The following is a 51,092-nucleotide window of genomic DNA, read 5'->3' as shown; positions in this document are numbered from 1 at the left end:
GTGACGCTGACCTTCGGCTATATGGAGCAGCCCAACATTCCGCGCGCGCTGGCGATCTGCCGCAAGCAGGGCTGGAAGTTCGACATCATGACGACGTCGTTCTTCCTGTCGCGGCGCTCGCTCAAGGCATCGCCCAATTCCGGCATGCCGGTGTGGCAGGACAAGCTGTTCATCGGGCTCGCCCGCTCGGCGGCCGATGCGACGGAGTATTTCCAGATCCCGACCGGACGTGTGGTCGAGATCGGCACGCAGGTGGCGATCTGAGGGTCTCGAACGGATAAATCGTCGAGGAGGCTAATATGAGCGGCGAATTGGTGCTGGTCACCGGCGGGTCCGGCTTCCTCGGCGCTCACTGCATCCTCGAACTGTTGAAGGCCGGCTACCGCGTCCGCACCTCCGTGCGATCGGCCAGGCGCGAAGCCGATGTGCTCGCCATGCTCAAGGCAGGTGGCACGGAGCCCGGTGACGCCCTTTCATTCGCCCATGCCGATCTGATGGCCGACGCAGGCTGGCCGGCGGCGGTGGCCGGCTGCGATTACGTGCTGCATGTCGCATCGCCTTTTCCGCCCGGCGTGCCCACGCATGAGGATGACCTGATCCTTCCGGCGCGCGAGGGCGCGTTGCGCGTGCTGCGGGCGGCGCGGGATGCCGGGGTCAGGCGCGTCGTGCTCACCTCATCCTTCGCGGCCGTCGGCTATGGCAAGATGCGCGCGGATGGGCAGCCTTTCAACGAGGAAAACTGGACCGATCCGGCAGGCAAGGTCAGCGCCTATGTGAAGTCCAAGACGCTCGCCGAGCGCGCGGCCTGGGATTTCATCGCCGAGCAGGGCGGCGCGCTGGAGCTTGCGGTCGTCAATCCCGTTGGCATCTTTGGACCGGTGCTCGGCGCGGACCATTCGACCTCGACCGAATTTGTCCAGCGCATGCTGAACGGCGCCGTGCCTGGGCTGCCGCGCCTGTCCTTCGGCGTCGTCGACGCGCGCGACGTGGCGGATCTGCATGTTCGCGCCATGACCCACCCCGCCGCCAAGGGCGAACGGTTCCTCGCTGTCGCCGGCGATTTCATGACGGTGCGCGAGATCGCGCAGACCCTGAAGACGCGGCTCGGGCCGGCGGCGTCGCGCGTCTCGACGCGGGAGTTTCCCGATTGGCTGGTGCGCATCATCGGGCTGTTCAATCCGGAAGCGGCACAACTCGCAACGGAACTGGGCAAGATCAAGAACGCCACCAACGCCAAGGCGGTGCGCGTGCTCGGCTGGGCGCCACGCTCGCGCGAAGATGCGTTGATTGCCACGGGCGAAAGCCTGATCCGGCTGGGACTGGTCAAGCGACGTAAGTAATTGTGCAGGAGGCCGAATCGTAAGGGCTCGGCGTCCCGCAACGGCAGCTTTCAGCCGGCCAGTGCAGCCTTGTTCGTCTCCAGAAACTGCTTCAGCGGCACCGACTTTCGGCCGGAGAGTTTTTCGACCGCGTCGGTCACCATGCCGAGGTCACCTGCGCGGGCGGCGGCGTCGAACGACACCAGCACCTTGGCGAAGGGTTCAGGCAGGCCGGCCGACTTCATTCCCGCGGTCAGGGCTTCGTCGGAAAGCTGGATGACCTGGATCGGCTTGCTGGTGACCTCGGTGACCAACGCCGCCACTTCGGCAGCCGTATACGCACTGGGGCCGGTCAGCGTGTAAGTCTCGCTTTCGCTGCTGTCCGAGGCGAGCCCCGCGGCGATGGCCGCCGCGAAATCGTCACGCGTGCCGTAGGAAATGGCGCCGTCGCCGGCGGAGGTGTACCACTGACCCGACGCCAGAACCTGCGGCAACGCCATGAACAGGTTCTCGTTATACCAGCCATTGCGGAATATCGTGTAGGGGATCCCGCTCGCCTTGATCGCCTGTTCGGTGTCGTAGTGGTCGGGCGCGAAAACAACCGGCGAACCAGGCTCGGGGTTGGGCATCGAGGTGTACAGCAGGTGGCCGACGCCAGCCTGTTTGGCCGCCGTCACCGCCGCAAGCTGCTGCTCGCGCCGCTTCCCCTGTACCTCAAGTTCGTTGGTCGAGATGACGAGTGCCCGGTCGGCTCCCGCGAAGGCCTCGGCAAGCGATTGCGGGTCGTTGAAGTCAGCGGCTCTGACGACGACGCCGCGCACCGCCAGATCGGCAAGGTTGGCGGGTGTACGGGTGGTGGCGATGATGCGGTTTGCGGGGATCTTTAATGTGTCCAGCAGGTGGTTGATGACGCCGCGGCCAAGCTGGCCGGAAGCGCCGGTGACGAGAAGGGTTGCGGTCATGGGGGATCCCTGAAATTGCGCCGGGTGGCGGGTGCTTCTGACAGTCTCAAAAAGAGACCAGCACTAAAATAAGAATTGACCGGCCACCGTAAAGAAGGCAGTTTTTAGGGAGGTAGGCACCGCCAGGGAACCAGCAGCCATGGACGGCAAGGTCGTCAATCTGAGAACCAAGCTCAATATATTCAAAGCCACCAGCGATGGCGCAAACATTGCCGATTGCCCGGTTCGCGACGTGATGCAGGGCGTGAACGGCAAATGGAGTTCGCTGCTGATGGCGGCGCTCGCCGAGCAGCCCTATCGTTTCGGCGAGTTGCGGCGCCTGGTGCCCGACATCTCGCAGCGCATGCTCACCCAGACGCTCCACGATCTGCAGCGCGACGGCTTTGTTCATCGCGAAGTGTTCCCGACCAAGCCGCCAAGCGTCGAATACAGCCTGACCGATCTCGGCCGTTCGATGTTCGGCGCCTTGCATCAATTGATCCTGTGGGCCGAACTCAACCATGGTGCGGTGCGCAAGGCGCGCGCTGCCTTCGACGCCGGTGGCTGATATTTTGGTCCATGCAGCAGCGGCTTGATTTGACAATGGCGCTGAAGGATTGTCCCGCCAGTGGTTGGGCGGGCAATGGAAAAATCTCTAGACATCGCGATTGCGGGCGCCGGCCCGGCAGGGCTCGCCACCGCGCTCTTTCTCAAGCGTGCGGGCCATAACGTCACCGTCTTCGAACGTTTCGAGGAGCCCAAGCCCGTCGGCTCCGGACTGATCCTGCAGCCGACCGGGCTGAGCGTGGTTGCCGATCTCGGCCTGCTCGACGACATTCTGGCGCTCGGCAGCCGCATCGAGCGTCTGCATGGCGCCGATGCCTCGACCGGCCGCACCGTGCTCGCCGTGCGCTACGATGCGCAGCCTGGCGGCCGTTTCGGGCTGGCGGTGCACCGGGCGGCGTTGTTCAACATGTTGTTTCGCGCCGCGCAGCGCCAAGGCATCGCCATCGAAACCGGTGTCGAGATCGAGACGCTGGACGTCGGTGAGCGGGCGGTCCTGATCTTCGACAAGAGCCGAACGGTGGGGGGCCGCAGGGCAGGGCCGTTCGACCTCGTGGTCGACGCCAGCGGCTCGCGTTCGAAGCTGCGCCGGTGCCTCAACGATCCGGCCCAGCCGCGGCAGCTCACTTACGGCGCGTTCTGGGCCTCGCTCGGCTGGCGCCAAGGCTTCGACGAAAATGCGCTGCTGCAGCGCTACGACAAGGCCAGCGTGATGATCGGCGTCCTGCCGATCGGCCGACCGGAACCGGGCGGGGAAAAGATGGCGGCGTTCTTCTGGAGCCTGAAGCCGGCGGATGCCGAAAACGTGCGCGCGGCAGGGCTCGACGCATGGAAGGCGAGACTGGTCTCGCTGTGGCCGCAGTGCGAGGCGTTCACCAGCCAGATCGACAGCTTCGACCAGCTGTCGCTGGCGCGCTACGGCCACCACACGATGAAGCTGCCGGCTGGCCGCAGGCTGGCCGTGATCGGCGATGCCGCGCATTCGACCAGCCCGCAGCTCGGGCAAGGCGCCAACATGGCGCTGCTCGACGCGGCAGCACTCAGCCATGCCTTGGCACAAACGGGCAACGTCGAGGCAGCGCTGGAAAGCTACGCCCGGGCGCGGCGATGGCATGTTTGGATCTTCCAGCTGCTGTCGCTGGCGCTGACGCCGTTCTACCAGTCGGACGGCACGATGCTGCCCTTCTTCCGCGACAGGCTGGTGGCAACCATCGCCAAAATCCCGCCAGTGCCAAGCGTGCTTGCCTCGATGGTGGCCGGCACGCTGATCGATCCGTTCAGGCGGATCGGGCTAGAGGAGGTGCACTGGCCAGATCATCGGGCGGGATCAGGGTCGAGAGAAACGAATTTCTCGCACGCAGGAATAGACGCAGCCGCTGCGGATAGTCCGGCGCCACGGCACCCTTGATCGAGGCGCGTTCGCTCAACGCCTTGCGCCAGGCCTGGACCAATGGCTTGCCGTCCAGAATGCCGAAATTGCCGATCCGGTCGAAGGCGTCGAGATAGCGGAAGACCGGGCCGTAGACGGCGTCGACGAGGCAAAAGCGCTGGCCGCTGAACCACGGTCCGGCCTGGTCGGCCAATTCGTTCTCGACACGATCGAACATGGCTGACAGCGCTGCGGATTCCGCCAGGAAGGCGGCCTCCGTCGATGCCGAGTAGAACCGGCCGATGGCGTTCAATGTCGCTGAGCCGAACTCGATCCAGGCGCGATGCCGGGCACGGGCGTAGGCGTCGGCCGGATGCAGAGGATTGGCTTGCGTCTCCTCGAGGAATTCGAGAATAACGGCAGATTCGAAGATCACCGTCTCCTCGCCATTTGCGTGGACGATCAGCAGCGGCACCTTGCCCAGCGGCGAAATCGCCTTGAACCAGTCCGGCCTGTTGGCGAGGTCAATGGTGACACGCTCGAACGGTACGCCCTTCTCGGCCAGCGAGATCGCCGCGCGCTGCACATAGGGGCATAGATGATGGCTGACGAGAATGAGCTTGCCAGTCATTTCATTCTTCTCAGTCATTTCATTCTTCTCAGTCATTTCATTCTTCTCAGGCATGTCACTCTCCCCAGACATAGTTCAACGCGCCGTCCTCGACGCGCGTCGACAGGAACATCAGTCGCGACGCTTTTGGCGCCGGACCTTCGATCCGGTCGCCTGATGTCATGTCGAAGGCGGCGCCGTGCCATTGGCAGACCAGCTTGCCGTCCTTGCAGTCGAGCGGCCCGCCGAAATGCAGGCAGACATTGGCGGCGGCGCGGATGCGCTCACCGCTGCGCCAAATATGGACCTCGCGGCCGAAGAATGGCGCGATCAGGCTGCCCGTCTGTGGGACGTCGGCGACTTTGCAAATTTCGTGTTTCATGGATCTTTCCCGGATCGATGCAGTTGCATGCATATAGATGCAAGTGCATTGACCGTCAAGCTTGATGCAACTGCATCTATCGCCTAGAATGGGTCATGGCCAAAACAACCACGCCTTCGCCCGAAGCCGTCAAGGCCTGGGCCCGCCTGATGCGGGTTTCGCGCCAGCTCATCGAAAAGGCGGAAGAGGCTTTGAAGACTAGCGGCTTGCCGCCGCTCGACTGGTATGACGTGCTGCATGAACTCGCCGAGGCGGGTGAGGGCGGGCTGCGGCCATTTCAGCTGACCGAGCGCACTCTGTTTGCGCAGTATAATATCTCGCGGCTTCTGGCGCGGCTCGAGGCCGAAGGACTGGTCGAGAAACTCAGGGTTGCCGACGACGGCCGCGGCCAAACCATCCGCATCTCGGCCAAGGGCCGTGAGACCAGGCGACGGATGTGGGCTGTCTATGGACGGTCGATTGCGGAATTGGTCGGCGCAAAACTCTCCGCGGAGGAGCTGAAGATACTGGCGAGCCTGCTTGGAGAGCTGCGCCATCCGCCCGCCGATGATTGATCCGTCAGAATCTCGTGGTTTGCTCGGCGGCTCTCACGTCGACGATTTTTCTACCTGACCCCTTGCGTCGAGCATAGGATTGCGCAATATGCCGAACCGTAACGTACGGTACGCCGTTTGAGGCGACCCGGCGACCTCATCGAATGGGCGGAAATTGTTGCAGGCAAGCGCCGACATCGATACCAGCGAAGTGCTGACAGAGCGGCAAAAGGCCGTCCTGGACGCGGCTTTGCGGCTGCTGGTCGAGGAGGGCGACAATCTGACCATGACGGCGGTGGCGCGCCGCGCCAGCTGCTCGAAGGAAACGCTCTACAAATGGTTCGGCGACCGCGACGGACTGCTGACGGCGACCGTGCAGTGGCAGGCATCGAAAGTGCGCGTGGTGCCGGTCGACGGTGAGCGGCTGGATCTTGCCTCGCTGACGGCAAGCCTGGAAGGCTTCGCCTCGGACTGGCTGAAGGTGATTTCGAGCGATACCTCGATCGCGCTGAACCGCGTCGCGGTCGGCCATGCCGGATCCGGAAAGGACGATCTCGGCGCCATCGTGCTGGAGAATGGCCGTTTCGCGGTGGCCAGACGGCTGAAGCCGGTGCTGCTTGCCGGCAAGCAGGCCGGGCTGCTCGACTTTACGGACGCCGAAATGGCGTTCCGGACCTTTTTCGGGCTGGTCGCCCGCGACGTGCAGATCCGTCTCCTGCTCGGCGACAGGCTGGAATTGACTGAAGCGGCGATCGGCGGCGATGCCGCCCGGGCGACGCAGCAGTTTCTCGCTCTTTATGGAGCAAAAACCGGGCCGCAAGGCCTCTAATCTCTACGGGAAGGAAGCAAAAGATGCGTGTCTATTACGATCGCGACGCCGATCTCAATCTGATCAAGGGCAAGAAGGTCGCCATTATCGGCTATGGCAGCCAGGGCCGGGCGCACGCGCTCAACCTCAAGGATTCCGGCGCCAAGGAAATCGCCATCGGCCTCAAGGCGGGATCGGCGACCGCCAAGAAGGTCGAGGCTGACGGGCTCAAGGTGATGAGCGTGGCGGACGCTGCCAAATGGGCCGATTTGATGATGATGGCGACGCCTGACGAATTGCAGGCCGACATCTACAAAAACGAAATCGCGCCAAACATTCGTGACGGCGCCGCGATTGCCTTCGCGCACGGCCTCAACGTGCATTTCGGCCTCATCGAGCCGAAGTCGACCGTCGATGTCGTCATGATCGCGCCGAAAGGCCCCGGCCACACGGTGCGCGGCGAATACCAGAAGGGCGGCGGCGTGCCGTGCCTGGTCGCCGTCAACCAGGATGCTTCCGGCAACGCGCTCGATCTCGCTCTGTCCTACGCCTGCGGCGTCGGCGGCGGCCGTTCGGGCATCATCGAGACCAATTTCCGCGAGGAATGCGAGACCGATCTGTTTGGCGAGCAGGTCGTGCTCTGCGGCGGCCTGGTCGAACTGATCCGCGCCGGTTTTGAGACGCTGGTGGAAGCCGGCTATGCGCCCGAAATGGCCTATTTCGAGTGCCTGCACGAGGTCAAGCTGATCGTCGACCTGATTTATGAAGGCGGCATCGCCAACATGAACTACTCGATCTCGAACACCGCCGAATGGGGCGAATATGTCTCGGGCCCGCGCATCATCACCGCCGAGACCAAGGCCGAGATGAAGCGCGTGCTGAAGGACATCCAGACCGGTAAGTTCACCTCGGAATGGATGCAGGAATACCGCGCCGGCATGTCGCGCTTCAAAGGCATCCGCCGCAACAATGACAGCCACCAGATCGAGGAAGTCGGCGCCAAGCTGCGCGCCATGATGCCCTGGATTTCCAAGAACAAGCTGGTCGACAAGGCCAAGAACTAACCCGCAGTCGTCAGGATTGGGAGCAATGAGCCGGCGGAGCGATTCGCCGGCTCTTTCATGCCGGTTTATCGATCAGGACGCTCAGCCATAGTGCCAATGCGGCTTCGGCTCGGTGCCGGTGAACTCGACGCCGATGCGGTCGTCGCGGCGCCAGCGCACGATGGCCTTGTAGCCGATGCCGTCGACAGGCACATAGAGCAGGAACTCGTCCGGCACGCGCGCGTCTATCGAGACTTTCAGTTCGGCGCCGCCGGCATGCATGTTGCGGACCGTGCACTTGACCTCGGAATTGGTGAGGCCGGTCAGAATCGTCGCGCCCTTCAGCACGCGCTGCCGGTGTTTGTTTCGCAATTCGTTGTCGGCCATGACGGCGTCCTTCGCGACCGGATCGGCGCGATCGTCAGATGGGGCACGATATCACGGATAGGCTGAGCCGATAAACATATGGTTAGCGGTGACCGAGACCAGCCGTCTTTCCCAATGAAAACGGCGCCGCGATGGGGCGGCGCCGTCGTTTATTGTCGTTTATAGGTCAGCTGTAGGGCGACCAGCATTGCTGGCGCGGGCCACCATAGGGCTGGAACGTGTTGTCCCAGGCCCGGTAGGACCGATAGCGGTCGTAGCACCACTGGACATGGGCGCTGGACAGACGCTGCGTGCGGTAATAGCGGCGGGGCGCCGGCTGCACGTAGTAGCCGTCATTGTAATAGCCGTTGTTGTAGTAGCCGTTGTTGTAGATGCTGCCGAGGCCGAGACCCAGGCCGAGGCCGAGAACTGCTGCGGCGCCGGTGTCAAAATCACGGCCGCGATGGTGGCGGTGATGGCGCCAGCGCCAGTTGTCGCCGCCGTTCCAGTTGCCGCCATTCCAATTGCCGTTGTTCCAGTTGCCTGACCCGGCAAAGCGACGGCTGTCGTGGCGGCGCCACTGCCAATCGTTGAAGGAGCGGCGGTCATTGCCGCCCGCCCAGCTGTCGCGAACCGGTGTGATGTCAGACAATGCGGTGCTTGCCGGCACCGACAAGTCCGGCTGCAGGATCGGGCCCGCGGCGGATGGCGCCGTGAGACCCGAGAAAAGACCGAGCGCTAACAGCCCGGATTTGACTGTGGACGAAAAGAGCGAGCTCATTGCACTCTCCAAGTGATACAGGCCCCACGCCCGGATACCCCAGGGAAGTGGCCTATTGATGGACCTTGGCGTCTGAACGGAGGATGAACAGAAAGGTTCCATCAGCCATGACGAGCAGCCCTTGTTTTCATTGGCGCTTGCGGGCAAAGGTCAGTCCATGTCGCTGCGCCTCGCCACTTTCAATGTCGAAAACCTGATGAACAGGTTCGATTACTCGGGCTTCCGCAACCAGCTCAACGAAGACCGCACGCTGGCGCTTTTCGACATCCAGAGCGAAGCCGAATACCGGATGCTGGAGCAGGCGCGCGCCATCGCGCAATCCGACGATACGCGCCAGTTGACCGCGCTCGCCATCGCCGCCACCCGCGCGGACATCATCTGCATGCAGGAGGTTGACAACATCGAGGCGCTGAAGGCGTTCGAGTATGGCTATCTCTTCAAGATGGTGGGCGAGGGTTACCGGCAGAAATACACCACCGCCGGCAATGATTCGCGCGGCATCGACGTTGCCGTGATGATGCGCAACGAGACCGCGCAAGGTCAGCCGATCGAATTCGTGCGCATGACCAGCCATGCCTATGTCACGTTCGAGCAGTTCGGGCTGCACACGCCTGAACTCGAGGCGCTCGGCAACCTGGCCAACGAACGCATCTTCCGGCGCGATTGCCTGGAGGTCGACATCAAGGTCGGCGGCGTGCCGCTGACGCTTTACCTCGTCCATTTCAAATCGATGGGCTCGCCGCGCAACGGGCTCGACGGACGCGAGGCGACGATGCCGGTGCGCATCGCCGAGGCGCAAGCCGTGCGCCGCATCATCGAGGAGCGCTTCGGCAAAGAGCACGCAGCCGATAAAAACTGGGCGATCTGCGGCGACATGAACGACTACCGCCAGCGGGTGAAGATCGAGGGCGACGCCGTCGACGGCTACCGCTTCCAGGTGATCGACGAGAGCCAGTCCTGTATCGATGTGCTCACCGCCGGCGGCTTTTGCGAAAACGTCGTCGAACGCCGGCCGGAGATGGACCGCTGGAGTTTCTACCACACGCGCGGGCCGAAGGAGCGGCATCTGTGCCAGCTCGACTACATCCTGCTGTCGAAAGGGCTGGCGGCGAAGAATGCGACGGCGGTTCCCGACATCATCCGCAACGGCCAGCCCTGGCGCACCATCTTTCCGGCGGGACAGGCGGTGGAGCGCTTTCCGCGCGCCGGCTGGGACCGGCCGAAGGCGTCGGACCATTGTCCCGTCGCAATTACCCTGGACATGGCTTGAGCACGGTGAGCTTCGACCTGCCGCGCAACGTCATCCTGCCCGTCGACGAAATCGACGTCCGGCTCGACCCCGGCCCGCATCCGTTCGAGCGCGACAACGCGCAGGCGATCACTGACAACTGGCGGCGCGAGGTCACGGCCAATCCGGCGCTGTTCGACGGCACGGTGGTGCTGCTCTCGGCGCTCGCCTGGCGCGACAACCGGATCGTCGGGCGTTGTCACGCGGTGAAGTACTCGACCTTCCTGCTGTGGCGAAAGAACCGGCAGGGGACGGGCGCCGAGCATGCCTATGGCCACGCCATGCTGGTCGCCGGCGACAACGCCCTGGTGGCGATCCGCATGGGCGCGCACACGGTCCCGGCCGGCAGTGTCTACTTCGCTGCCGGCTCGTTCGAGCCGATCGATTTTCGCGATGGCCGCGTCGATGTCGATTTCAACATGATCCGTGAAGTGCGCGAGGAGACCGGGCTTGACCTGACAGGCGCTGCGCGCGGCAAGCGCTACCATGCGCTGTCGACTTCGACCGGCACGGTCCTCTTCCGCCGCTACCACGTCGATGCGCCGGCCGACGAGATTGCGCGGCGCATCGGCGCCTTCGTCGCGACCGAGACCGAGCCGGAGATCGAGGGGCCGGTGATCATCCGCCACGCCGCCGACCTGCCGGAAGGGCTGGCACCGCATATGAAGCCGCTGGTCGAGTGGCATTTTGGCGGTGGCGGGGGCTAACGGCGCGGATTGTTCTGCGCCGCCTTGCGGTCGTTGCGGGCGGCGACGAGGAACAGGATAACGCCGATGCCCAGCAATCCACCCATGACCATGCCCATCGTCTGGCCGACGACTGCCTGAAAATCGGCGGTGACACGATCGGGATTGGCCATGCCGTAGCGGGCGAGATACCACCAAAGTCCCGCAAGGGCGCCTTCGATGATCACCATCGTCAGAATTAGCCGCGCCTTCTTGCTCATTGCCACTCCTTGACCAGATGCTTTGCTCTAAAATTAGCATCGCAGACCGGACGACAACAAGTATTGCCGATGTCGACAAGCACCCATCCTTGTGGATAGCGGTTGGTTGCGGTGGAGCTGATCTGGCGCTTATTCGTGGCGCAGCGCGTCGATCGGGTCGAGCCTGGCGCCGCGCAGCGCCGGGAAGAAGCCGAACACCATGCCGATCAGCGCCGAAAAACCGACGGCGAGCAGGATGACCGCCGGGCTCGGCGCAAACGGTATGGCCAGCGTTGCCGAGGCGAGGCCGGCCAGCGCCAGGCCGATCAGGATGCCGATAATGCCGCCGAGCAGCGACAGCACCGTCGCCTCGACCAGGAACTGGATGAGGATGTGCTTTTCATGCGCGCCGATGGCGAGCCTGATGCCGATCTCGCGGGTGCGCTCAGTGACCGAGACCAGCATGATGTTCATGATCCCGATGCCGCCGACCAGCAGGCTGACGCCCGCGACGGCGCCCAGCATGCCGGTCATGGTGGTGGTGGCGCTGGCCATGGCGTCGGCGATCTGGGTCATGTCGCGGATCGAGAAATCGTCTTCGCGGTCCGGCGTGATGCGGCGGGTGTCGCGCAAAATGTCCTCGACTCGCGGCTGCAATTCGGTGGTCGGGGTGCGGTCGTCGGCGGCGACGTAGATGTTGTCGATGTCGCGGTTGCCGGCGATGCGGCGCTGATAGGCGGCAAGCGGCATCAAGACGACATTGTCCTGGTCCTGGCCGAAGCCGGTATAGCCCTTGGGTTCGAGCAGGCCGATGATCTTGCACGAGGTGCGGTTGACGCGGATGATCTCGCCCTCGGGTTCGCCGGCGCCGAAGAATTGCTGGCGCACCGTTTCGCCGATCAGGCAGACGCCGGTGCCGGAGCGTGTTTCCGAATCCGAGAACGGGCGGCCCGACACCAGCTTCCAGTCGCGGGCGTCGAGATAGGCGCTGTCGGTGCCGGTGACGCCCGAGGTCAGGCTCTCGGTGCCGAAAATGACGCGGACTTGTTTCTGCGACGCCGGCGCAATGGCGCGCGCTCCGGTCAGGTGGGCTACGAGGGCGGCTACATCCTTGTCGGCCAGAGGCCGTACCGCCTGGTCGAGCCCGCCTGGTCCGCCGGTGCCTGCCGGGCGGCCGGAACGGACGACGAGCAGGTTCGAGCCGAGCTTGGCGATGTCCGACTTGACCTTGGCCGTGGTGCCCGAACCGATGGTCAGCATGGCGATGACGGCGGCGACACCGATGACGATGCCGAGCAGCGTCAGGAACGAGCGCAGCACATTGCGGCGGATGGAGCGCAGAGAGAGGCGGACGGTTTCCCAGATCATGACGCCAACTCCGACTTGGCCGTGTCGGACGCGACGTGGCCGTCGAGGAAGCGGATGGTGCGCTCGGCATAATCGGCGACATCGGCCTCGTGGGTGACCATGGCGATGGTCAAGCCGAGCTCCCGGTTCAGCCGCGTCAACAACTCCATGATCTCATGCGTGCGGGCGGTGTCGAGATTGCCGGTCGGCTCGTCGGCGACGAGCAGCGTCGGCCTGGTGACGATGGCGCGCGCGATCGCCACGCGCTGTTGCTGGCCGCCGGAGAGTTCGGCCGGCGTGTGGTGTTCGCGCCCGACCAGGCCGACCTCCGCCAGCGCCTGCATGGCAAGATCGCGGCGCTCGCGGGCCGGCGCGCCGCGATAGATCAGCGGCAGCTCGACATTTTCCGCCGCCGTGGTGCGCGGCAACAGATTGTAACCCTGGAAGACGAAGCCGATATAGAGATTGCGCAGAAGCGCCCGGCGGTTGCGGTCGAGCCGCCCGGCGTCGATGCCCATGAAGGAGTAGGTTCCGGCCGTCGGCGTGTCGAGGCAACCGATGATGTTCATCGCGGTCGATTTGCCCGAACCGGACGGGCCCATGATGGCGACGAATTCGCCACGCTGGATGGCGAGGTCGACGCCGGCCAGCGCATGGACCTTGGCTTCGCCCTGGCCATAGCTCTTCCAGACCGTGTCGAAACCGATGAGGCCCGCGGCCATGGCGTCAGCTCCGCAGCTGCGAGGTCGTGATAACCTCTGCACCTTCATCCAGCCCGGAGGTGATCTCGGTCAGTTCGCCGTCGGTGGAGCCGATCTTGACGTTGACCGGGTGCGGCCGGCCGTTCTCCAGCACATAGAGCGTGCGTGAGCCGTCGGTGGGCGCCTTCACCGGCTGGCGGCGGTTGCCGCCACGGCCCATGCGGCCGGTGAACAGATCGCTGAGGCTCCACGCGCGCGCGGCCTGCTGCGCCGGGCGGTAGCGGAAAGCGGTGGACGGCACGGTGAGCACGCTCTTGGCCTGCCTGGTGACGACCGAAACCGTGGCGGTCATGCCGGGCCGCAGCAAAAGCTCGTTATTGTCGACTTCCAACCGTGCATTGTAGGTGACGACGCCGTCGGTGGTGACCGAGGCGTAGGAGATGTCGCGGATCTCGGCGTCGAACGGCCGCTCCGGAAAGGCATCGACGGTGAAGCGTGCATGCTGGCCTGGTTTGACCGCGCCGATATCGGCCTCGTCGACCGCCGCCACCAATTCCATGTTCCTCAAATCGGCGGCGATGATGAACAGAACCGGCGCCTGCAGCGAGGAGGCGACCGTCTGGCCGGGGTCGACGGAACGCGTCAAGACGATGCCGTCAATCGGCGCATAGATGGTGCTCTTGGCAAGGTCGGTCTGCTGCGCCTTGAGATCGGCCTGGGCGATGGCGAGATTGGCCTGCGCACTATCGAGCGCCGCCTTGGAGCGGTCGCGCGTGGCAGTCGCCGCCTCGAGCGACTGATCGGTCGCCATGCCACGCCTGGTCAGTTCGGCCGCGCGGGTGAGGGCGCTTTCGTTCTCCTTCAGGGTTACCGTGGCGTCCTCGACATTGGCGGCAGCGGCCTTGGCCGAGGCTTCGGCGCGTTCGATCTGGACCTCAAGTTTCACCGTGTCGAGCGTCGCCAGCACATCGCCCTTCTTGACCTGCTGGTTCTCTTCGGCCGACACCGAGCGGATGATGCCGGACAGTTCGCTTGAAATGTCGACCTGGGTGAGGGGCTGCAGCGTGCCGGTCGCCGATACCGCGACGGTGAGGTCGGCAATGGTGGCCGGCGTTGTGGTGTAGTCGATCTTGGCCGGGGAGCCGGCATACCATTGGTAGCCGGCGAGGCCGCCGGCAACGGCGATCAGCGCCAGCAGCGCGTAAAGCCAGCCACGACGGCGCGTCTTGCGCACACCACTCTGGTCAAGCCCAAGCGCCGCCTCGATGGCGGAATCCAATTCCGTCTTTGGCAGATTGACAAGCTGGTCCACGCCGGACGCCTATGAAAGCGTAATGTCCCTATATGTGCACAGATCAGGCTTGGTGGTTCGAATATCAAATTAAATTTCGGCCATGTTCGGATTGAGGCGGAAGGTTTTTCAAGATGCAGACCCGCAATTACTTGCTCTACGATGTGTTTACGACGGAGCGGCTGGCCGGCAATCCGCTGGCTGTCGTGCTCGACAGCCAAGGGCTGGATACAGCCGCCATGCAGGCCATTGCGCGCGAGTTCAACCTGTCCGAATCGGTCTTCGTGCTGCCGCCGGACAATCCAAAACATCGCAACCGCATCCGCATTTTCACGCCCGACTATGAGATGCCGTTCGCCGGACATCCGACAGTTGGCGCCGCGATCGCGCTGGCCGAACTGACAGGCGAGGGCGAAGCCGGCATCTTCGTGCTGGAGGAGAATATCGGCCCGGTGCGCTGCGCCGTCAGCCGGCACGATGGCGCCACCTTTGCCGAGTTCGACCTGGCGAAGCTGCCGGAGCCGCTGAAGCTCGATGCCGACCCGGAGGCGATCGGCGCCGCCCTCGGGCTGGCGCCGCACGAGATCGGCTTCGAGAATCACCTGGTGTCGTTCTGGTCGGCAGGCGTGCCTTACGTCACCATTCCGGTTGCCAATCTGGAGGCTGCCGGCCGGATCAAGCTCGACAACCAGGTCTGGTCGGAACTGGCGCCGCGCAAGAGCGAATGGGCCTTCGCCAGCCCGTATGTCTATTGCCGCCAGACGGTGAACCATGACAGCGCCTTCCATGTCCGCATGATCGTGCCGGGCACGCCGTCCTATGAAGACCCGGCGACCGGGTCGGCGGCCGCGGCCTTTGCCGGCGCCATCATGCAGTTCGATGGCCCGACCGACGGCATTTCGCAACTGTGGATCGAGCAGGGACTGGAGATGGGCCGCCCGTCACGTATCCGGCTCGAACTCACTGTCGAAGGCGGAAAACTGGCCTCCGCGCGCATTGGCGGCCATGCCATCAAGGTGGCGGAAGGCAGGCTGTTCGTGTGACCGCCAGCGGCAGTTCAGCGATTTGTCGGGAAATGATTCCGGCAGGGCTGGACAGGACCGGTATCGGCGGCTATATGCCCGCCAACGCCGGTTTTACCGGTCGAGTGGGTGCGTAGCTCAGTTGGTAGAGCAGCTGACTCTTAATCAGCGGGTCCACAGTTCAATCCTGTGCGCACCCACCAAATTTCTAGAAGAGTTGGTGGAAGACCTTGGGATGCCGGACGCGTTGACGCGCCTCGACATGCCTCAATCATGGGGCAGGTTTGCCTTAAAGTCGGCGGCCGGTAAGCCGGGTGCGCTATTTGGCGAAGGAGGGAAGGCCGCGCTGGATTAAGAAAGGCCCGGAAGCCGAAGCCGCCATCAATTAAAGCCAGTTTGAAACCACGGACTGGTGTCATACCCTAAGCGCGGACTATAATGATCCAGGAAGTTTTCGGCCCTATTTGACGGTCGCGCAACCACGGTGCCTGTCGATTTGCAATCCGGTTTCGCGGTCGGCTTGCTGCCAGCCTTCTTATGAGCTGTAGAACACGAGGTTGTAGCCTGAGCGGTGGCCACCTTTTTCTTCTCTTTCGCAACAGCTGCTCCGGTAACGGCCAATACTATTGCTACGCCAAAGACAACGAGTTTCATTGAAAACGCCCTCACCCTGCACAATCCGTAATGATTGCGCCTGGTCACCGTTACGTCAATCACATTTTGCCGGCAACGGCGGCGAATAGTGCCAGTAAAAAGAGCCTACCACAGAAGCAGCGGGCCAACCCCCAGGTGGGGAATCTTTCAGCGGCCGTGCTGTTCGAGCCACCAGCCCGGAATGCCAGTGACCGGCCCGACGATGGTCAGTGAAGGTTCGGGCCGGCGCCCTCCCGCCAAATCGCTCTAGCTACTTCTCCGAAACGCCAGCCTCGGCAAAGCTCGCCATCCTTACATGGCATTCCAGCGCCGAGCGGACGATGTTGACGGCGAGGCAGGCGCCGGAGCCTTCGCCGAGCCGCATGCCGAGGTCGAGCAGCGGTGGCAGGCCGAGCGCTTCGAGCAGGCGGCGGTGGCCGGATTCGGCTGAGACATGGGCGGCGATGGTGTGGGCGAGGCCTGAGGGGTGCAGTCGCGCCAGGGGTGCTGCGGCGGCCGTGCAGACGAAACCGTCGAGCAGCACCGGCACATTGTTGTGGCGGGCGGCGAGCGTGGCGCCGAAGATGGCGGCGAGTTCGCGACCGCCAAGGGCGGCGGCGATCTTCAGCGGGTCGGACAGCGCGTCGGCATGGCGCTTGAGGCCGGATTCAATGGCGGTGACCTTGCGCTTCAGCCCGGCATCGTCGACGCCGGTGCCGCGCCCGGTCCATTTTTCAGCGCCGCCGCCGAACAGGGCGGTCGAGATGGCGGCCGCCGGTGTGGTGTTGCCGATGCCCATCTCGCCGAAACAGACGAGGTCGAGGTCTTTCGTCACCGCGTCATAGCCAGCCGAGACGGCGGCGAGAAATGTCTTTTCATCCATCGCCGGCACGGCAGTGAAATCGCCGGTCGGATGATCGAGATCGAGCGGGATGACGTCGAGTTCCGCGCCGGCGATGCGGGCCAGCTGGTTGATGGCGGCGCCGCCGCCGGCGAAATTCGCCACCATCTGCACCGTCACTTCCGACGGGAAGGCCGACACGCCTTGCGCCGTCACACCGTGGTTGCCGGCGAACACGAAGACTTTGACGCGGTCGAGTTTCGGCATGTCGCGACCCTGCCAGCGCGCCAGCCAGGCGGCGAGAGTTTCCAGCCGGCCCAGGCTGCCTTGAGGCTTGGTCAGCGTGTCCTGGCGGCGGGCGACGGCGTTGGCGGCGGTATCGCTGCCGGCAGGCAGATCGAGACAGGCGGCGCGCAGTTCGTCGAATGATTTGAATGGCATGGGGAAGGAATCTCCGGGGAAGAATCAGGACAGGGAAACGGAAGCGACGAGCAGGACAGTGATCTCGCCCAGCTGCTGCAGGGCGCCGATCGTGTCGCCGGTGTGGCCGCCGATCTGGTTGAGGCAGAGCGCGCGCAAGGCGCTGAACACGAGAGCGAGCAAGGTCAGTGCGGCAAAGGCGCCGCCGAGCCCCAGGGTCAGAAGCGGGATGGCCCCGAGCACGGCGCCGAGAACAGCTGTCTGGGCCGAGACGGTCCCGGCGCCGGCAGACAGGCCGTCACTGCGCGCCGCCGGCGCCAGATGCATGAACGCGCCGAGCAGGCCGCGCGATGCGGCGTGGGCGGCGATCAGCGCCAAGAGCACGCCTGTCGGATTGGCCAGTTGCGACAGCGCGCTCCAGCGGATGAGCATCGACAGGCCAAGCGCCGAAGAGCCATAGGCGCCGATGCGGCTGTCGCGCATGATCTCCAGTTTTTTATCGCGTGTCTTGCCGCCGCCAAAGCCATCTGCGACATCGGAAAGCCCGTCCTCATGCAGGCAGCCCGTGGCGAGCAGGGTTGCTGCAAGCGCAAGGGCTGCTGCCGGGCCGGGGGCAAGGCCGAGCTGTACGCCCGCGGCGTAGACGACAGCACCAGCCACAGCGACGGCGAGGCCGGCGACAGGCGCCGCCCAGATCGCATCGGCCAGGCTGCGGCCACGAAGGTCGAAGACCGGCAGCGGCAGCCGGGTGAAGAAGACGAGGCAAAGCGCGACGTCGTCGAGCGCTTGCCGGGGCGAGGGCACGGAGGTCATGCACCCCTCGCAATGGCGTGGAAGAAGGTGCCGCTGACATGGCCGCGGCGATAGCCGGAGGCGCCGAGCGGATTGCCCTGGCCGTCGGCGAGATCGGCCAATGGCTCGTCATTGCCGGTCGCAATCATCTGCGCATAGTGGAATTCATGGCCGCGGATCAGCGCGCCTTGCGGCCCCAGCGGACAGGCGACGCGCAGGCGTGCCTCGCGGTAGCCGAGGTTCATCTTGCGCTTGGCAAAGCTGGTGGAATGGCCGAGCAGGCCAAGCATGGCGTGCGTCTCGCCGGCCGCGTCCTCCAGCGCTTCGCCCAGCACCATGAAGCCACCGCACTCACCATGGATCGGCTTGGTCTCGGCAAACCTGGCCATGCCAGCTCGAAAATTGGTTGCGGCCGCGAGGCTGCCGGCGTGAAGCTCGGGATAACCGCCGGGCAGCCAGCAGACATCGCAATCCTGCGCCGGTGCTTCGTCGGCGAGCGGCGAGAACGGCACGATCTCGGCGCCGGCCTGACGCCAGTGGCCGGCGACGTGCGGATAGAGGAAGGTGAAAGCGGCGTCTTCGGCGAGCGCGATTCGTTGGCCGGGCGGCTGCAAGGCATGTTCGAAACTGCCTGATGCCGGCGAAAACGGCGCGGCCAGCGCCATGATGGCGTCAAGGTCGAGGGATTTCTCGACCATGTCGGCGAGGCGGTCGAGATGCGTCATCAGGTCGGCATATTCGCCGGCCTGGACGAGGCCGAGATGGCGCTCCGGCAAATTGAGCGTGGGATCGCGCAGGATGGCACCGACGACCGGCAGGCCGAGCGTTTCGATCGCCTCGCTGCACAGCTTGCGGTGGCGCTCGCTGCCGAGACGGTTGAGCACGATTCCGGCCATGCGCACATCCGAGTCGTAGGTGGCAAAACCCTTGGCGACGGCGGCCGCCGTCGTCGACTGTACCGGGACGTCGCGCACCCAAAGCACCGGCAGGTGGTAGAGCCGCGCCAGATCGGCGGCCGAGCCGGTGCGGCCTTGTCCGGCCGGGATGCCGTCGAACAGGCCCATGGCGCTTTCGAGGAAGAAAAAATCGGCGTCCTCGGTGGCATTGCCGGCCAACGCGTTGAGCAGGTCAGGCGACATCGCCCAGCTGTCCAGGTTGACGCCGGACAGGCCAGTGGCGGCGGTATGAAAACCCGGATCGATATAGTCGGGGCCGGACTTGGCGCCGCGCACCTTGATGCCGCGCCGGGCGAGCGCGCGCAAAATGCCGATGGTGACGCTGGTCTTGCCGGAGCCGGAACGCGGCGCGCCGATGATGATGGCGCGGGTCATGCATTACCCGCCAGTGCTGCGCGCATGGCGACGATGCCGCCGACGACAATGAGGGCCGGCGAGGCCAATTCCGCCGCGGCGGCCGCTTCGGAAATGGTGGCGAGTGTCGCGACGACGGTCCGCTCCTGCGGTGTCGTCGCCGAAACGATGACAGCCGCCGGCGTCGACGGCGCCAGCCCGCCTTCGAGCAGCGACGCGGCGATAACAGGCAGATTGGCCATGCCCATATAGATGACCACCGGCTGGCCGGTGCGGGCGATCGCGCCCCAGTCGAGATCGTCATCGGTGCCGGCGGCATGACCTGTCGCCAGAATGATCGCCTTGTTGATGCCGCGCATGGTTGCGGGAATGCCGGTGGCGGCCAGCGCGCTCAGCCCCGATGTCAGGCCGGGCAGGACGCGGAAAGGGATTTTTTCGCGCGCCAGCGCCAGCGCCTCTTCGCCGCCGCGGCCGAAAATATAGGGATCGCCGCCCTTCAGCCGGACGACGCGGCGGCCCTCGCGTGCCAGCCGCACCAGCAAAGCGGTGATGTCGTCCTGCTTCATCGACGGCTTGCCGCCGCGCTTTCCCGCAAAGAACAGTTCGGCCTTTTCCGCGACAGCGACGACGTCGGGCGAGACCAGCGCGTCGTAGACCAGCGCATCTGCCTCGGCTAAAGCCGCCAGCACTTCCAGCGTCAGGCAGCCGGGATCGCCGGGACCGGCGCCGGCCAGCCAGACATGGCCCGGCTCAAGCCGGCGCGGCTTGAAGTTCAGCCGTGCAAGCGCCTGTTCGAGCGTCGGGTTTTCGCTTTTGGTCTTGCCGCTCACAATCCGTCCCGCCCGCGAAAACGCCGCTGGTAGTGGGCGTCGTACAATGAACTCTCGCCAAAACCTTCGGCTGCCAGCGAGCGGCCGACGAAGATGATCGCCGTGCGCTCCATGGGATCGGCGGCGAGCAGCGCCTCGATGGTCGCTAGCGTGCCGGTCAGCACGCGCTCGTCCGGCCATGAAGCGCGAAAGACGATCGCCACCGGGCAATCGCCGCCATAATGCGGCGACAATTCGGCGACGACGCGATCGATGGCGTGGATGGCGAGATGAATGGCCAGTGTGGCGCCGGTGCGGCCGAAGCCGGCCAGCGTTTCGCCCGGCGGCATTTTCGAGGCGCGGCCGGAGACGCGGGTCAGCACCAGGCTTTGCGCCACCTCGGGAATGGTCAGTTCGCGGCGAAGGGCTGCGGCTGCGGCGGCGAAAGAGGGAACGCCCGGCGTCAGCGTGTAAGGAATGCCGTGTTTTTCCAGCCGGCGGATCTGCTCGGCCACGGCGCTCCACACCGAGAGGTCGCCGGAATGCAGGCGGGCGACATCGTGGCCGGCCTGGTGGGCTGTCACATATTCGACCTCGATTTCGTCGAGTGACATCGGCGCCGTATCGATCAGTTTGGTCCCCGGTGCGCAGTGTTGCAGCAATTCCGGCGCGACGATCGAGCCGGCATGCAGACAGACCGGGCAGCTTGCCAGCAGCTTGGCGCCGCGCAGTGTGATGAGGTCGGCGGCACCGGGACCGGCGCCGATGAAATGCACGGTCATGGCGCGTCTCCGCTGATGGCGATGGCGCAGGTGACCGAGCCGAGCACGGTGCGCGGACCAAGCAGCTTTGCACCGGGGCCGGCAACGGCAAGGGCGGAGGCTTCTGAGACGGAGGGTGTGCCGGCGAGGTCTTGCGAGAGATCGGATTTGCTGAGTGCCTCCGACGAGACGGCCTGAAGTGCTGCGTCATCAACGATGATGACGGGAAGGTTGAGCGTGCGGCCAGCGGCAGAGATCGCTTCTTCGTCTTTCTTGAGCGCGGCGGTGGCCAAGGCCGACAGCGCCGTTATCGCCAGCCCGTGCGCTTCGAGGGCGGTTTCGATCGCCGCGAGCACGTCTTCGACGCTCACGCCCTTCCGGCTGCCGATGCCCGCCACCATCATGGCTTCACCCAGCTCCACTGGGTGACCGGCATGGCCGGGCGCCAGGCCTGCATCGAACCGACAGGAGAAGCGCGGGAAATGGTGATGCGGGTGAGGTCGCCGCCGCGCTTGATGTGCTCCGCGAGAAGCAGCGCCTCCATCTCCAGCGTCACCGCATTGGCAACGAGACGGCCACGGGATGGCAGCGCCTTGATGGCGGCGTTCAGTACGCCGGCGTCGCTGCCACCTCCGCCGATGAAGATCGCATCCGGCGTGTCCAGCCCGGCCAGTGCCTTGGGCGCCGACCCTTCCACCACGACAAGACCGGGCACGCCGCAATGCGCGGCGTTGCGGACGATGCGGGCGGCGCGGTCGCTGTTGGCCTCGATGGCGATGGCGCGCATCGAGGGATGGGCGAGCATCCATTCGATGCCGATGGAGCCGGAACCGGCGCCGATGTCCCACAGCAATTCGCCACGCCTCGGCGCCAGCGCCGCAAGCGTGATGGCGCGGATGTCGTGCTTGGTGATCTGGCCGTCGTGCTCGAACAGATGGTCGGCGCGGCCAACGGTCAGCGGCAGGATGCGGGCCTCTTGTGTCGATTCAAGCTCAAGCGCCAGCACGTTGAGCGGATTGATGTCTCTGAGATCGAAAGCGTCGGCACGTGCCGAGCGAAGCTTCTCGTTCGGTCCGCCCAGCGCTTCCAAAACCGTCAGCCGCGAAGCGCCGAAATCGAGCTCTACGAGCAGGCGCGCGATTGCTGTGGGTGCATCGCCGTCCGATGTCAGCGCCAGGATGCGCGCGCTGGGATGCAGCAGCGGCCGGATCAGGTCGAGCGGCCTTCCATGCAGCGAGATCGTCTCGATGTCCTGCAACGCCCAGCCGAGCCGGGCGGCAGCCAGCGAAATCGCCGATGGCGCGGGGATGACATGCATCTCTTCAGGCTTGACCTTGCGGGCAAGGGTGGCGCCGACGCCGTGGAAGAATGGATCACCGGAGGCGAGCACGCAGACGCGCCGGCCGGCCAGCGCCAGCACGTCAGCAATGCCGGCATCGAAGGGCACCGGCCATGGGCGCTGCTCACCCTTGATGAGCGAAGCTACCAGCGCCAGATGCCGCTTGCCGCCGAAGACGGTCTCGGCGTCAGCGATCTGCCGCTTGGCCTCGTCGCCGAGACCCGCTAAACCGTCCTCGCCGATGCCGACGAATGCAAGCCATTTTGGCGTGGGCTGTTTTTTTGACATGTCGCGCCGCCCCTCATCCGCCTGCCGGCACCTTCTCCCCGTGTAGTAATGGGGAGAAGGGAGACGCTCCGGCGCTGACGCCTCCCTCTCCCCGTTCTTCACGGGGAGAGGGTAGGGGTGAGGGGCAGCGCCGACGCTGTTCAACATGGTGCTCATGAAGAAGATTCTGATCCTTGGCGGCACGATAGAAGCGCGCCAATTGGCCGAAAAACTGGTGGAAGATTTCCGTGTCACCTTGTCGCTGGCCGGCCGCACCGAAAGCCCGGTCGCGCAAGGCGTGCCGGTGCGCAGCGGCGGATTTGGCGGCGCCGACGGGCTGGCCGCCTATCTCAGGGAGGCGGGCATCGACCTGCTGATCGACGCCACGCATCCCTATGCCGCGCGAATTTCCGCCAATGCGGCGCAAGCCGCGCAAATGACCGGCGTGCCGATCCTTGCTTTGCGCCGCCCTGGCTGGGAGCCTGTCGATGGCGACCGCTGGACGCAGGCCGATACGACAGGCGATGCGGTGCACGCGCTTGGACCGGCGCCGCGCCGTATCTTCCTGGCGCTTGGTCGCCAAGAGGTCGCGGCTTTCGAGGCGGCGCCGCAGCATCACTACCTCATCCGCAGCGTCGATCCGGTCGAGCCGAAACTGGCGGTGCCGGATGCGGCCTACCTTCTGGCGCGCGGGCCATTCCGCGAGGCGGATGAACGCGCACTGCTCGAGGAGCACCGCATCGATGTCGTCGTATCCAAGAACAGCGGCGGCGAGGCCACCTACGGCAAGATCGCCGCGGCGCGGGCGCTCGGTATCGAGGTGGTGATGGTGCGCAGGCCCTTCCTGCCGGAGGTGCCTTCGACCGAGACCGTCGATGAACTCGCCGCTCTTGTTGATAAATTTTGGGTCGATCATTTGCTCGACCCCGTCGCGGAGCGCGGCGTGTAGACCAGCGCCGGTTTGTCGCCGCGCTTGATGATCCGTGTTTCCGGGGAACCGATGATGATGCAGGTCGCCATGTCGGCCTTTTGCGCGTCGACATCGGCCAGCAAAAAGACCTCGATGCGCTCGTCCGGGCGGCCGGCGGCGCGGCCGAAGATGACCGGCGTGGTGCCGGGCAGGATGGCGCGCAGGCATTCGAAGGCACGGCCGAGCTGCCAAGGGCGCGCCTTGCTGATCGGATTGTAGAGCGCGATGACGAAGCCGGCGCCGGCGGCAGCGAGCAGGCGCAGTTCGATCAGCTCCCACGGTTTGAGATTGTCGGATAGCGAGATGGCGCAGAAATCATGGCCGAGCGGGGCGCCGATGCGGGCGGCGACAGCCAGCATCGCAGTGATGCCCGGCACGACGGCGACATCGACCGCGCGCCACTCGGCCGGACCGGCCTCGATCGCCTCACAGACCGCGGCGGCCATGGCAAAGACGCCGGGATCGCCGCCGGAAACGACGGCGACGTCATGGCCCTCGGCGGCCTTGACCAGCGCGTCCTTGGAGCGGGCGAGTTCCTCGCGATTGTCCGAGGCGACGCGGGTCTGGTCCGGGCGAAGATCAAGCCGGTCGAGATACGGCTTGTAGCCATAGAAGAACTTTGCCTCGGCGACGGCGCGGCTGGCTTGCGGCGTCACTTGATCGGCATTGCCGGGCCCAAGGCCGATGACGGTTAGGCGGCCGCTCATGGCTTGGCTCCCATGACGCCAGGCCGGCCGGACCAGCCGGCAACCAGCACGATGGCGAAATAGGGCGCCTTGTCGTCCGGCTTGTCGGCAAGCTTCATCGTGATGCTGCCGGCCATGGTGCCGCGCTCGACATAGACGGCGCGGGCGAGCTTGCCGGTGGCCTCCAGCGCCCGCCTGATCTTGGGCAGGTTGCGGCCGACCTTCATGATGACGGCGGCATCGGTGTCGGCGAGACGGCGTGTCAGTTCGAATTCGCTCATCGTGCCGGGCAAAACCGTCAGCACATCGTCGCCCTGGACGATCGGCACGCCGGTCTGCGACCAGCAGCCCGACATGGCGGTGACGCCGGGGATGACTTCGGTCGGGAAGCGATGGGCGAGGCGGACATGCAGGTGCATGTAGGAGCCGTAGAACAGCGGGTCGCCTTCGGAGAGCACGGCGACCATGCGGCCGGCTTCGAGGTGTTCGGCGACCTTCTCGGCCGACTCCTCGTAGAAATCGGTGATCTGCGAACGGTAGTCGTCGTGATCCTTGTCGATCTCGGTGGTGACGGGGTAGAGCAGCGGCAGTTCCAGCATATCCGGCCGGAAGCGCGCCTCGACGATGGCGCGCGCGTTGCTGTTGTTGCCGCGCTTGGCGAAGTAGGCGACTACATCGGCCTCGGCCAGGACGCGCGCGGCCTTCAGCGTCAGCAGCTCGGGGTCGCCAGGCCCCGTGCCGACGCCGACAAGACGGCCTTTTGCCAGATCTTCTTTGACGGCTGCGTTCACAGGCCAGGCCTCGCCAGCGAATTGAGCGCGGCTGCGGTCATGGCGCTGCCGCCAAGCCTGCCGCGCACGATGGCGTAGGGTACGCCATAGGAATTCTCGGCCAGCGCATCCTTGGATTCGGCGGCACCGACGAAGCCGACCGGCATGCCGATGATGGCTGCCGGCTTCGGCGCGCCGTCGCGCAACTTTTCCAGGAGATAGAACAGTGCCGTCGGCGCATTGCCTATGGCGACCACCGAACCGGCCATACGCTCGCCCCACAGATCGATTGCCGCCGCCGAGCGGGTGTTGCCGATCTCCTTGGCAATGTCGTGCGTGCGCGGGTCGCGCAAGGTGCAGATCACCTCATTGCCGGCCGGCAGCCGGGCGCGGGTGACGCCATGCGAGACCATTTCGGCATCGCAGAAGATCGGCGCGCCGGCCGCCAAGGCGCTGCGGGCGGCGGCGACGAAATCGCTGGAGAAAACAAAATGACTTGATGCTTCGACCTGGCCGCAGGCATGGATCATGCGGATGGCGACGTCGGCTTCCGCCTCGGAGAACCGGGACAGGTCGGCCTCGGCGCGGATGATGGCGAAGGAACGTTCATAGATCGCGTTGCCGTCATGGATGTAGTCGTAGGCGGCCATGCTCATTTCCGTTGTTCAGTTTGTCGGTAAGCCTTGGCGATTGCCGCCGGTCCGAGCCTTGTCAGGCAGGCGGCGGCGGTTTCACCTGGATATCGAGCGCTGCGGACCATCGCTGCGACGCGAACGATGCCGCGCGCGGCGTCATAGCCCGGCCTGTAGCCCGCAGGAAGGGCCTTTGCCGTCGCGTTCACGACAAGTCCGGCTCCGTTTTCGCCGCCGACCAATGTCAGCGCCGCCGGACCGGGGTGCGCGCAGCCCTTGGCGCAGCTGGAAATGTGCAGTGTGAAGTCGAGACTATCGGTCATTTCGGCGGCGATTGTCTCGGCGATGTCGCGCGTGGCGATTTGTCCGGATGCGCAGGCAGGAGTGCCGGGGCAGGCGGCGATGCGGGTGCGCGGGTCGGCGGCGGTGGTGACGAAGCCGAGGGCGGCGGCGGTGGCTCGCAGGGGGTGGTTTGCGGACGACGGTTGGCCGAGGAACAGCAAGGCGCGGCCGGGGGCGAGGCGGATTTCGGCGGTGCCGAGGGACAGGGCGCTTTGGGCGAGGGCGATGAGTTTTTCGGCCGGCATGCTGCCGAAGGGGAGGGCTATGCCGAGAGCGGTGGTGTCGTTGGATAAGGGGAAAAGACCGATAGGCCGGCGAACACCCCCCTCTGTCCTGCCGGACATCTCCCCCTCAAGGGGGGAGATTGCGTCTTCGTGGGCGATTTCGCCAATTTTCAGCGTCGAAAGTGGAGAGCCGCCGGCGACCCTGCTGATCTCCCCCCTTGAGGGGGAGATGTCCGGCAGGACAGAGGGGGGCGCGACGGAGTGCCAGCTTGCGAGAGAGGCCAATTGCCTCTCCGACAGATCCCTTGCATGCGCCTCACGGCCCTTTTCGGCAACCATCCGAAGCACTGCAAGGGCAATGTCGCGTGCGGCATCCGCGTCGACCGTCGCGAGCGGCTTCGCATTCTGTCCATCACCCGCGACAGACACCAGCCACTGAATTCCTGCGCCCACCCGCACCGCCTTCAGCCTGACATCAGCCGTCACCCCATCCATCGTCAACTGCCCGCCGCCATCGACAACCACCGAAACCTTCGGCCCTAGCCTTGGCGTCAGCCCAGCTTCCTCGACCGCAGCCCTGACCCGCTCAGCCAAAGATCGCGGATCGGCAATCTCCCGCGGATCGATGCCAGCCAGCGGCCCGGTCTCGACCGGCACGCCGGTACGCACTGCAATCCCCAGTGCATCGACCTCCGCCGCCAACAGCACCGCACTTTCCGCCGTCAGCCCGCGTATCTGCAGGCTGCCGCGCGCGGTCACTTCCATGATGCCGTTGCCGCGCTTCAAGGCGGATTCGCAGAGTCCGATCAGCGACTTGGGGGAAAGCCCTCCAGCAACCGGGTTGAGCCGCACCAGCAGGCCATCGCCGGTCTGCATCGGCGCCGAGAGAGTCGGACAGGCGCCGCGGCGCGAGAAGGCGTTCATGCCGCGACCCCGAGCGCCTCGGCCTCGGCGATCAGCGCCGCGAGATCGTCGTCGACCGAGTTGCGCAAGGGATGCCAGAGACCGCGCCGGCGCGCCGACAGGAAGCGCTCGGCGATGACTTTGGCAGCGGCCGGATTTTCACGCAGGATGAAGGCGCGGACATCGGGATCGCCGACATAGGCGTCATGCACGGCCTCGATCAACGCGCCCGAAATGGCGTGCGTGGTTTCGGCAAAGCTGATGAGGCGGTCGACGGTTTCGGCAAACTCGGAAGCGCCGCGCGGACCATGCCGCATCTGGGCGGCTATAAAGCGCGCATTAACGGCGCGGGCGCGCACCACGCGCGACACAGCCTCGCCGACCGAGCGCGGCTTGGGCTTCTGCGGATCCGTGGTGTCGAGCACGATCACGTCGGCATTGCGGCCCAGTGCCGCCAGCGCCGCCGAAAAACCGCCGATGAAAGCGACGTCGGCGGAGCCTTCAAGTATATCGCGGCCGGGGTCGTCACCGGTGTGGACGAGAAGATCGGCCTCGGCGACGCGGGTCTCGAAGGCACCGGGGGAAGCGATGCCTTCGCTCTTGGCGCCGCCATAGGCATGCGACGTCGCATCGAGATAGGCGCGGCCGATCTCTTCGCGCGCGGCCCAGTCGCCACTGGACAGCAGGTCCTCGACGCCGGCACCGTCGGGGCCGGGCGAGGTGCCGAAGATGCGCGGGCCGATCTTGCCATCGGCACGGGTTCTGGCGGCGAGCGGGTTTTCCGAATCGTCCTCGTCGCGCGCGGCAACGGCGTTGGCAGCGGCGTCGATCAGCGCGATCTGGGTCGGGAACATGTCGCGGAACAGGCCGGAAATCCGCCAGGTGACATCGATGCGCGGACGGCCGAGCGTGGCCGGCGGCAGCACCTCGATGCCGGTGATGCGGCCGGTGGCACTGTCCCATTGCGGCCGGCAGCCCATCAGCGCCAGGCCTTGCGCGATCTCCTCGCCCCCGGTGCGCAGCGAGGCCGAGCCCCAGAGGTCGATGACCAGAGAACGCGGCCAGTCGCCATGTGACTGCATATAGCCGCGCACGACCTCTTCCGCCGCCGATCGGCCCAGATCATAGGCGGTCGGCGTCGGCATGGTGCGCGGATCGGAGGTGAAGAGATTGCGGCCGGTGGGCAGCACGTCGGAGCGGCCACGCGCAGGCGCCCCGGCCGGGCCGGCCTTGACGTGGCGGCCGTCGAGCGCCGCCAGCAGCGCGGCCTTCTCGGCTTCGGCGCTTTGCCGGCGCATGGCGTCGGGTTCGTCGTCTGGCGCGCGGCCGTAAATATGCAGGCCGTCCTTGATGGCGAAATCCTTGAGGTCGCAGAGCCAGGCGTCGATGCGGCGCAGCGCCTCGTCGGGCGCATCGGTTCCGGCGACGCCGGCTTCGGAGGCGAAGCCGGTCTTTTGCGCCGTGTCGACGATCAGCTTGGCCAGACGATCGCGGCGGCGGCGGTCGAGGCCGTCGGCCTGGGCATATTCGTCGACGAGGCGTTCGAGCTTGTGCTGCCCTTCGTCTAGGCCGGCACCGGTCAGCGGCGGCGGCAGATGGCCAAGCGTGACGGCGGCGATACGCCGCTTCGCCTGCGCCGCTTCGCCGGGATTGGAGACGATGAAGGGGTAAATGACGGGCAACGAGCCGGTGACGATCTCGGGGAAGCAGTTTTGTGAGAGCGCTACCGTCTTGCCGGGCAGCCATTCCAGCGTGCCATGAGCGCCGACATGGATGAGAGCATGGATGCGGAGCGATTTGCGCAGCCACAGGCCGAAGGCGATGAGGTCGTGGCGGGGAGGGAGCGTCGGGTCGTGGTAATCGGCGCGGCGGTCGGCCGAGCGGCCACGGTCGGGGGCGAGAGCGACAGTGATGTTGCCGAAGGTGGCGGCGCGGAAGGGGAAGCCGCTCTTACCCTCCCACTTGTGGGGAGGGTGGCCCGCAGGGCCGGGTGGGGGTGGTGCACCGCTACCCCCACCCCGTTTCGCGCCATCCGCTTCGCGAATGTCGCGAACCGACCCTCCCCACAAGGGGGAGGGTGAAGGGGCGCCCCATGCCGCCTCGACTGCAGCCAGTGCGTCAGCCGGCAAATCCTTTGAGAAGTCCAGATACTCCTCCAACCCCAGCCCATCGCCTCTCCGCTCCAACGCGTCCAGCAACTCACGCGGCGTTTGCGGAATCCCTTCAACCCGATAGCCCTGCTCCTTCAGGTCATGCAGCATGGCCAGCACGCTGGACGGCACATCCAGGCCCACTGCATAGCCAGTGCGGCCGGGCGCGCTCGGATAGTCCGGAATGAGGATCGCCAACTTACGCGTCGCGCGGGGCGTCTGCTGCAGCTTGATGAACGCCGCGACACGCTCCGCCACTTGCGCAACGCGATCCGGTTCCGGGCGGTTCGCTAAGGCGCGGTGGCCGAGCGCCGGGTCGGTCTCGCTCTCGCCCTTGAAGGAAATCGCGCCGGCCAGGATGCGGCCGTCGAGTTCGGGCAGCACGACATGCATGGCAAGGTCGGCCGGCGCCAGGCCGCGCTGGTTGTTGTCCCAGACGTCGCGGCGGGTGGTGGCGACGATGACCTGGAAGACCGGCACGCAGGCCCGGTCGAACAGGGTTTGGACGCCGGGTTCGGCGCCGGATGCGAAGGCGGTTGAAGTGATGATGGCGGCGGGGTTGAGCGAGGCGAGCGCGGTCTCGACGAAGGCCAGCGACGTCGGGTCCTTCAGGCTGGAGACGAAGATCGGGACCGGTCTCATGCCGCGCTGGCGGAGTGCATCAAAGAGGGCATCGATTGGCGCGACATCGGCGGCCAGCAGCATCGAGCGGTAGAAGAGGATGGGGATGATGGGAGAGTTGATGTTGTCTGCGCCGAGTTCCCGCCCACCCCCCTCTGTCCTGCCGGACATCTCCCCCGCAAGGGGGGAGATTGATCTGTCGTCAACGGTTTCGCCAATCTTAGATGACCCAGACAGCTTCCTGTTCAACGGGGCCGAAGAGGAGCCGGCTTTGGTGACGGCTGATCTCCCCCCTTGCGGGGGAGATGTCCGGCAGGACAGAGGGGGGTGTGAAGGAACGCCGACATTGGCCAAATCCAACTTGCCCACCACGCCGCGACCTGGCTCGTAGTAACCAGCTTTCGGCACGCTAACCGGGTCAGCCGAAGCCGCATCCCGTCCCGCCAGCCCCGCCAATCTTTGCATCAGCGCTGTCATATTCTCCGGCCCGCCCTCGCGGAAATAGCCCAGCAGGCCGTCCAGCTCCGCGCGGGGCAGCGTCGAGGCTTCGATCAGCCTGAGGTCCTCGTCATGGCTTTCACCAGGCAGCAGCGCCAGCTTGATGCCACGTTCGCGAGCAGTCACCGCGAGTTGGTCGCAGCCATAGCGCCACCAGTCATAGCCGCCGAGGATGCGCACCAAGATCACCTTGGCCTGGCGGGCGACGCTGTCGATCCAGAGGTCCACGGACATGGGATGGCGCAGGTCGCGCAGCGCCGCCAGCCGCATCGACGGCAGGCGGGCGGCATCGGCCTTCCACGCCGCCGCGAGGCCGGCGAGGTCGCTGTCGGTGAAGGACAGCGCCACGATATCCGCCGGCGTCTGCCCGAGATCGACGGGCTCGGCGAGATCGTCGAGCGAGGCGGATGTGGTGGTGAGTATATGCATTTCGGCTCGTGGTTTGGATCAGCCGGCGAGTATACGCTCGATCGCCGGGCGGTTCAGTCCTTTCAGGCCAATGACGACAAGACGCGAGCGGCGGTCGTCCTCAGCCGCCCAGGCGCGGTCATAGTAATGATTGACGCGCGGGCCGACGGCCTGCAGCAAAAGCCGCATCGGCTTGCCGCCGACATCGACGAAGCCTTTCACACGCAGCACATTCTGTTCCTCGGCAACCGTGGCGACGCGCTTGGCCAGTTCGTCCGGGTTGGTGATCGAGGGGATGTCGACGATGAAGGTGTCGAAATCGTCATGCTCGTGGTCGAAGGCGCCGTCATGGTGCGATTTGCGGTTCTCGATGTCGTCCTCGACGGCGAGGCCGAGGCCGAGCAGCACCGAGGGATCGAGCTTGCCATGTGCGGTCGGCACGATCTTCACGGCGCGGGCGGAATGTTCATTGATGATGGCGTTGGCGCGGGCCGAACCGGGGGCGTCCATTAGATCGCTCTTCGACAGGATGATCAAATCGGCGCAGGCGATCTGGTCCTCGAAGACTTCTTCGACCGGATCGTCGTGGTCGAGCGTCTCGTCCTGAGCGCGCTGTGCCTGCAAAGCGTCCATGTCGTTGGCGACGCGGCCTTCGGCCAGCGCCGGGCCGTCTACCACGGCGATGACACCGTCGACGGTTACCCGGCTCTTCACGCTCGGCCACTGGAACGCCTGGACCAGCGGCTTGGGCAGAGCGAGGCCCGAGGTCTCGATCAGGATGTGGTCGACCCTCGGTGTCAGCGCGAGGATCTTGTCGAGGGCGGGCACGAAATCGTCGGCGACTGTACAGCAGATGCAGCCATTGGCCAGTTCGACGATGTTTTCCTCGGGGCAAGTGTCGATGCCGCAGCCTTTCAGGATTTCCCCGTCGATGCCGATGTCGCCGAACTCGTTGACGATGATGGCGATGCGCTTGCCGCCGGCATTTTCCAGGAGATGGCGGACCAGCGTCGTCTTGCCGGCGCCGAGGAAGCCTGTAACGACAGTGCAGGGAACACGGGAGAGGTTGGCGGCCGGGTTTGAAGCGTTCATCGTCAGTCCTTCAGCATGTCGAGGGGTGGGATGCGGGCAACGAGGCCGCGCTTGAGGCTATCGGGCCGGCCGCGCCACGGGATGAGGCCGTCGGCCGAAGTCGCGAAGAGCTTTGCGCCGGTAACGAGGTCGGCGCCGCTGGTTGCGGTCAGATCGCCGAAGACATAGCTCCAGCAGCCATCGCGCAGGATCGCGGCGCTGAGGCGGCGCTTGCAATTGCCGAGACATTCGGCGGTGCGGACCCGGATATCGCCGGCAGCGGCGCGGCGTGTGTCCTCAGCCAGCAATTCGCCGGCGCGCGGATGGGCGTCGGAACCGGTCTCATCGCGGCAGGAGGCGCAGACGATGACGGTCACGCCGGTCAGGGCGTCGTTGTCCCTGGACGCAATGTCCGCTGTGCCAGCCGAAAAACTGCTGTTCTGGTCCAAAAACCGTGCTCCTTGCCCGGAAACCCGCCAGGCGATCGGATACTTTGTCTCAGACGGCAGGTCTCCTGGCTCGCGGGTCATCGCCTTGGTTAGCCGCCTTCCCGGTGTTACCCAGTGGCTTTCGGCCTTGGCTCTTCGCTTACAGTTGCGGGGACAGCCGCGGATTTGGGATTTTCGTCCCGCACCGCATTCCCTCTTGGCCCTTGCCGTTGCGGGCAGGGGACCGTCTGGAGCGGATTTAGGCTGTTGCGGGGAGTTGTGTCAACGCGCTGCTACGACATGGCGATGTCGGCCAGGGGTTTCCCCAGATTGCCGGCCGGCGCCACTTCGATGCGCTCAAGGCCAAGCCAGCCCTGCATCTGCTTCAATTCCTCGAACAGCTCTGCGGCAGTTTCCGGCGGCGCGCCGGGTTCGGCGTAGGCGGCGTGGACGCGCAGCACGCTGGCCGGGCGGTCGGCCTTGAGATCGACGCGGGCGACGATCCGGTCGCCGAGCAGGAAGGGCAGCACGTAGTAGCCATATTGGCGCTTGTCAGCCGGGGTGTAGATCTCGATGCGGTAGTGGAAATCGAACAGGCGCTCGGTGCGCGAGCGCTCGAAGACCACCGGATCGAAGGGCGCCAGTAGCGCGCGGGCCTCGATCTTTCGCGGCAGGCGGGCGTCCCTATAGAGGTAAGCCGGCTTGTCCCAGCCTTCGACGTTTACCGGCAGCAACTCGCCCATCTCAACCAGTTCCTCCAACCGGCCCTTCATGTCGGCCGGCGACAAGCGGAAATAATCGCGCAGGTCACCCGACGTCGCGATGCCGTGGGCGCGGGCGGAAATGCGCAGCAATTCGCGGTGCGCGTCCTCGGCCGCCGGCACCGGCAGATCGAGGATCGCCTGCGGCAGAACGCGCTCGGGCAGGTCGTAGAAACGCTCGAAGCCACGGCGGTGCGCCGTGGTGATGCGTCCGACCCAGAACAGCCATTCGAAGGCGTGCTTGGCGTGGCTCCAGCCCCACCAGCCGCCCGAACCTTTCTGGCCTTCCAGTGCCGAAGCGGCAATCGGGCCGCGCTCGGCGACCGCGCGGTAGATCTCTTCGATATAGGCGGCGTGCTCGCGGCCCCATTTGGCGAGGCCGAGATACATTTCGTCGCCTTGCTCGGCCCGCTGCATGCGCCAGCGCATCAGCGGGTAGGTCTCGACCGGCAGGAACGAGGCCTCATGCGCCCAGTATTCGAACACCGTGCGTTTGCGGGTGATGGCCGCATTGTCGAGCAAAGCCAGCGGGTAGGGGCCAAGCCGCGAATAGAGCGGCATATAGTGGGCGCGCACCACCGCGCTGACGGAATCGATCTGCAGCAAGCCGGTGCGCGACAGCACGCGGGCGAGGTGGCGGCGATCGGGCGTGCCGACCGGGCGGGGATCGAGAAATCCTTGCGCGGCGAGCGCGATGCGCCTGGCCGCGGGGAGTGAGATTTTGTCCTTCGTCAAAGTGTCTTGCCTCGAACCATTTTCCCGACTTTAGCCGGCGATTCCGGTCATGCTAGCAGGCAAATGGCGGGAGATGTGTCAGGAGACAAAAGTGGAGTGAAAGATGAAGGAAATCAAACAGGAGGAGATCGGACCAGTTTTTCCCGGCCTGCCGTCCAGCACTGTCTTTTGAACAAGGTTTGACTTGCTTCGCTGAAAGCCGTGCGCTAACCCTCGCCGCGTTGCAGCAAAGGCACCTAAAACGGTTCAGCGGTTAAACTGTCGCGCTTCCGCATTAGGGTTGGTTGCTGTAATCAAAGTGGATTGGCCGCCAACGGAAAGCCGAGCATGAACGTACTCCTCAGTTCATACCTGCCCATCGTCCTCTTCATCGCCGTGGCCGCGGTTGTAGGCCTGGCGCTTATCATCGCGCCGTTCCTGGTGGCTTATCGCAATCCCGATCCGGAGAAGCTTTCCGCCTACGAGTGCGGGTTCAACTCGTTCGACGATGCCCGGATGAAATTCGACATCCGCTTCTACCTGGTGTCAATCCTGTTCATCATCTTCGATCTGGAAGTGGCCTTCCTGTTTCCGTGGGCGGTGTCGTTCTCGAAGATCGGCATGCTCGGTTTCTGGTCGATGATGGTGTTTTTGGCGGTGCTGACCATCGGCTTTGCCTATGAATGGAAAAAAGGAGCGCTGGAATGGGATTGAACGACAGTTCCGGAACGCTCGTCGCGCCGAAGCCCAAAGGCCTGATCGACCCCAATACCGGACGTCCGGTCGGTTCCGACGATCCGTTCTTCCTCGAGATCAACAATGAACTGGCCGACAAGGGTTTTCTGGTCACCTCGACCGAGGCGCTGATCACCTGGGCACGCAGCGGCTCGCTGATGTTCATGACCTTCGGTCTAGCCTGCTGTGCCGTCGAGATGATCCACACCTCGATGCCGCGCTATGATTCTGAAAGGTTTGGCGTGGCTCCTCGCGCGTCGCCGCGCCAGTCCGACATCATGATCGTGGCGGGAACGCTGACCAACAAGATGGCCCCGGCTTTGCGCAAGGTCTACGACCAGATGCCGGAGCCGCGCTACGTCATCTCGATGGGCTCCTGCGCCAATGGCGGCGGCTATTATCACTATTCCTATTCGGTGGTGCGCGGCTGCGACCGCATCGTGCCGGTCGACATCTATGTGCCCGGCTGCCCGCCAAGCGCCGAAGCGCTGCTCTACGGCATTCTTCTCCTGCAGAAGAAGATCCGCCGCACCGGCACGATCGAACGGTAGACCCATGGCCGCATCCCTGAGCGAACTGTCGACCTATCTCGGCGAAAAGCTGCCGGGCCGCGTCACCGATGCAGTGCTTGCCTATGGCGAACTGACGATCTCGGTTGCTACAGACAATCTGATCGAGGTGACAAGCTTCCTGCGTGACGATTCGGGCTGCCAGTTCATTTCGATCATCGATATCTGCGGCGCCGACTACCCGTCGCGCGTCAAGCGTTTCGATGTCGTCTATCATCTGCTGTCGCCGAAGCAGAATTTGCGCATCCGCATCAAGGTGCAGGCCGACGAAGAGACGCTGGTGCCGTCGCTCACCGCTGTCTATCCCGGCGCCGACTGGTATGAGCGCGAAGCCTACGATCTCTATGGCGTGCTGTTCTCCGGCCATCCGGACCTGCGCCGCATCCTCACGGATTACGGCTTCGAGGGCCATCCCCTGCGCAAGGACTTCCCGCTGACAGGTTTCGTCGAGGTGCGCTACGACGACGAAGCCAAGCGCGTGATCTACGAGCCGGTGGAATTGAAGCAGGAATTCCGCAATTTCGATTTTCTTTCGCCATGGGAAGGGACGGACTACGTCCTGCCGGGCGATGAGAAGGCGAAACAGTGAGTAGGAAGTAGTGAGTAGTCAGTAGGAAAAGATTTGGAGCAACGGATCGAATCTTATCGCGACTTGAAGGTGGGCAATCGGCGATGACGCTTGCTGAGGATTGCTACCGTTTCACCAAAGAGTTTCCGAGGGATGAGATTTACGGCATGACCTCTCAGATGCGCCGATCGGCGGTTTCGGTCGCAGCGAACGTCGCGGAGGGATACGGTCGGGAGAACAGAGGGTCGTTCGTTCAATTTTTGCGCATGGCGCAAGGCTCGTTGAAGGAACTGGAGACACACATACTGCTGGCATGTCGGGTTGGCCTGCTGCGAAACACAATGAGATTGAGCTGCTGCTGCGATGCGAAGAGATTGGAAAAATGATGAGATCTCTTATCCGAACGGTGCAGGCCAAGCAGGCGGAATGAAGCAGGCATTGAGATTGATGATCACTACTCACTACTCACTACTGACTCTTCGCCAGAGGCGCCAGAATGGCTGAAACCTCCGTCCGCAACTTTAACATCAACTTCGGACCGCAGCACCCTGCGGCGCACGGTGTTTTGCGTCTTGTGCTGGAGCTTGACGGCGAAGTGGTCGACCGCGTCGATCCGCATATCGGCTTGCTGCATCGCGGCACCGAAAAGCTGATTGAGCACAAAACCTATCTGCAGGCAGTGCCCTATCTCGACCGGCTCGATTATTGCGCACCGATGAACCAGGAGCATGCCTTCGCGCTCGCCACCGAGCGGTTGCTCGGCATCGAAGTGCCGAAGCGCGGCCAGTTGATCCGCGTGCTCTATTCCGAGCTCAGCCGCATCATGTCGCACATCCTCAATGTGACGACGCAGGCGCTGGATATCGGCGCGCTGACGCCGCCGCTGTGGGGTTTCGTCGAACGCGAAAAGCTGATGGTGTTTTATGAGCGCGCTTCCGGTTCGCGCATGCACGCGGCCTATTTCCGTCCGGGCGGTGTGCACCAGGATCTGCCGGCGAAGCTGGTCGAGGACATCGGCAAGTGGATCGACCCGTTCCTGAAGTCGCTTGACGACCTCGACAAGCTGCTTACCGGCAACCGCATCTTCAAGCAACGCAATGTCGATATCGGTATCGTGTCGCTTGCCGACGCCTGGGCCTGGGGTTTTTCCGGCGTCATGGTGCGCGGCTCGGGTGCTGCCTGGGATTTGCGCAAGTCGCAGCCCTATGAATGCTATTCCGAGATGGATTTCGACATCCCGATCGGCAAGAACGGCGACTGCTACGACCGTTATCTCGTGCGCATGGAAGAAATGCGCCAGTCGGCCAAGATCATGCGTCAGTGCGTCGACCTTCTGCTCGGCAAGGAGAGCACCGGGCCGGTGTCGAACCTCGACGGCAAGGTGGTGCCGCCCAGGCGCCAGGCGATGAAGCGCTCGATGGAAGCGCTGATCCATCATTTCAAGCTCTATACTGAGGGTTACCGCGTGCCGGCCGGCGAGGTCTATGCCGCGGTCGAGGCGCCGAAGGGCGAGTTCGGCGTCTATCTCGTCTCCGACGGCACCAACAAGCCCTACCGCTGCAAGCTGCGCGCGCCCGGCTTCGCGCATCTGCAAGCCATGGATTTCCTCTGCCGCGGCCATATGCTGGCCGACGTCACCGCCGTCCTGGGTTCCCTCGATATCGTCTTCGGGGAGGTTGATCGGTGATGGCGGCAGCCAATCCTACAGTGCGCTCTCAGGTCGGTGTTCGAGGGAATGCCGACGCTGCCCTACCGCGGTGGCGCGAATTGGCAAAAGCCATGCTGCCGGTCGAGTTCGCAGAGGCTTCTTACAACTCGACTCAGCACTGTTCGATCTATGACTTCTTTTTTGCCCTGCTACCCAAGACGCGCCTTGCCCACCGCGACAATGACGTCGACAAGCTGGGTAGAATGCACGGGTTCGCCCAATGGGCTGCCGTTCACCCGAACAAACAGATTTGGAATGCGGCTGGTGTCGCTTTTTACGAGCACTTGTTCGACGATGACATCGACGCTGATGCGGTCATGGCATGGATCTCGCCTCAAGTAAGGCAAACCGTTCTGGGACTGTGGCAATACATGTTGCCCGCAGAGCGATTTGCGAGTGTTGCTCGATCTGCCGAACGCATTCCGTTTTCTCATCAGAAAGAATGTGAAACCGCAATAGCTCTCGTAGCAGAGCAGGGGCCCGATCGCTAAATGTCAGTCCGCCGTCTCGCAGAAGCAAGCGTCCAGCCAGCCTCCTTCGCCTTCAACCGGGCGAATGCGGCGGTTGCGAAGCAATGGATCAAGAAATATCCGAAGGGCCGCGAGCAGTCGGCGATCATTCCCTTGCTGATGATTGCGCAGGAGCAGGAAGGCTGGGTCACCAAGGCGGCGATCGAGACGATTTCGGACATGCTCGGCATGCCGCGCATTCGCGGCCTCGAAGTCGCGACCTTCTACACGCAGTACCAGCTCAATCCGGTCGGCACGCGCGCACATATCCAGGTCTGCGGCACCACGCCCTGCATGCTGCGCGGCTCGGAAGCGCTGATGGATGTGTGCCGCTCGAAAATCCATCACGACCAATTCCACACCAACGACAAGGGCACACTGTCGTGGGAGGAAGTCGAATGCCTCGGCGCCTGCGTCAACGCGCCGATGGTGATGGTCTTCAAGGATACGTTCGAGGATCTCACCCCCGAGCGGCTGGCCGAAATCATCGATCTTTACGATGCGGGCAAGGGCGCCTCGGTTCCCACGGGACCGCAAAACGGCAGAACCGGCTCGGAGCCGGCGCCTGGCCTGACGACGCTGAAGAGCGAAAAGGCGATCCTCAAAGCAACGCGCGACAAGGAAGCCAGGGCGGCGAGCAAGGCTGCCCACGCGGCGCCCGACGCAATCATTGCGGCGCCTGTTCCGGCTCCTGCCGCTCCTGCAGCGGCCGCCCCGGTCGCGCCATCCAACGCCGGCAAACCGAAAACCGATGCGCCGGAAACCAGCTCGGCGTTGAAGTCGCCCTCCAGGGCCAAGGTTGCACCGGCGGCGGAAAAAGCGGCGAGCGTCCCGGCGCCCCTGCATTCGGCCGCCAACGCCAACACCGCGGCGCCTGAAGTCGAGAAGGTCGCCAAGCAGCGTAATGGCCCGAAGACCACCTCCACGCCGGCAGCTGCCTTCATCGCTCCGGAATTCAAGGCGCCAGCGGCCAACGCCCCGGTGGCCCCGACCGTCAAGGCGCCGACAGCCAGACCCGCAAAGCCGTCGCTCGAGGACAAGAACCGTCCGGCCGGAATCGACAGGCCGGCTGCGGTCGACGATCTCAAGCTGATCTCGGGCATTGGCCCGAAGATCGAGGGCATCCTTCATTCGCTTGGCATCTTCACCTTCACACAGGTCGCATCCTGGAATAAGGCCGAGCGCGACTGGGTGGATGGATATCTCGCTTTCCAGGGCCGCATCGAGCGCGACGACTGGGGCAAGCAGGCCAAGGCGCTCGCCAAGGGCGGCGTCGCCGAATACATCCGCGTCTTCGGCAAGGAGCCACGTTGATGGCTGAAGCGCAAAGCACCGGATCTTTGCTGTCGCTGCGCAGCATTGTCATCGGCGTTGTCTGCATCGCTGCTGCCAACATCCTTCTGGAGGGGCTTCGGCGCCTCGTCGAATTGCCGTTTTCGGATACCCTGGAATCGATGGCCGCGACCGGCATAGGCGTGCTGGTGTGGGTCTCGATCGTCTTGCGGGGAAAGAGGTAAGTCATGCTGGCTGACAAAGACCGCATCTTCAACAACATCTACGGGCTCTTCGACAAGTCACTGGCCGGCGCGATGGCGCGCGGCGCCTGGGACAACACGCCCGGCATCATCGCCAAGGGGCGAGAGTGGATCGTCAACGAGATGAAGGCGTCCGGCCTGCGCGGCCGTGGCGGCGCCGGCTTCCCGACCGGGCTGAAATGGTCGTTCATGCCCAAGCAGAGCGATGGAAGGCCGAGTTATCTCGTTGTCAACGCCGACGAGTCCGAGCCCGGCACGTGCAAGGACCGCGATATCCTGCGCAACGATCCGCACACGCTGGTCGAGGGCTCGTTCATCGCCGGCTTCGCCATGGGCGCGGTCGCCGCCTACATCTATGTGCGCGGCGAGTTCATCCGTGAGCGCGAGGCGCTGCAGCGCGCCATCGACGAGGCCTACGAGGCCAGGCTGATCGGCAAGAACAACACGTCCGGATACGATTTCGACATCTACATGCATCACGGCGCCGGCGCCTATATATGTGGCGAGGAAACAGCACTTCTCGAAAGCCTCGAAGGCAAGAAGGGCCAGCCCCGGCTGAAGCCGCCATTCCCAGCCAATGTCGGCTTGTACGGTTGTCCGACTACCGTGAACAATGTCGAGTCAATCGCGGTCGCGCCGACCATTTTGCGCCGTGGCGCCGCCTGGTTCTCGTCCTTTGGCCGGCCCAACAATGTCGGCACCAAGCTGTTTTGCATCTCGGGTCACGTCAACAATCCGTGCACCGTCGAAGAGGCGATGTCGATCCCGTTCCGCGAGCTGATCGAGACGCATTGCGGCGGCATTCGGGGCGGCTGGGACAATCTCCTCGCGGTCATTCCGGGCGGCGCTTCGGTGCCGCTGGTGCCGGCCGAGCAGATCATCGATGCGCCGATGGATTTCGATGCTTTGCGCGACCTGAAATCGGGTCTCGGCACGGCGGCTGTCATCGTCATGGACAAGTCGACCGATATCGTGAAGGCGATCGCCAGGCTGTCCTATTTTTACAAGCATGAGAGCTGCGGCCAGTGCACACCGTGCCGCGAAGGCACCGGCTGGATGTGGCGGGTGATGGAGCGGCTGGTGCGCGGCGAGGCGCAGAAGCGCGAGATCGACATGCTGCTCGACGTCACCAAACAGGTGGAGGGTCATACGATCTGCGCGCTGGGCGATGCCGCGGCATGGCCGATCCAGGGCCTGATGCGGCATTTCCGCGGCGAGGTGGAGCGGCGCATCGACGAGTTTTCGCGCAACGCGCACCGGGCCGAACCGGTGATGGTGGCTGCTGAGTAGATTGAAATCGGGCGCAAGCCCCGGACGGAAAAATAGGGGCGGGGCTGACGAAGAAACGACCAGGAGATGTCTATGGCGCCCTATTCGAACCCTTTGATGCCCAATTTGGACCAGCTTGAGAAGATGAACCAGGATTTGACAAGGATGATGCCGAAGGAGATGGCCAGCGCCGTCAACCTTCTCGCGCATCCTGTCGCTGGTGCCGCCGCCATGTCGGCGCTGGGCTTCGGCCTTGCCAACCATGCCTTTGGCGTGTGGCTAGGCGCCTTGTCGGGTGCTGCCGAGGCATCGCAGCGGATTTTCCAGCCGATCATCGACGATTTCGAACAGCGCAGCCAAGGGTTCGCCGAGACCGCCCCCGCCACCAAGGCGCGCGCGGCGACCAGAACCCTGATCGCCGAGGCGCAGAGTTTTGCCCAGGATGTGACCGATATTGCCGCTCTCACCGTCGATGCCGAGCCGGAGAAGACCGAGGCCGTCGCCGAAGGCGCGACGATCGGATTGATGCCGGAGGATTTCAGACAGCCCAAGGCCGTGGCTCGTCCGGCCAAGCCGTCGGATCTCAAGGCGATCACCGGCGTTGGGCCGAAGCTGGAAAAGGTGCTGAACGGCCTCGGCATCTGGACCTTTGCCCAGATCGCCGCCTGGGCGCCAGAAGAGATCGCCTGGGTCGAGGACTACCTGTCGCTCACCGGCCGTATCGGCCGCGACGAGTGGACCCGCCAGGCCGCGGCGCTGACGCTGGCCGCCAAGGCGAAGAAGTAGGGGTGGCAGGCATGGAGATCCACGACAGGAGCGATGTTCTCGATGTGCGCAATGCCATCGTCAGCAACTCCAGATTTGACGATGTGAACTTGTCGAACACGCAGTTTCACAACGTCGACCTGTCGGCGGCCGTTGTGGAGGACGCGAACCTCTCGGACGCGTTTTTCAGCAATGTGAATATGAGCAATTTGAAGATAGAAAACGCTGAAGTCGCCGGCATGATGATCAATGGCATCAGGCTGAGCGATCTATTTCAGGCATATGAGACGGCGCAGACCGCCAGGGGCAATTGATGGCAAAGCTCAAGGTCGACGGGAAAGAGATCACTGTACCCGACCACTACACGCTGCTGCAGGCGGCCGAGGACGCCGGCGCGGAAGTGCCGCGCTTCTGCTTCCATGAGCGGCTGTCGATCGCCGGCAATTGCCGCATGTGCCTGATCGAGGTGAAGGGCGGGCCGCCGAAGCCGCAGGCCTCCTGCGCCATGAATGTGCGCGACCTCCGTCCGGGACCCAATGGAGAGGCGCCTGAAATCTTCACCAACACGCCGATGGTCAAGAAGGCCCGCGAAGGGGTGATGGAATTCCTCTTGATCAACCATCCGCTGGATTGCCCGATCTGCGACCAGGGCGGCGAATGCGACCTGCAGGACCAGGCGATGGCCTTCGGCGTCGATTCCTCGCGCTATCACGAGAACAAGCGCGCGGTCGAAGACAAGTATATCGGCCCATTGGTCAAGACGGTTATGAACCGCTGCATCCACTGCACGCGCTGCGTTCGCTTCACCACGGAAGTTGCGGGCATTTCCGAGCTTGGCCTGATCGGCCGCGGCGAGGATGCCGAGATCACCACCTATCTCGAAAGCGCCATGACCTCGGAGCTGCAGGGCAATGTCATCGACCTCTGCCCGGTCGGCGCGCTGACCTCCAAGCCTTTCGCCTTTCAGGCACGGCCGTGGGAGCTGACCAAGACAGAATCCATCGACGTCATGGACGCCGTCGGCTCGGCAATCCGCGTCGACAGCCGCGGCCGCGAGGTGATGCGCATCCTGCCGCGCGTCAATGAAGCGGTGAACGAGGAGTGGATTTCCGACAAGACCCGCTTCATCTGGGACGGATTGCGCACGCAGCGCCTCGACCGCCCCTATGTCCGCAAGGACGGAAAGTTGGCGCCGGCCAGCTGGGCCGAAGCGTTCGTTGCGATCAGGGATGCGGTGTCGAATGCGGCGCCCGAGAAAATCGGCGCGATTGCGGGCGATCTTGCCGCCGTCGAGGAAATCTACGCGCTGAAGCAGCTTATGGCTGCGTTGGGCTCAAGGAACACCGATTGCCGCCAGGACGGCGCCGCACTCGATCCCGCGCTCGGCCGCGCCAGCTACATCTTCAACCCGACCATCGAGGGCATCGAGCAGGCCGACGCGGTGCTGATCATCGGCGCCAATCCGCGCTTCGAGGCCTCGGTGCTAAATGCCCGCATCCGCAAGCGCTGGCGGATCGGCAATCTGCCGGTCGGCATCATCGGCGAGGTCGGCGACACACGCTACGATTATGAACAGCTCGGCGCCGGTCCGGAATCTCTGAAAGATCTGGCCGATGGCAATGGCAAGTTCTTCCAGGTGCTGAAGAAGGCGACGCATCCGCTGATCATCGTCGGCCAGGGCGCGCTGTCGCGTGCCGACGGCGCGGCGGTGCTCGGCCAGGCGGCGAAACTCGCCACGGCCGTCAACGCTGCCCGCGCCGACTGGAACGGCTTTGCCGTGCTGCACACTGCGGCCGCGCGCGTCGGCGGTCTTGATGTCGGCTTCGTGCCTGGCAAGGGCGGCAAGAACGTTGCCGGCATGCTGGGGGAGAGCGAGGTTCTGTTCCTGCTCGGCGCCGACGAGATCGACATGTCTAAGACCGGCGGCGCCTTCGTCGTCTATGTCGGAACGCATGGCGACGCCGGTGCGCACCGCGCCAATGTCATCCTGCCGGGAGCCGCCTACACCGAAAAGTCCGGCACCTATGTCAACACCGAGGGACGCGTGCAGCAGACCAACCGCGCGGGCTTCGCGCCGGGCGACGCGCGCGAAGACTGGGCGATCCTGAGGGCATTGTCCGATGTGCTCGGCAAGAAACTACCCTTCGATTCGCTGCAGCAGTTGCGCGCCAAACTTTATGGCGAATACCCGCATCTCGCCCGCATCGATCATGTCGAAGCCGGCAATGCCGATGACGTCGCTAGGGTGGCGAAGCTCGGCGGGCGGCTGAACAAGGGCACTTTCACCTCGCCGGTCACGGATTTCTATCTGACCAACCCGATCGCGCGGGCCTCCGCCGTCATGGCGGAATGCTCGGCGCTGGCGAAAAACGGCTTCAGGCAGGCGGCAGAGTAGACATGGACACCTTCTTCTCCTTCTACGTGCTGCCGACGCTGATCATCCTTTTAAAGTCGGTCGTGCTGATCGTCGTTTTGCTGATCGGGGTTGCCTACCTGCTTTACGCCGACCGCAAGATCTGGGCGGCGGTGCAATTGCGCCGCGGCCCGAACGTCGTCGGCCCGTGGGGCACGCTGCAGGCTTTCGCCGATCTGCTGAAATTCGTCTTCAAGGAACCGGTCATTCCGTCCGGCGCCAACAAGGGCGTGTTCCTGCTGGCGCCGCTGGTGTCGGCCGTGCTGGCAATCTCGGCCTGGGCGGTCATTCCCGTCAATGCGGGCTGGGGGATCGCCAACGTCAATGTCGGCATCCTCTACGTCTTCGCCATCTCCTCGCTCGAGGTCTATGGCGTGATCATGGGCGGCTGGGCGTCCAACTCGAAATACCCGTTCCTCGGCGCGCTGCGCTCGGCGGCGCAGATGGTGTCCTACGAAGTCTCGATCGGCTTCGTCATCGTCACCGTGCTGCTCTGCGTCGGCTCGCTCAACCTGTCGGACATCGTGCTGTCGCAGCAGGATGGGCTGGGCACCAAGCTTGGCCTGCCCAACAGCTTCCTCGACTGGCACTGGCTGGCGCTGTTCCCGATGTTCGTCATTTTCTTCATCTCGGCGCTGGCCGAGACCAACCGCCCGCCCTTCGACCTGGTGGAAGCCGAGTCGGAACTCGTCGCCGGCCATATGGTCGAATACTCCTCGACGCCGTTCCTGTTGTTCTTCCTCGGCGAATACGTCGCCGTGGTGATGATGTGCGCGCTGGCCACCATCCTGTTCCTCGGCGGCTGGCTGCCGCCCTTCGACTTCGCCCCCTTCACCTGGGTGCCCGGCGTGATCTGGTTCGTGCTCAAGATCTGCCTGATGTTCTTCATGTTCTCGATGGTGAAGGCCTTCGTGCCGCGCTACCGCTACGACCAGCTGATGCGGCTGGGCTGGAAAGTGTTCCTGCCGATCTCCCTGTTCATGGTCGTTGCCACCGCGGCCTTCCTCAAAATCACGGGGTTTGCGTGATGTCCGCTTTTGGCCAGGCCGCAAAATCGCTGCTGCTGCAGGATTTCGTCAGCGCCTTCTTCCTGTCGATGCGCCAGTTCTTCGCGCCGAAGGAAACGATCAACTATCCGCACGAGAAAGGGCCGACCAGCCCGCGCTTCCGTGGCGAGCACGCGCTGCGCCGCTATCCCAATGGCGAGGAACGCTGCATCGCCTGCAAATTGTGCGAAGCGATCTGTCCGGCGCAGGCGATCACCATCGAGGCCGGCCCGCGCCGCAATGACGGCACGCGCCGCACCGTGCGCTACGACATCGACATGGTGAAGTGCATCTATTGCGGCTTCTGCCAGGAAGCCTGCCCGGTCGACGCCATCGTCGAGGGGCCGAATTTCGAGTTCGCGACGGAGACGCGCGAAGAGCTTTACTACGACAAGGACAGGCTGCTGGCGAATGGCGACCGCTGGGAGCGCGAACTGGCGCGCAACATCTCGCTGGACTCGCCTTACCGCTGACATTTGACGCATGGACGGGGCGAGGGCCCTCGTCTAAGGACAACGCAACTTGCCGGCCTGAGGCGGTCGCAGAAATCAAACAGGACGGATGTCCTGTTTGGACAGGAACCCGGGGGATCCCCAATGCTGAGTGGACTAGAGGCGGCCTTTTTCTACCTCTTCGCCTTTGTCGCGGTGGCGTCGGCCTTCATGGTCATTTCGTCGCGCAACCCCGTGCATTCCGTGCTGTTCCTGATCCTGACCTTCTTTAACGCCGCCGGCCTGTTCATGCTGACCGGCGCCGAGTTCCTGGCGATGATCCTGCTTGTCGTCTATGTCGGCGCGGTCATGGTGCTGTTCCTGTTCGTCGTCATGATGCTCGATGTCGACTTCGCCGAGATGAAGGAAGGCGCCCTGCAATATGCGCCGATCGGCGCGCTGGTCGGGCTGATCCTGGCGGCCGAGCTGATCGTGGTGCTCGGCGGCTACACCTTCGCGCCGCAACTGGCCTCGACGGTCTCCAAACCCATCCCGGATCTTGCCGCGCGGACAAACACCGCAGCACTCGGCGACATCCTCTATACCGACTACCTCTACTACTTCCAGATTTCGGGCCTCATCCTGCTGGTCGCCATGATCGGCGCCATCGTGCTGACGCTGCGCCACAAGGAAGGGATCAAGCGGCAGTCGATCGCAGCCCAGGTCGGCCGCACGCCGACGACAGGCATGGAAATCCGCAAGGTCAAGTCGGGCGAGGGGCTCTGACGATGTTCGGTCGTTTGAAGAAAAAATACTGGGGAGAGCAGGTTGCCTCTTGGCGGGTTGATTCGACTGAAAAGGCCTGGGTATTCGTCTGGAATCGCGACGGGAATCTTACGCTGAACATCAAGAGCGAAGATTTCACATACGTTCAGGGGGCAGGCCGGAATGATGCAACAGTTATCTTCGAGCCTTCTGCCATAGACAGCCTTTTGGACGCCATCGTATCCGCGCGTTCAATGATTCAACAAATGCCGGGAAAGGTTTGATCTGGCCATGGTCGTCGGCATCGCACATTACCTGACCGTATCGGCGATCCTGTTCACGCTGGGCGTGTTCGGCATCTTCCTGAACCGCAGGAACATCATCGTCATCCTGATGTCGATCGAGCTGATCCTTTTGGCGGTCAACATCAATTTCGTTGCCTTCTCGGCGGCATTGGGCGATCTCGTCGGCCAGGTGTTTGCCCTGTTCGTGCTGACGGTCGCCGCCGCCGAAGCGGCCATCGGTCTTGCCATTCTCGTCGTCTTCTTCCGCAACCGCGGCTCGATCGCGGTCGAAGACGTGAACCAGATGAAGGGTTGACGGGGCTAACATGTATCAAGCGATCGTCTTCCTTCCGCTGCTCGGCTTCCTGATCGTCGGTCTGTTCGGCAATTCGCTGGGCGCCAAGGCATCGGAATACATCACCTCGGGCTTCCTGGTGATCTCGGCCGTGCTGTCCTGGGTCGCCTTCTTCTCCGTCGGCTTCGGCGAGGGCGAGGTGTTCACCGTGCCGGTACTGCGCTGGATCCAATCCGGCGGGCTCGACGCGTCCTGGGCGCTCAGGATCGATACGCTGACGGTGGTCATGCTGGTGGTGGTCAACACGGTGTCGGCGCTGGTCCACATCTATTCGATCGGCTACATGCACCACGATCCGAACCGGCCCCGCTTCTTCGCCTATCTGTCGCTGTTCACCTTCGCCATGCTGATGCTGGTGACGGCCGACAATCTGGTGCAGATGTTCTTCGGCTGGGAAGGGGTGGGTCTCGCCTCCTATTTGCTGATCGGCTTCTGGTACAAGAAGCCGTCGGCCAATGCCGCTGCGATCAAGGCCTTCGTCGTCAACCGCGTCGGCGATTTCGGCTTTGCGCTCGGCATTTTCGGCGTCTTCGTTTTGTTCGGCTCGGTCAATCTCGGCACCATCTTCGCCAATGCCGCGACGTTCATTCCGGCTGAAGGCGCACCACAAGGCGCCGCCGTGCTGACCTTCCTCGGCTATGCGCTGGACAAGCAGGCGGCCATGACCATCGTCTGCCTGCTGCTGTTCATGGGCGCTATGGGCAAGTCGGCGCAGGTGCCGCTGCACACCTGGCTGCCGGACGCGATGGAAGGCCCGACCCCGGTCTCGGCACTGATCCATGCCGCCACCATGGTGACGGCCGGCGTGTTCATGCTGGCGCGGCTGTCGCCGCTGTTCGAACTGTCGCATTCGGCGCTGACCGTGGTCACCTTCATCGGCGCCTTCACCGCCTTCTTCGCGGCGACCGTCGGCCTGGTCCAGAACGACATCAAGCGCGTCATCGCCTATTCGACCTGCTCGCAGCTCGGCTACATGTTCGTGGCGCTCGGCGTCGGCGCCTATGGCGCGGCGATTTTCCATCTGTTCACGCACGCCTTCTTCAAGGCGCTGCTGTTCCTGGGCTCGGGCTCGGTCATCCATGCCGTCTCCGACGAGCAGGACATGCGCAAGATGGGCGGCCTGCGGAAGCTCATTCCGAAGACCTACTGGATGATGGTGATCGGCACGCTGGCGCTGACCGGCGTCGGCATTCCGGTGACCGTCATCGGCACCGCCGGCTTCTTCTCCAAGGATGCCATCATCGAGGCTGCCTTTGCCGGCCACAATTCGGTCGCCGGCCTCGCTTTTGTCCTGCTGGTCATCGCCGCCTGCTTCACCTCCTTCTACTCCTGGCGGCTGATCTTCATGACCTTCCACGGCGAGCCGCGGGCGAGCCACGACGTCATGCACCATGTCCATGAATCGCCGCCGGTGATGCTGGTGCCGCTGTTCATCCTGGCCGCGGGCGCGCTGTTTGCCGGCGTTGTCTTTCATGGCGCCTTCATCGGCGAAGCCTATGCCGAATTCTGGAAGGCGTCGCTGTTCACGCTGCCGGGCAACCACATCCTGCACGAGATCCATGAATTGCCGCTGTGGGTCGAGCTGGCACCGTTCGTCGCCATGATCATCGGCTTTGCCGTCGCCTGGAAGTTCTACATCCGCTCGCCGGAGCTGCCCCGGAGCGTCGCCGCCAACCATCGGCTGCTCTATGCCTTCCTGCTCAACAAATGGTACTTTGACGAGCTCTACGACGTCCTGTTCGTGCGGCCGGCAAAGGCGCTGGGCAGGTTCTTGTGGAAGACCGGCGACGGCACCATCATCGACGGGCTCGGCCCTGACGGCATTTCGGCGCGTGTCGTCGACGTCACCGACCGCGTCGTCAAGCTGCAGACCGGCTATCTCTATCACTATGCCTTCGCCATGCTGATCGGCGTGGCCGCACTCGTCACCTGGATGATGCTCTGATGACCGCCTGGCCAATCCTCTCGCTGGTCACGTTCCTGCCGCTCGTAGGTGTGCTGCTGATCCTGTTCATCAGGGATGACAGCCCGAATGCGCGTCGCAACATCCGCGCCATCGCGTTCACGACGACAGCAGCCACCTTCATCATCTCGCTGTTCATCTGGACCGGCTTCGACAATTCGCAAGCCGGCTTCCAGTTCGTCGAGAAGTTTGCCTGGTTGGATTCCGGCATCTCCTACCATATGGGCGTCGACGGCATTTCGATGCTGTTCGTCATCCTGACGACGTTCCTGATGCCGCTCTGCATCCTGGCGTCGTGGGAAGCGATCGACAAGCGGGTCAAGGCCTACATGATCGCCTTCCTGCTCTTGGAAACGCTGATGATCGGCGTGTTCTGCGCGCTCGACATCGTGCTGTTCTACGTCTTCTTCGAGGCCGGCCTGATCCCGATGTTCATCATCATCGGCGTCTGGGGCGGCAAGCGCCGCGTCTATGCCTCGTTCAAGTTCTTCCTCTACACGCTGGCCGGCTCGGTGCTGATGTTGCTCGCCATCATGGCGATGTTCTTCCAGGCGGGCACCACCGACATCCCGACGCTGCTGACCCACAACTTCCCGGCCCACATGCAGACATGGCTATTTCTAGCCTTCTTCGCCTCCTTCGCGGTGAAGATGCCGATGTGGCCGGTGCACACCTGGCTGCCCGATGCGCACGTCGAAGCGCCGACGGCGGGCTCGGTGATCCTGGCGGGCATACTGTTGAAAATGGGCGGGTACGGCTTCCTGCGCTTCTCCCTGCCGATGTTCCCGCTGGCGTCGGAAATGTTCGCACCGCTGGTGTTCACGCTGTCGGTCGTCGCCATCATCTACACCTCGCTGGTGGCGCTGATGCAGGAGGACATGAAGAAGCTGATCGCCTATTCCTCCGTCGCCCATATGGGCTTCGTCACCATGGGCATCTTCGCCATGAACCAGGAAGGCGTGCAGGGCGCGATCTTCCAGATGCTGAGCCACGGCCTCGTCTCGGGCGCACTGTTCCTGTGCGTCGGCGTCATTTACGACCGCATGCACACGCGCGAGATCGACGCCTATGGCGGCTTGGTCAACAACATGCCGAAATACGCCACGGTGTTCCTGATCTTCACCATGGCCAATGTCGGCTTGCCGGGCACGTCAGGTTTCGTTGGCGAGTTCCTGACCATGCTCGGCGTGTTCCGGGTCAACACCTGGGTGGCTTTCTTCGCCGCCACCGGCGTCATCCTGTCGGCGGCCTACGCGCTCTGGCTCTACCGCCGGGTGATCTTCGGCGCGCTGACCAAGGAAAGCCTGAAGGGCCTGCTCGATCTGTCGACGCGCGAGAAGGCAATCATCTACCCGCTGGTCGTGCTGGTCATCTTCTTCGGCGTTTATCCCGCTCCCGTCTTCGATGCCACGGCCCAGTCGGTCAAGGCGCTCGTCACCAATGTCACCGCATCCATCGGCGCCGCGCAGACCGCGGCGGCGAACTGACCAGAGGTTTTGCGAACCATGACGCCGGACCTTTACTCCAGCCTTTCGCTCTCGACGCCGGAGCTGATCCTCGCCATCGGCGCGCTGGCGCTGTTGATGGTGGGCGCCTATTCGCGCGCCAACACTGCCATTCTGGTGACTGTCCTTGCCGTCGCCGTGCTGGTGATCGCAGGCCTATGGCTGATCTTTCCCACGGGACAGGGCGCAGCCTACGGCAACGCCTTCATCCAGGATCCGTTCTCCCGCTTCATGAAGGTGCTGTCGCTGATCGGTTCGGCGGTGACGCTGGTGATGTCGATGCGCTTCGCCAGGCAGGAGCATTTCGACAAGTTCGAATACCCGGTGCTGATCCTGCTCTGCACGCTCGGTATGATGCTGATGATCTCGGCCAACGGCATGATCGGGCTCTATCTCGGCCTCGAGCTGCAGTCGCTGGCGATTTACGTGCTGGCCGCGATCAATCGCGACAATCTGCGTTCGACCGAGGCCGGTTTGAAGTATTTTGTGCTGGGCGCGCTGTCGTCGGGCATGCTGCTTTACGGCATCAGCCTCATTTACGGCTACACTGGCAATGTCGGCTTCCAGGAAATCGCCTCGGCGCTTGGCAGCGGTGAGCGCCAGCTCGGCCTCGTCGTCGGCCTGGTTTTCGTTTTGGCCGGCCTTGCCTTCAAGATTTCCGCGGTGCCGTTCCACATGTGGACGCCCGATGTCTACGAGGGCGCGCCGACGCCGGTCACCGCCTTCCTGGCGGCTGCCCCCAAAATGGCGGCAATGGCGCTGATCGTGCGCGTCACCATGGGCGCCTTCAAGCCGATCGCTTCCGACTGGCAGCAGATCATCGTCTTCATCTCGATCGCCTCGATGGCGCTCGGCTCCTTCGCCGCGATCGGCCAAACCAACATCAAGCGGCTGATGGCGTACTCCTCGATCGGCCATATGGGCTACGCGCTGGTCGGCCTAGCCGCCAACAGCCAGGCCGGCGTGCGCGGCGTCGCCATCTACATGCTGATCTATCTCGTCATGACGCTCGGCACCTTCGCCTTCATCCTC

General features: G+C 64.1%; 55 protein-coding genes, 1 tRNA gene, 1 pseudogene and 1 riboswitch (1 of these 58 only partly in view). Of the genes and pseudogenes, 32 read left to right on the top strand and 25 right to left on the bottom strand.

Annotated elements, in window-relative coordinates:
* Positions 1 to 264 (top strand): KUP/HAK/KT family potassium transporter (locus tag NKI15_RS05070; RefSeq protein WP_502898673.1); only part of this gene is annotated, 264 nt, incomplete at its 5' end.
* A 35-nt stretch (positions 265 to 299) separates the two neighbouring features.
* Positions 300 to 1,340: an SDR family oxidoreductase gene (locus NKI15_RS05065; RefSeq protein WP_023712682.1), complete on the top strand. Its 1,041-nt coding sequence runs from the start codon at positions 300 to 302 to the stop codon at positions 1,338 to 1,340.
* 50 nt (positions 1,341 to 1,390) lie between these two features.
* Here NKI15_RS05065 and NKI15_RS05060 read toward each other — a convergent pair whose 3' ends face one another.
* Positions 1,391 to 2,281, bottom strand: coding sequence for an SDR family oxidoreductase (locus NKI15_RS05060; RefSeq protein ID WP_023727713.1), 891 nt, complete (start codon positions 2,279 to 2,281; stop codon positions 1,391 to 1,393).
* A 139-nt stretch (positions 2,282 to 2,420) separates the two neighbouring features.
* Between NKI15_RS05060 and NKI15_RS05055 the strand changes: the two genes are divergently transcribed.
* Both NKI15_RS05055 and NKI15_RS05050 read left to right on the top strand, forming a co-directional pair.
* The gene (locus tag NKI15_RS05055; protein WP_023690335.1) at positions 2,421 to 2,828 is read left to right on the top strand and encodes a winged helix-turn-helix transcriptional regulator; all 408 of its coding nucleotides are present in this window, start codon (positions 2,421 to 2,423) and stop codon (positions 2,826 to 2,828) included.
* A gap of 75 nt (positions 2,829 to 2,903) precedes the next feature.
* Positions 2,904 to 4,145, top strand: a pseudogene (locus NKI15_RS05050) (FAD-dependent oxidoreductase); the annotation flags it as partial.
* On the opposite strand, the gene NKI15_RS05045 reads toward NKI15_RS05050, so the two are convergent.
* On the bottom strand, positions 4,102 to 4,842 hold the full coding sequence (locus tag NKI15_RS05045; protein WP_081839885.1) for a glutathione S-transferase family protein: 741 nt from the start codon (positions 4,840 to 4,842) through the stop codon (positions 4,102 to 4,104). The pseudogene NKI15_RS05050 and the gene NKI15_RS05045 overlap by 44 nt on opposite strands.
* A 37-nt stretch (positions 4,843 to 4,879) precedes the next feature.
* Complete coding sequence (locus tag NKI15_RS05040) at positions 4,880 to 5,185, bottom strand: Rieske (2Fe-2S) protein (RefSeq protein WP_023690332.1); 306 nt, start codon at positions 5,183 to 5,185, stop codon at positions 4,880 to 4,882.
* 95 nt (positions 5,186 to 5,280) lie between these two features.
* On the opposite strand from NKI15_RS05040, the gene NKI15_RS05035 reads away from it, so the two are divergent.
* From NKI15_RS05035 to ilvC, 3 genes are all read left to right on the top strand, one after another.
* On the top strand, positions 5,281 to 5,739 hold the full coding sequence (locus NKI15_RS05035) for a MarR family winged helix-turn-helix transcriptional regulator (protein WP_023698360.1): 459 nt from the start codon (positions 5,281 to 5,283) through the stop codon (positions 5,737 to 5,739).
* Between the two features lie 157 nt (positions 5,740 to 5,896).
* Positions 5,897 to 6,547 (top strand): TetR/AcrR family transcriptional regulator, encoded by a 651-nt coding sequence (locus NKI15_RS05030; RefSeq protein WP_502898675.1) that lies wholly within the window; start codon positions 5,897 to 5,899, stop codon positions 6,545 to 6,547.
* 23 nt (positions 6,548 to 6,570) lie between these two features.
* Positions 6,571 to 7,590, top strand: a complete 1,020-nt coding sequence (gene ilvC / locus NKI15_RS05025; RefSeq protein ID WP_013531065.1) for a ketol-acid reductoisomerase — start codon at positions 6,571 to 6,573, stop codon at positions 7,588 to 7,590.
* Positions 7,591 to 7,671: 81 nt separating this feature from the next.
* Here ilvC and NKI15_RS05020 read toward each other — a convergent pair whose 3' ends face one another.
* Both NKI15_RS05020 and NKI15_RS05015 read right to left on the bottom strand, forming a co-directional pair.
* Positions 7,672 to 7,956: a PilZ domain-containing protein gene (locus NKI15_RS05020; RefSeq protein WP_023685169.1), complete on the bottom strand. Its 285-nt coding sequence runs from the start codon at positions 7,954 to 7,956 to the stop codon at positions 7,672 to 7,674.
* A gap of 166 nt (positions 7,957 to 8,122) precedes the next feature.
* The gene (locus NKI15_RS05015) at positions 8,123 to 8,716 is read right to left on the bottom strand and encodes a BA14K family protein (RefSeq protein WP_023690328.1); all 594 of its coding nucleotides are present in this window, start codon (positions 8,714 to 8,716) and stop codon (positions 8,123 to 8,125) included.
* 157 nt (positions 8,717 to 8,873) lie between these two features.
* Between NKI15_RS05015 and NKI15_RS05010 the strand changes: the two genes are divergently transcribed.
* Together NKI15_RS05010 and NKI15_RS05005 are read left to right on the top strand one after the other, a co-directional pair.
* Positions 8,874 to 9,986: an endonuclease/exonuclease/phosphatase family protein gene (locus NKI15_RS05010; protein ID WP_023690932.1), complete on the top strand. Its 1,113-nt coding sequence runs from the start codon at positions 8,874 to 8,876 to the stop codon at positions 9,984 to 9,986.
* A gap of 5 nt (positions 9,987 to 9,991) precedes the next feature.
* Positions 9,992 to 10,711 carry an NUDIX hydrolase gene (locus NKI15_RS05005; RefSeq protein WP_023668380.1) on the top strand — a complete coding sequence of 240 codons (720 nt, stop codon included), beginning with the start codon at positions 9,992 to 9,994 and terminating at the stop codon, positions 10,709 to 10,711.
* Here the strand turns inward: NKI15_RS05005 and NKI15_RS05000 are convergent.
* The 4 genes from NKI15_RS05000 to NKI15_RS04985 form a co-directional block, all read right to left on the bottom strand.
* A complete protein-coding gene (locus NKI15_RS05000) occupies positions 10,708 to 10,950 on the bottom strand; it encodes a hypothetical protein (protein ID WP_023690325.1) in 243 nt (80 codons plus the stop codon). The two genes, NKI15_RS05005 and NKI15_RS05000, sit on opposite strands and share 4 nt — an antisense overlap.
* Positions 10,951 to 11,079: 129 nt before the next feature.
* Positions 11,080 to 12,297 (bottom strand): ABC transporter permease, encoded by a 1,218-nt coding sequence (locus NKI15_RS04995; protein WP_023685173.1) that lies wholly within the window; start codon positions 12,295 to 12,297, stop codon positions 11,080 to 11,082.
* On the bottom strand, positions 12,294 to 12,998 hold the full coding sequence (locus NKI15_RS04990; RefSeq protein WP_023685174.1) for an ABC transporter ATP-binding protein: 705 nt from the start codon (positions 12,996 to 12,998) through the stop codon (positions 12,294 to 12,296). The genes NKI15_RS04995 and NKI15_RS04990 overlap by 4 nt, the downstream gene beginning before the upstream one ends.
* Positions 12,999 to 13,002: 4 nt before the next feature.
* Positions 13,003 to 14,289, bottom strand: a complete 1,287-nt coding sequence (locus tag NKI15_RS04985) for an efflux RND transporter periplasmic adaptor subunit (RefSeq protein ID WP_352514995.1) — start codon at positions 14,287 to 14,289, stop codon at positions 13,003 to 13,005.
* Positions 14,290 to 14,402: 113 nt separating this feature from the next.
* On the opposite strand from NKI15_RS04985, the gene NKI15_RS04980 reads away from it, so the two are divergent.
* Positions 14,403 to 15,311, top strand: coding sequence for a PhzF family phenazine biosynthesis protein (locus NKI15_RS04980; RefSeq protein ID WP_023827323.1), 909 nt, complete (start codon positions 14,403 to 14,405; stop codon positions 15,309 to 15,311).
* A gap of 106 nt (positions 15,312 to 15,417) precedes the next feature.
* Positions 15,418 to 15,493, top strand: a tRNA-Lys gene (locus NKI15_RS04975).
* A 178-nt stretch (positions 15,494 to 15,671) separates the two neighbouring features.
* Here NKI15_RS04975 and NKI15_RS04970 read toward each other — a convergent pair.
* The 8 genes from NKI15_RS04970 to NKI15_RS04935 all read right to left on the bottom strand — a co-directional run bounded on the left by NKI15_RS04970 (position 15,672) and on the right by NKI15_RS04935 (position 22,483).
* Complete coding sequence (locus NKI15_RS04970; protein WP_156932593.1) at positions 15,672 to 15,944, bottom strand: hypothetical protein; 273 nt, start codon at positions 15,942 to 15,944, stop codon at positions 15,672 to 15,674.
* Between the two features lie 250 nt (positions 15,945 to 16,194).
* A complete protein-coding gene (cobT, locus tag NKI15_RS04965) occupies positions 16,195 to 17,205 on the bottom strand; it encodes a nicotinate-nucleotide--dimethylbenzimidazole phosphoribosyltransferase (protein ID WP_023706148.1) in 1,011 nt (336 codons plus the stop codon).
* A gap of 24 nt (positions 17,206 to 17,229) precedes the next feature.
* A complete protein-coding gene (locus NKI15_RS04960; protein ID WP_031196366.1) occupies positions 17,230 to 17,997 on the bottom strand; it encodes an adenosylcobinamide-GDP ribazoletransferase in 768 nt (255 codons plus the stop codon).
* Positions 17,994 to 19,307, bottom strand: a complete 1,314-nt coding sequence (locus tag NKI15_RS04955) for a cobyrinic acid a,c-diamide synthase CobB (RefSeq protein ID WP_352885798.1) — start codon at positions 19,305 to 19,307, stop codon at positions 17,994 to 17,996. The genes NKI15_RS04960 and NKI15_RS04955 overlap by 4 nt, the downstream gene beginning before the upstream one ends.
* Positions 19,304 to 20,116: a uroporphyrinogen-III C-methyltransferase gene (cobA, locus tag NKI15_RS04950; protein WP_352885797.1), complete on the bottom strand. Its 813-nt coding sequence runs from the start codon at positions 20,114 to 20,116 to the stop codon at positions 19,304 to 19,306. Before cobA ends, NKI15_RS04955 begins: the two co-directional genes overlap by 4 nt.
* Positions 20,113 to 20,877: a precorrin-4 C(11)-methyltransferase gene (gene cobM / locus NKI15_RS04945; RefSeq protein WP_023690316.1), complete on the bottom strand. Its 765-nt coding sequence runs from the start codon at positions 20,875 to 20,877 to the stop codon at positions 20,113 to 20,115. Before cobM ends, cobA begins: the two co-directional genes overlap by 4 nt.
* Positions 20,874 to 21,260 carry a cobalamin biosynthesis protein gene (locus NKI15_RS04940; RefSeq protein ID WP_023706144.1) on the bottom strand — a complete coding sequence of 129 codons (387 nt, stop codon included), beginning with the start codon at positions 21,258 to 21,260 and terminating at the stop codon, positions 20,874 to 20,876. Before NKI15_RS04940 ends, cobM begins: the two co-directional genes overlap by 4 nt.
* Positions 21,257 to 22,483, bottom strand: a complete 1,227-nt coding sequence (locus tag NKI15_RS04935; RefSeq protein ID WP_023706143.1) for a bifunctional cobalt-precorrin-7 (C(5))-methyltransferase/cobalt-precorrin-6B (C(15))-methyltransferase — start codon at positions 22,481 to 22,483, stop codon at positions 21,257 to 21,259. The genes NKI15_RS04940 and NKI15_RS04935 overlap by 4 nt, the downstream gene beginning before the upstream one ends.
* 154 nt (positions 22,484 to 22,637) lie before the next feature.
* Here NKI15_RS04935 and NKI15_RS04930 point away from each other — a divergent pair, with 154 nt between their 5' ends.
* Positions 22,638 to 23,411, top strand: coding sequence for a cobalt-precorrin-6A reductase (locus tag NKI15_RS04930; RefSeq protein ID WP_032891406.1), 774 nt, complete (start codon positions 22,638 to 22,640; stop codon positions 23,409 to 23,411).
* Here NKI15_RS04930 and NKI15_RS04925 read toward each other — a convergent pair.
* From NKI15_RS04925 to NKI15_RS04890, 8 genes are all read right to left on the bottom strand, one after another.
* Entirely contained in the window at positions 23,375 to 24,139 is a 765-nt protein-coding gene (locus NKI15_RS04925; RefSeq protein WP_023706141.1) for a precorrin-3B C(17)-methyltransferase, read from the bottom strand. The genes NKI15_RS04930 and NKI15_RS04925 overlap by 37 nt on opposite strands.
* Positions 24,136 to 24,909 carry a precorrin-2 C(20)-methyltransferase gene (locus NKI15_RS04920; protein WP_031196364.1) on the bottom strand — a complete coding sequence of 258 codons (774 nt, stop codon included), beginning with the start codon at positions 24,907 to 24,909 and terminating at the stop codon, positions 24,136 to 24,138. Before NKI15_RS04920 ends, NKI15_RS04925 begins: the two co-directional genes overlap by 4 nt.
* A complete protein-coding gene (locus NKI15_RS04915) occupies positions 24,906 to 25,538 on the bottom strand; it encodes a precorrin-8X methylmutase (RefSeq protein ID WP_023685188.1) in 633 nt (210 codons plus the stop codon). Before NKI15_RS04915 ends, NKI15_RS04920 begins: the two co-directional genes overlap by 4 nt.
* A 2-nt stretch (positions 25,539 to 25,540) precedes the next feature.
* On the bottom strand, positions 25,541 to 27,010 hold the full coding sequence (gene cobG, locus NKI15_RS04910; protein WP_023706140.1) for a precorrin-3B synthase: 1,470 nt from the start codon (positions 27,008 to 27,010) through the stop codon (positions 25,541 to 25,543).
* Positions 27,007 to 30,687, bottom strand: a complete 3,681-nt coding sequence (gene cobN, locus NKI15_RS04905; RefSeq protein ID WP_352885796.1) for a cobaltochelatase subunit CobN — start codon at positions 30,685 to 30,687, stop codon at positions 27,007 to 27,009. Before cobN ends, cobG begins: the two co-directional genes overlap by 4 nt.
* Positions 30,688 to 30,705: 18 nt before the next feature.
* A complete protein-coding gene (gene cobW, locus NKI15_RS04900; protein ID WP_352514993.1) occupies positions 30,706 to 31,758 on the bottom strand; it encodes a cobalamin biosynthesis protein CobW in 1,053 nt (350 codons plus the stop codon).
* 2 nt (positions 31,759 to 31,760) lie between these two features.
* A complete protein-coding gene (locus NKI15_RS04895; RefSeq protein WP_352460278.1) occupies positions 31,761 to 32,186 on the bottom strand; it encodes a DUF1636 family protein in 426 nt (141 codons plus the stop codon).
* 38 nt (positions 32,187 to 32,224) lie between these two features.
* Positions 32,225 to 32,429, bottom strand: a riboswitch (cobalamin riboswitch).
* Positions 32,430 to 32,458: 29 nt separating this feature from the next.
* On the bottom strand, positions 32,459 to 33,661 hold the full coding sequence (locus tag NKI15_RS04890; RefSeq protein WP_352514992.1) for a winged helix-turn-helix domain-containing protein: 1,203 nt from the start codon (positions 33,659 to 33,661) through the stop codon (positions 32,459 to 32,461).
* A 327-nt stretch (positions 33,662 to 33,988) separates the two neighbouring features.
* Here NKI15_RS04890 and NKI15_RS04885 point away from each other — a divergent pair, with 327 nt between their 5' ends.
* The 20 genes from NKI15_RS04885 to nuoN form a co-directional block, all read left to right on the top strand.
* Positions 33,989 to 34,354, top strand: a complete 366-nt coding sequence (locus NKI15_RS04885) for an NADH-quinone oxidoreductase subunit A (protein ID WP_023670825.1) — start codon at positions 33,989 to 33,991, stop codon at positions 34,352 to 34,354.
* The gene (locus tag NKI15_RS04880; RefSeq protein ID WP_023670824.1) at positions 34,345 to 34,926 is read left to right on the top strand and encodes a NuoB/complex I 20 kDa subunit family protein; all 582 of its coding nucleotides are present in this window, start codon (positions 34,345 to 34,347) and stop codon (positions 34,924 to 34,926) included. The genes NKI15_RS04885 and NKI15_RS04880 overlap by 10 nt, the downstream gene beginning before the upstream one ends.
* Positions 34,927 to 34,930: 4 nt before the next feature.
* A complete protein-coding gene (locus tag NKI15_RS04875; RefSeq protein WP_023670823.1) occupies positions 34,931 to 35,533 on the top strand; it encodes an NADH-quinone oxidoreductase subunit C in 603 nt (200 codons plus the stop codon).
* Positions 35,534 to 35,616: 83 nt separating this feature from the next.
* A complete protein-coding gene (locus tag NKI15_RS04870; RefSeq protein WP_352514991.1) occupies positions 35,617 to 35,898 on the top strand; it encodes a four helix bundle protein in 282 nt (93 codons plus the stop codon).
* A 110-nt stretch (positions 35,899 to 36,008) separates the two neighbouring features.
* Positions 36,009 to 37,199 carry an NADH-quinone oxidoreductase subunit D gene (locus NKI15_RS04865; RefSeq protein WP_352514990.1) on the top strand — a complete coding sequence of 397 codons (1,191 nt, stop codon included), beginning with the start codon at positions 36,009 to 36,011 and terminating at the stop codon, positions 37,197 to 37,199.
* On the top strand, positions 37,199 to 37,711 hold the full coding sequence (locus NKI15_RS04860) for a DUF7674 family protein (protein WP_352514989.1): 513 nt from the start codon (positions 37,199 to 37,201) through the stop codon (positions 37,709 to 37,711). Before NKI15_RS04865 ends, NKI15_RS04860 begins: the two co-directional genes overlap by 1 nt.
* Positions 37,712 to 39,043 (top strand): NADH-quinone oxidoreductase subunit E, encoded by a 1,332-nt coding sequence (locus NKI15_RS04855; protein WP_023670821.1) that lies wholly within the window; start codon positions 37,712 to 37,714, stop codon positions 39,041 to 39,043. It abuts the gene before it with no gap.
* Positions 39,043 to 39,246: a hypothetical protein gene (locus NKI15_RS04850; protein ID WP_023670820.1), complete on the top strand. Its 204-nt coding sequence runs from the start codon at positions 39,043 to 39,045 to the stop codon at positions 39,244 to 39,246. The genes NKI15_RS04855 and NKI15_RS04850 overlap by 1 nt, the downstream gene beginning before the upstream one ends.
* Positions 39,247 to 39,249: 3 nt before the next feature.
* On the top strand, positions 39,250 to 40,554 hold the full coding sequence (gene nuoF, locus NKI15_RS04845; protein WP_023670819.1) for an NADH-quinone oxidoreductase subunit NuoF: 1,305 nt from the start codon (positions 39,250 to 39,252) through the stop codon (positions 40,552 to 40,554).
* Positions 40,555 to 40,626: 72 nt separating this feature from the next.
* A complete protein-coding gene (locus NKI15_RS04840; RefSeq protein ID WP_023830502.1) occupies positions 40,627 to 41,319 on the top strand; it encodes a helix-hairpin-helix domain-containing protein in 693 nt (230 codons plus the stop codon).
* Between the two features lie 11 nt (positions 41,320 to 41,330).
* Entirely contained in the window at positions 41,331 to 41,612 is a 282-nt protein-coding gene (locus NKI15_RS04835) for a pentapeptide repeat-containing protein (protein WP_352514988.1), read from the top strand.
* Complete coding sequence (nuoG, locus tag NKI15_RS04830) at positions 41,612 to 43,693, top strand: NADH-quinone oxidoreductase subunit NuoG (protein ID WP_352885795.1); 2,082 nt, start codon at positions 41,612 to 41,614, stop codon at positions 43,691 to 43,693. Before NKI15_RS04835 ends, nuoG begins: the two co-directional genes overlap by 1 nt.
* Before the next feature lie 2 nt (positions 43,694 to 43,695).
* The gene (nuoH, locus tag NKI15_RS04825; protein ID WP_023685202.1) at positions 43,696 to 44,739 is read left to right on the top strand and encodes an NADH-quinone oxidoreductase subunit NuoH; all 1,044 of its coding nucleotides are present in this window, start codon (positions 43,696 to 43,698) and stop codon (positions 44,737 to 44,739) included.
* A complete protein-coding gene (gene nuoI, locus NKI15_RS04820) occupies positions 44,739 to 45,230 on the top strand; it encodes an NADH-quinone oxidoreductase subunit NuoI (RefSeq protein WP_023685203.1) in 492 nt (163 codons plus the stop codon). The genes nuoH and nuoI overlap by 1 nt, the downstream gene beginning before the upstream one ends.
* Positions 45,231 to 45,353: 123 nt before the next feature.
* Positions 45,354 to 45,974 (top strand): NADH-quinone oxidoreductase subunit J, encoded by a 621-nt coding sequence (locus NKI15_RS04815; RefSeq protein ID WP_023706138.1) that lies wholly within the window; start codon positions 45,354 to 45,356, stop codon positions 45,972 to 45,974.
* A 2-nt stretch (positions 45,975 to 45,976) separates the two neighbouring features.
* Positions 45,977 to 46,237: a hypothetical protein gene (locus NKI15_RS04810; protein WP_023670811.1), complete on the top strand. Its 261-nt coding sequence runs from the start codon at positions 45,977 to 45,979 to the stop codon at positions 46,235 to 46,237.
* 7 nt (positions 46,238 to 46,244) lie between these two features.
* Positions 46,245 to 46,553, top strand: coding sequence for an NADH-quinone oxidoreductase subunit NuoK (gene nuoK, locus NKI15_RS04805; RefSeq protein WP_023670810.1), 309 nt, complete (start codon positions 46,245 to 46,247; stop codon positions 46,551 to 46,553).
* 10 nt (positions 46,554 to 46,563) lie between these two features.
* Positions 46,564 to 48,537: an NADH-quinone oxidoreductase subunit L gene (gene nuoL, locus NKI15_RS04800; protein WP_023706137.1), complete on the top strand. Its 1,974-nt coding sequence runs from the start codon at positions 46,564 to 46,566 to the stop codon at positions 48,535 to 48,537.
* The gene (locus NKI15_RS04795) at positions 48,537 to 50,042 is read left to right on the top strand and encodes an NADH-quinone oxidoreductase subunit M (RefSeq protein ID WP_023670808.1); all 1,506 of its coding nucleotides are present in this window, start codon (positions 48,537 to 48,539) and stop codon (positions 50,040 to 50,042) included. The genes nuoL and NKI15_RS04795 overlap by 1 nt, the downstream gene beginning before the upstream one ends.
* Before the next feature lie 18 nt (positions 50,043 to 50,060).
* Positions 50,061 to 51,092: the 5' portion of an NADH-quinone oxidoreductase subunit NuoN gene (gene nuoN, locus NKI15_RS04790; RefSeq protein WP_023706136.1), read on the top strand. Its footprint extends 405 nt past the window's final position; the window shows 1,032 of its 1,437 coding nt (coding positions 1-1,032); its start codon is at positions 50,061 to 50,063; the stop codon falls past the right edge of the window.

The organism is Mesorhizobium sp. M0862 (assembly GCF_040319795.1).
Taxonomy (GTDB): Bacteria; Pseudomonadota; Alphaproteobacteria; order Rhizobiales; family Rhizobiaceae; genus Mesorhizobium.
The sequence above is the reverse complement of the archived record's forward strand: the minus strand, read 5'-3'. Positions and strand labels throughout refer to the sequence as shown.

Bases quoted from the DNA above. Each gene is read 5' to 3' on its own strand.
- NKI15_RS05010 (WP_023690932.1), top strand. From the start codon at position 8,874: ATGTCGCTGCGCCTCGCCACTTTCAATGTCGAAAACCTGATGAACAGG.
- NKI15_RS04860 (WP_352514989.1), top strand. From the start codon at position 37,199: ATGGCGGCAGCCAATCCTACAGTGCGCTCTCAGGTCGGTGTTCGAGGG.
- nuoI (WP_023685203.1), top strand. From the start codon at position 44,739: ATGTCCGCTTTTGGCCAGGCCGCAAAATCGCTGCTGCTGCAGGATTTC.
- NKI15_RS04995 (WP_023685173.1), bottom strand. From the start codon at position 12,297: ATGATCTGGGAAACCGTCCGCCTCTCTCTGCGCTCCATCCGCCGCAAT.
- NKI15_RS04990 (WP_023685174.1), bottom strand. From the start codon at position 12,998: ATGGCCGCGGGCCTCATCGGTTTCGACACGGTCTGGAAGAGCTATGGC.
- NKI15_RS04940 (WP_023706144.1), bottom strand. From the start codon at position 21,260: ATGATGGTGGCGGGCATCGGCAGCCGGAAGGGCGTGAGCGTCGAAGAC.
- NKI15_RS05015 (WP_023690328.1), bottom strand. From the start codon at position 8,716: ATGAGCTCGCTCTTTTCGTCCACAGTCAAATCCGGGCTGTTAGCGCTC.
- NKI15_RS05055 (WP_023690335.1), top strand. From the start codon at position 2,421: ATGGACGGCAAGGTCGTCAATCTGAGAACCAAGCTCAATATATTCAAA.
- NKI15_RS04850 (WP_023670820.1), top strand. From the start codon at position 39,043: ATGGCTGAAGCGCAAAGCACCGGATCTTTGCTGTCGCTGCGCAGCATT.
- cobT (WP_023706148.1), bottom strand. From the start codon at position 17,205: ATGCCATTCAAATCATTCGACGAACTGCGCGCCGCCTGTCTCGATCTG.
- NKI15_RS05040 (WP_023690332.1), bottom strand. From the start codon at position 5,185: ATGAAACACGAAATTTGCAAAGTCGCCGACGTCCCACAGACGGGCAGC.
- NKI15_RS04970 (WP_156932593.1), bottom strand. From the start codon at position 15,944: ATGAAACTCGTTGTCTTTGGCGTAGCAATAGTATTGGCCGTTACCGGA.
- NKI15_RS04840 (WP_023830502.1), top strand. From the start codon at position 40,627: ATGGCGCCCTATTCGAACCCTTTGATGCCCAATTTGGACCAGCTTGAG.
- NKI15_RS04960 (WP_031196366.1), bottom strand. From the start codon at position 17,997: ATGACCTCCGTGCCCTCGCCCCGGCAAGCGCTCGACGACGTCGCGCTT.
- nuoG (WP_352885795.1), top strand. From the start codon at position 41,612: ATGGCAAAGCTCAAGGTCGACGGGAAAGAGATCACTGTACCCGACCAC.
- NKI15_RS05060 (WP_023727713.1), bottom strand. From the start codon at position 2,281: ATGACCGCAACCCTTCTCGTCACCGGCGCTTCCGGCCAGCTTGGCCGC.
- NKI15_RS04885 (WP_023670825.1), top strand. From the start codon at position 33,989: ATGAACGTACTCCTCAGTTCATACCTGCCCATCGTCCTCTTCATCGCC.
- NKI15_RS04915 (WP_023685188.1), bottom strand. From the start codon at position 25,538: ATGGCCGCCTACGACTACATCCATGACGGCAACGCGATCTATGAACGT.
- NKI15_RS05045 (WP_081839885.1), bottom strand. From the start codon at position 4,842: ATGACTGAGAAGAATGAAATGACTGGCAAGCTCATTCTCGTCAGCCAT.
- cobW (WP_352514993.1), bottom strand. From the start codon at position 31,758: ATGAACGCTTCAAACCCGGCCGCCAACCTCTCCCGTGTTCCCTGCACT.
- NKI15_RS04865 (WP_352514990.1), top strand. From the start codon at position 36,009: ATGGCTGAAACCTCCGTCCGCAACTTTAACATCAACTTCGGACCGCAG.
- cobG (WP_023706140.1), bottom strand. From the start codon at position 27,010: ATGAACGCCTTCTCGCGCCGCGGCGCCTGTCCGACTCTCTCGGCGCCG.
- cobN (WP_352885796.1), bottom strand. From the start codon at position 30,687: ATGCATATACTCACCACCACATCCGCCTCGCTCGACGATCTCGCCGAG.
- nuoK (WP_023670810.1), top strand. From the start codon at position 46,245: ATGGTCGTCGGCATCGCACATTACCTGACCGTATCGGCGATCCTGTTC.
- NKI15_RS05000 (WP_023690325.1), bottom strand. From the start codon at position 10,950: ATGAGCAAGAAGGCGCGGCTAATTCTGACGATGGTGATCATCGAAGGC.
- cobM (WP_023690316.1), bottom strand. From the start codon at position 20,877: ATGACCGTGCATTTCATCGGCGCCGGTCCCGGTGCCGCCGACCTCATC.
- NKI15_RS04880 (WP_023670824.1), top strand. From the start codon at position 34,345: ATGGGATTGAACGACAGTTCCGGAACGCTCGTCGCGCCGAAGCCCAAA.
- NKI15_RS04955 (WP_352885798.1), bottom strand. From the start codon at position 19,307: ATGACCCGCGCCATCATCATCGGCGCGCCGCGTTCCGGCTCCGGCAAG.
- NKI15_RS04795 (WP_023670808.1), top strand. From the start codon at position 48,537: ATGACCGCCTGGCCAATCCTCTCGCTGGTCACGTTCCTGCCGCTCGTA.
- NKI15_RS04810 (WP_023670811.1), top strand. From the start codon at position 45,977: ATGTTCGGTCGTTTGAAGAAAAAATACTGGGGAGAGCAGGTTGCCTCT.
- nuoL (WP_023706137.1), top strand. From the start codon at position 46,564: ATGTATCAAGCGATCGTCTTCCTTCCGCTGCTCGGCTTCCTGATCGTC.
- NKI15_RS04870 (WP_352514991.1), top strand. From the start codon at position 35,617: ATGACGCTTGCTGAGGATTGCTACCGTTTCACCAAAGAGTTTCCGAGG.
- NKI15_RS04925 (WP_023706141.1), bottom strand. From the start codon at position 24,139: ATGAGCGGCCGCCTAACCGTCATCGGCCTTGGGCCCGGCAATGCCGAT.
- NKI15_RS04980 (WP_023827323.1), top strand. From the start codon at position 14,403: ATGCAGACCCGCAATTACTTGCTCTACGATGTGTTTACGACGGAGCGG.
- NKI15_RS04855 (WP_023670821.1), top strand. From the start codon at position 37,712: ATGTCAGTCCGCCGTCTCGCAGAAGCAAGCGTCCAGCCAGCCTCCTTC.
- NKI15_RS05035 (WP_023698360.1), top strand. From the start codon at position 5,281: ATGGCCAAAACAACCACGCCTTCGCCCGAAGCCGTCAAGGCCTGGGCC.
- nuoH (WP_023685202.1), top strand. From the start codon at position 43,696: ATGGACACCTTCTTCTCCTTCTACGTGCTGCCGACGCTGATCATCCTT.
- NKI15_RS05020 (WP_023685169.1), bottom strand. From the start codon at position 7,956: ATGGCCGACAACGAATTGCGAAACAAACACCGGCAGCGCGTGCTGAAG.
- nuoF (WP_023670819.1), top strand. From the start codon at position 39,250: ATGCTGGCTGACAAAGACCGCATCTTCAACAACATCTACGGGCTCTTC.
- NKI15_RS04835 (WP_352514988.1), top strand. From the start codon at position 41,331: ATGGAGATCCACGACAGGAGCGATGTTCTCGATGTGCGCAATGCCATC.
- NKI15_RS04935 (WP_023706143.1), bottom strand. From the start codon at position 22,483: ATGTCAAAAAAACAGCCCACGCCAAAATGGCTTGCATTCGTCGGCATC.
- NKI15_RS04815 (WP_023706138.1), top strand. From the start codon at position 45,354: ATGCTGAGTGGACTAGAGGCGGCCTTTTTCTACCTCTTCGCCTTTGTC.
- NKI15_RS04930 (WP_032891406.1), top strand. From the start codon at position 22,638: ATGAAGAAGATTCTGATCCTTGGCGGCACGATAGAAGCGCGCCAATTG.
- NKI15_RS05065 (WP_023712682.1), top strand. From the start codon at position 300: ATGAGCGGCGAATTGGTGCTGGTCACCGGCGGGTCCGGCTTCCTCGGC.
- NKI15_RS04875 (WP_023670823.1), top strand. From the start codon at position 34,931: ATGGCCGCATCCCTGAGCGAACTGTCGACCTATCTCGGCGAAAAGCTG.
- ilvC (WP_013531065.1), top strand. From the start codon at position 6,571: ATGCGTGTCTATTACGATCGCGACGCCGATCTCAATCTGATCAAGGGC.